This is a genomic window from Acidobacteriota bacterium (genome assembly GCA_009838525.1).
In the GTDB taxonomy this organism is placed as follows: Bacteria; Acidobacteriota; Vicinamibacteria; order Vicinamibacterales; family UBA8438; genus VXRJ01.
In genome coordinates, this window is sequence record VXRJ01000016.1 from 57,672 (window position 1) to 115,342 (window position 57,671).

47 protein-coding genes (2 of these 47 cut by a window edge) are annotated in these 57,671 nt (G+C 68.9%); 19 read left to right on the forward strand and 28 right to left on the reverse strand.

The genetic code is table 11. The annotated features are described in order from the left end of the window. The 6 genes from F4Y45_05110 to F4Y45_05135 form a co-directional block, all read left to right on the forward strand. Positions 1-101 carry the final stretch of a hypothetical protein gene (locus F4Y45_05110; GenBank protein ID MXY23884.1) on the forward strand. It extends 2,605 nt beyond the left edge of the window, so 101 of the gene's 2,706 nt are visible here — the last part of the coding sequence; its start codon lies off the left edge, out of view; its stop codon occupies positions 99-101. A 279-nt stretch (positions 102-380) separates the two neighbouring features. Continuing rightward, positions 381-1,517, forward strand: coding sequence for a helix-turn-helix transcriptional regulator (locus tag F4Y45_05115; GenBank protein ID MXY23885.1), 1,137 nt, complete (start codon positions 381-383; stop codon positions 1,515-1,517). A gap of 195 nt (positions 1,518-1,712) precedes the next feature. Next, positions 1,713-4,373, forward strand: coding sequence for a hypothetical protein (locus F4Y45_05120; GenBank protein MXY23886.1), 2,661 nt, complete (start codon positions 1,713-1,715; stop codon positions 4,371-4,373). A gap of 22 nt (positions 4,374-4,395) precedes the next feature. Then, positions 4,396-5,169, forward strand: coding sequence for an exodeoxyribonuclease III (gene xth / locus F4Y45_05125; GenBank protein ID MXY23887.1), 774 nt, complete (start codon positions 4,396-4,398; stop codon positions 5,167-5,169). A gap of 135 nt (positions 5,170-5,304) precedes the next feature. Continuing rightward, positions 5,305-5,592: a hypothetical protein gene (locus F4Y45_05130; GenBank protein ID MXY23888.1), complete on the forward strand. Its 288-nt coding sequence runs from the start codon at positions 5,305-5,307 to the stop codon at positions 5,590-5,592. A gap of 188 nt (positions 5,593-5,780) precedes the next feature. Further along, positions 5,781-8,402 (forward strand): TonB-dependent receptor, encoded by a 2,622-nt coding sequence (locus F4Y45_05135; GenBank protein MXY23889.1) that lies wholly within the window; start codon positions 5,781-5,783, stop codon positions 8,400-8,402. Between the two features lie 83 nt (positions 8,403-8,485). Here F4Y45_05135 and F4Y45_05140 read toward each other — a convergent pair whose 3' ends face one another. Then, a complete protein-coding gene (locus F4Y45_05140) occupies positions 8,486-9,403 on the reverse strand; it encodes an endonuclease/exonuclease/phosphatase family protein (GenBank protein MXY23890.1) in 918 nt (305 codons plus the stop codon). A gap of 58 nt (positions 9,404-9,461) precedes the next feature. On the opposite strand from F4Y45_05140, the gene F4Y45_05145 reads away from it, so the two are divergent. After that, positions 9,462-11,711, forward strand: a complete 2,250-nt coding sequence (locus F4Y45_05145; GenBank protein ID MXY23891.1) for a heavy metal translocating P-type ATPase — start codon at positions 9,462-9,464, stop codon at positions 11,709-11,711. 70 nt (positions 11,712-11,781) lie between these two features. On the opposite strand, the gene F4Y45_05150 is transcribed toward F4Y45_05145, so the two are convergent. From F4Y45_05150 to F4Y45_05210, 13 genes are all read right to left on the reverse strand, one after another. Next, entirely contained in the window at positions 11,782-11,973 is a 192-nt protein-coding gene (locus tag F4Y45_05150) for a type II toxin-antitoxin system HicA family toxin (protein ID MXY23892.1), read from the reverse strand. A gap of 53 nt (positions 11,974-12,026) precedes the next feature. Continuing rightward, positions 12,027-12,239, reverse strand: a complete 213-nt coding sequence (locus F4Y45_05155) for a type II toxin-antitoxin system HicB family antitoxin (protein ID MXY23893.1) — start codon at positions 12,237-12,239, stop codon at positions 12,027-12,029. A 105-nt stretch (positions 12,240-12,344) separates the two neighbouring features. After that, a complete protein-coding gene (locus F4Y45_05160; GenBank protein MXY23894.1) occupies positions 12,345-13,163 on the reverse strand; it encodes an ABC transporter permease in 819 nt (272 codons plus the stop codon). Between the two features lie 37 nt (positions 13,164-13,200). Further along, a complete protein-coding gene (locus F4Y45_05165; GenBank protein MXY23895.1) occupies positions 13,201-14,397 on the reverse strand; it encodes an ABC transporter permease in 1,197 nt (398 codons plus the stop codon). A 9-nt stretch (positions 14,398-14,406) separates the two neighbouring features. Then, positions 14,407-15,480 carry an ABC transporter substrate-binding protein gene (locus tag F4Y45_05170; protein ID MXY23896.1) on the reverse strand — a complete coding sequence of 358 codons (1,074 nt, stop codon included), beginning with the start codon at positions 15,478-15,480 and terminating at the stop codon, positions 14,407-14,409. A gap of 50 nt (positions 15,481-15,530) precedes the next feature. Then, a complete protein-coding gene (locus F4Y45_05175; GenBank protein MXY23897.1) occupies positions 15,531-16,649 on the reverse strand; it encodes an ABC transporter ATP-binding protein in 1,119 nt (372 codons plus the stop codon). Next, a complete protein-coding gene (locus F4Y45_05180) occupies positions 16,646-17,128 on the reverse strand; it encodes a type II toxin-antitoxin system VapC family toxin (protein ID MXY23898.1) in 483 nt (160 codons plus the stop codon). Before F4Y45_05180 ends, F4Y45_05175 begins: the two co-directional genes overlap by 4 nt. After that, the gene (locus F4Y45_05185; protein ID MXY23899.1) at positions 17,044-17,295 is read right to left on the reverse strand and encodes a hypothetical protein; all 252 of its coding nucleotides are present in this window, start codon (positions 17,293-17,295) and stop codon (positions 17,044-17,046) included. The genes F4Y45_05180 and F4Y45_05185 overlap by 85 nt, the downstream gene beginning before the upstream one ends. Positions 17,296-17,362: 67 nt before the next feature. Further along, positions 17,363-20,467, reverse strand: a complete 3,105-nt coding sequence (locus F4Y45_05190) for an efflux RND transporter permease subunit (GenBank protein MXY23900.1) — start codon at positions 20,465-20,467, stop codon at positions 17,363-17,365. 51 nt (positions 20,468-20,518) lie between these two features. Continuing rightward, positions 20,519-22,558, reverse strand: coding sequence for an efflux RND transporter periplasmic adaptor subunit (locus tag F4Y45_05195; protein ID MXY23901.1), 2,040 nt, complete (start codon positions 22,556-22,558; stop codon positions 20,519-20,521). After that, positions 22,066-23,325, reverse strand: coding sequence for a TolC family protein (locus F4Y45_05200; GenBank protein MXY23902.1), 1,260 nt, complete (start codon positions 23,323-23,325; stop codon positions 22,066-22,068). Before F4Y45_05200 ends, F4Y45_05195 begins: the two co-directional genes overlap by 493 nt. Continuing rightward, positions 23,322-23,804: a type II toxin-antitoxin system VapC family toxin gene (locus F4Y45_05205; GenBank protein ID MXY23903.1), complete on the reverse strand. Its 483-nt coding sequence runs from the start codon at positions 23,802-23,804 to the stop codon at positions 23,322-23,324. Before F4Y45_05205 ends, F4Y45_05200 begins: the two co-directional genes overlap by 4 nt. Further along, positions 23,743-24,204, reverse strand: coding sequence for a hypothetical protein (locus F4Y45_05210; GenBank protein MXY23904.1), 462 nt, complete (start codon positions 24,202-24,204; stop codon positions 23,743-23,745). Before F4Y45_05210 ends, F4Y45_05205 begins: the two co-directional genes overlap by 62 nt. On the opposite strand from F4Y45_05210, the gene F4Y45_05215 reads away from it, so the two are divergent. The 4 genes from F4Y45_05215 (at position 24,189) to F4Y45_05230 (ending at position 27,719) form a co-directional block, all read left to right on the forward strand. Beyond that, positions 24,189-24,614: an OsmC family protein gene (locus tag F4Y45_05215; protein MXY23905.1), complete on the forward strand. Its 426-nt coding sequence runs from the start codon at positions 24,189-24,191 to the stop codon at positions 24,612-24,614. The genes F4Y45_05210 and F4Y45_05215 overlap by 16 nt on opposite strands. A 2-nt stretch (positions 24,615-24,616) precedes the next feature. Continuing rightward, positions 24,617-25,030: a hypothetical protein gene (locus tag F4Y45_05220; protein ID MXY23906.1), complete on the forward strand. Its 414-nt coding sequence runs from the start codon at positions 24,617-24,619 to the stop codon at positions 25,028-25,030. An 80-nt stretch (positions 25,031-25,110) separates the two neighbouring features. Next, a complete protein-coding gene (locus F4Y45_05225; protein MXY23907.1) occupies positions 25,111-26,487 on the forward strand; it encodes a DUF839 domain-containing protein in 1,377 nt (458 codons plus the stop codon). A 137-nt stretch (positions 26,488-26,624) separates the two neighbouring features. Beyond that, positions 26,625-27,719 (forward strand): HupE/UreJ family protein, encoded by a 1,095-nt coding sequence (locus tag F4Y45_05230; protein ID MXY23908.1) that lies wholly within the window; start codon positions 26,625-26,627, stop codon positions 27,717-27,719. 5 nt (positions 27,720-27,724) lie between these two features. Here F4Y45_05230 and F4Y45_05235 read toward each other — a convergent pair whose 3' ends face one another. Then, on the reverse strand, positions 27,725-28,045 hold the full coding sequence (locus F4Y45_05235; protein MXY23909.1) for a hypothetical protein: 321 nt from the start codon (positions 28,043-28,045) through the stop codon (positions 27,725-27,727). Between the two features lie 183 nt (positions 28,046-28,228). Here F4Y45_05235 and F4Y45_05240 point away from each other — a divergent pair, with 183 nt between their 5' ends. Continuing rightward, positions 28,229-30,451 carry a PQQ-binding-like beta-propeller repeat protein gene (locus F4Y45_05240; GenBank protein MXY23910.1) on the forward strand — a complete coding sequence of 741 codons (2,223 nt, stop codon included), beginning with the start codon at positions 28,229-28,231 and terminating at the stop codon, positions 30,449-30,451. Then, positions 30,307-31,899 carry a PQQ-binding-like beta-propeller repeat protein gene (locus tag F4Y45_05245; GenBank protein MXY23911.1) on the forward strand — a complete coding sequence of 531 codons (1,593 nt, stop codon included), beginning with the start codon at positions 30,307-30,309 and terminating at the stop codon, positions 31,897-31,899. The genes F4Y45_05240 and F4Y45_05245 overlap by 145 nt, the downstream gene beginning before the upstream one ends. Here the strand turns inward: F4Y45_05245 and F4Y45_05250 are convergent, their stop codons facing one another. From F4Y45_05250 to F4Y45_05265, 4 genes are read right to left on the reverse strand one after another with little or no spacing between them, the layout of a single operon-like run. After that, on the reverse strand, positions 31,900-33,345 hold the full coding sequence (locus F4Y45_05250) for an amidohydrolase family protein (GenBank protein MXY23912.1): 1,446 nt from the start codon (positions 33,343-33,345) through the stop codon (positions 31,900-31,902). A gap of 35 nt (positions 33,346-33,380) precedes the next feature. Then, positions 33,381-35,597 (reverse strand): multicopper oxidase family protein, encoded by a 2,217-nt coding sequence (locus F4Y45_05255; protein MXY23913.1) that lies wholly within the window; start codon positions 35,595-35,597, stop codon positions 33,381-33,383. Positions 35,598-35,617: 20 nt separating this feature from the next. After that, positions 35,618-35,998 carry a type II toxin-antitoxin system VapC family toxin gene (locus F4Y45_05260; GenBank protein ID MXY23914.1) on the reverse strand — a complete coding sequence of 127 codons (381 nt, stop codon included), beginning with the start codon at positions 35,996-35,998 and terminating at the stop codon, positions 35,618-35,620. Further along, positions 35,985-36,344, reverse strand: a complete 360-nt coding sequence (locus F4Y45_05265) for an AbrB/MazE/SpoVT family DNA-binding domain-containing protein (protein ID MXY23915.1) — start codon at positions 36,342-36,344, stop codon at positions 35,985-35,987. The genes F4Y45_05260 and F4Y45_05265 overlap by 14 nt, the downstream gene beginning before the upstream one ends. 202 nt (positions 36,345-36,546) lie before the next feature. On the opposite strand from F4Y45_05265, the gene F4Y45_05270 reads away from it, so the two are divergent. Further along, complete coding sequence (locus F4Y45_05270; GenBank protein ID MXY23916.1) at positions 36,547-36,750, forward strand: cold shock domain-containing protein; 204 nt, start codon at positions 36,547-36,549, stop codon at positions 36,748-36,750. 49 nt (positions 36,751-36,799) lie between these two features. On the opposite strand, the gene F4Y45_05275 is transcribed toward F4Y45_05270, so the two are convergent. The 8 genes from F4Y45_05275 to F4Y45_05310 form a co-directional block, all read right to left on the reverse strand. Then, positions 36,800-37,195, reverse strand: a complete 396-nt coding sequence (locus F4Y45_05275; protein ID MXY23917.1) for a hypothetical protein — start codon at positions 37,193-37,195, stop codon at positions 36,800-36,802. Positions 37,196-37,222: 27 nt separating this feature from the next. Beyond that, positions 37,223-37,885: a siderophore-interacting protein gene (locus F4Y45_05280; protein MXY23918.1), complete on the reverse strand. Its 663-nt coding sequence runs from the start codon at positions 37,883-37,885 to the stop codon at positions 37,223-37,225. A 29-nt stretch (positions 37,886-37,914) separates the two neighbouring features. Continuing rightward, positions 37,915-38,841 carry a c-type cytochrome gene (locus F4Y45_05285; protein ID MXY23919.1) on the reverse strand — a complete coding sequence of 309 codons (927 nt, stop codon included), beginning with the start codon at positions 38,839-38,841 and terminating at the stop codon, positions 37,915-37,917. Positions 38,842-38,947: 106 nt separating this feature from the next. Then, positions 38,948-39,343: a type II toxin-antitoxin system VapC family toxin gene (locus F4Y45_05290; protein ID MXY23920.1), complete on the reverse strand. Its 396-nt coding sequence runs from the start codon at positions 39,341-39,343 to the stop codon at positions 38,948-38,950. Between the two features lie 11 nt (positions 39,344-39,354). Next, positions 39,355-39,627 carry a type II toxin-antitoxin system prevent-host-death family antitoxin gene (locus tag F4Y45_05295; protein ID MXY23921.1) on the reverse strand — a complete coding sequence of 91 codons (273 nt, stop codon included), beginning with the start codon at positions 39,625-39,627 and terminating at the stop codon, positions 39,355-39,357. Between the two features lie 129 nt (positions 39,628-39,756). Then, positions 39,757-41,985, reverse strand: a complete 2,229-nt coding sequence (locus F4Y45_05300) for a carboxypeptidase regulatory-like domain-containing protein (protein ID MXY23922.1) — start codon at positions 41,983-41,985, stop codon at positions 39,757-39,759. 471 nt (positions 41,986-42,456) lie between these two features. Next, positions 42,457-44,310 (reverse strand): M28 family peptidase, encoded by a 1,854-nt coding sequence (locus F4Y45_05305; protein MXY23923.1) that lies wholly within the window; start codon positions 44,308-44,310, stop codon positions 42,457-42,459. Further along, positions 44,307-48,680 (reverse strand): DEAD/DEAH box helicase, encoded by a 4,374-nt coding sequence (locus tag F4Y45_05310; protein MXY23924.1) that lies wholly within the window; start codon positions 48,678-48,680, stop codon positions 44,307-44,309. The genes F4Y45_05305 and F4Y45_05310 overlap by 4 nt, the downstream gene beginning before the upstream one ends. A gap of 103 nt (positions 48,681-48,783) precedes the next feature. On the opposite strand from F4Y45_05310, the gene F4Y45_05315 reads away from it, so the two are divergent. Next, a complete protein-coding gene (locus F4Y45_05315; protein ID MXY23925.1) occupies positions 48,784-50,817 on the forward strand; it encodes a PAS domain-containing protein in 2,034 nt (677 codons plus the stop codon). A gap of 6 nt (positions 50,818-50,823) precedes the next feature. After that, positions 50,824-51,717 (forward strand): response regulator, encoded by an 894-nt coding sequence (locus F4Y45_05320; protein ID MXY23926.1) that lies wholly within the window; start codon positions 50,824-50,826, stop codon positions 51,715-51,717. A gap of 23 nt (positions 51,718-51,740) precedes the next feature. Here the strand turns inward: F4Y45_05320 and F4Y45_05325 are convergent, their stop codons facing one another. Further along, positions 51,741-54,119 carry a DUF349 domain-containing protein gene (locus F4Y45_05325; GenBank protein MXY23927.1) on the reverse strand — a complete coding sequence of 793 codons (2,379 nt, stop codon included), beginning with the start codon at positions 54,117-54,119 and terminating at the stop codon, positions 51,741-51,743. Positions 54,120-54,353: 234 nt separating this feature from the next. Between F4Y45_05325 and F4Y45_05330 the strand changes: the two genes are divergently transcribed. The 3 genes in view from F4Y45_05330 to F4Y45_05340 are tightly spaced (at most 10 nt apart) and all read left to right on the forward strand, a layout consistent with a single transcriptional unit that may run on beyond the window. Further along, entirely contained in the window at positions 54,354-54,923 is a 570-nt protein-coding gene (locus tag F4Y45_05330) for a peptidyl-prolyl cis-trans isomerase (protein ID MXY23928.1), read from the forward strand. Between the two features lie 10 nt (positions 54,924-54,933). Continuing rightward, positions 54,934-55,548 (forward strand): peptidyl-prolyl cis-trans isomerase, encoded by a 615-nt coding sequence (locus F4Y45_05335; protein ID MXY23929.1) that lies wholly within the window; start codon positions 54,934-54,936, stop codon positions 55,546-55,548. Positions 55,549-55,553: 5 nt separating this feature from the next. Next, positions 55,554-57,671, forward strand: the 5' portion of a protein-coding gene (locus F4Y45_05340) for an AMP-binding protein (protein ID MXY23930.1). It continues 714 nt past the right edge of the window; the window shows 2,118 of its 2,832 coding nt (coding positions 1-2,118); its start codon is at positions 55,554-55,556; its stop codon lies beyond the right edge, outside the window.

Genomic DNA, 57,671 nt, shown 5'->3' on the forward strand with positions numbered 1-57,671 from the left:
AGGGCGTCCGCTACCACTTGAAGAACATCTACCGGAAGACAGGCATCAACAAACGGGCCGAAGCGGTCAGCCGCGCCCAGGCGATCGGCTCGCTCTCCTGAGGGAAACGCCGAGACGCCGCCGCGATGCCGCGTGCCACCGCTGCGAGACTCAGCGATCGGTTAGCAGCTCCACGCCCCCAGTGAGCGCCCGGCGCCACGACGGGTGGTCGGAGCGCATTGAATACTACCTCCAATAACTTCCAACCTACCGGTGCCCCTGTCACTAACCGTCGGTTAATAAAGGGGTAGTCTGTTTCCGGTTAAGGGGAGGCGCCTTGACTAACCGGCTCGGCGGCCAGTGCAGTTGTCGCGAGGATCCAGACAACCTCGGGACTTGACATGGCCGACCAGAACGCGTTCGAGCGCTTCGTGTTGTCGTTGCATGATTCCATGCTCGACGATACGAACTGGCCTGTCACATCGGCCCTGATTGACGAGGCCTGCGGCCTGACGGGCAATACGATGATGGTCGGCGAAGGCCCGAGGGACGACCGGCGTGTGCAGTTCGTCGGACTCTACCAGCGAGGAGAACGCCGCCACGACCTCGAGCGCGAATACCTCACTACCTACCATCCCATCGATGAACGCGTGCCGCGAATACGGCAACTGCCTGACAGCAGGCTGGTGCACGTCAACGACCAGTACACGCCCGAGGAGCTGAAAACTTCGCCTGTCTACAACGATGCCTTACTGCGGGCGGGGCACCAGAATAGCCTGGCGGTACGTATGGACGGGCCGGATGGGTCCGACATCGCGATGAACCTTGGCGATCCCGTTGCCGGAAGTGACTGGGGATCTCCGCAGCTCAAGATGATCGCGAGAATTCTGCCGCAGATTCGGCAATTCGTCCGCGTGCGGCAAGCGCTGGTCCGGACGGAAGCGCGGAACGCGACGGCGACCAGCCTCCTTGAGAACACTCGGGTAGGCATCGTCCACCTGGATCGGCACGGGAAGATCCTGGAGGTGAATGACCGTGCCCGCGGCATCCTGCGGAGGGCCGACGGTTTGTCGGACCGGGATGGAGCGCTGCGTGCCAGTACGCCGGCGGATCAGATCCGCCTCGAAAGGCTATTGGCCCAGGCGTTGCCGACCTCGGCAACCATCCCGCTCAGCGGGTCGATGCTGCTCCGCCGCTCGTCGGCGTCACACCCCTTCGCCGTGCACGCCAAGCCCGTGCGCGCCCCGCAACCGGACTATGGGGCGCGGCACGTTGTCGCGCTTGTACTGGTCGTCGAGCCGGGGCGCCGGCAACGTGTCGCACCCGACCTGGTAGCCACGACTCTTGGCCTGACGCCAAGGGAGAGTCAGGTGGCGGTGTGGCTGGCGGAGGGCAAGAGCGTGCGCGAGATCGCCGAGGTCGCAGGGCTCACGACCAACGCCGTTCATTGGCATCTGAAGCAGATCTACCAGAAGAAGTCCATCTCCGGGCAAGTGGATTTGGTACGGCTGGTGTTGTCGGTCGCCGAGGTCGCGTAACCGCGGCCCGGTCGTCGTTCGGGGTCAGTCCGGGTAGCGCGCTTCCGCCTCTCCCTACCAACTTGGGTAGGGACAGATCCCCCTCCAGTTGGATAGTACTGATCCCCCCAGTCTGGGTAGCACCCGGTGTTCAGGTCTGACCACAGCGGCTGATTCACCGCCCAGCCGGAGCGCTGGACTCCGGCGACTGCTGAGATGTCGAAGTCGAGTATCAATGCGTCCGGGCTGCTCAAGGCAAAGGTGCTGCCGCCGGAATTGCCGTCCGGCTACGTGAGCCGTCCCGCACTATTGCAGCGCCTCGAGGACATGCTGGAACGGCGGGTTACGGTGCTGCAGGCGCCCGCCGGATTCGGCAAGACGACCGTCATGGCGGACATCGCTCGTGCGCGGAAGCAGGAGGGAGCAGTCGTCGCCTGGATCTCATTGGACGACGAAGATACGCCGAGTCTCTTCGGCGGCTATCTGGCCCTTGCGTTGGAGCAGGCGGGACTGGATCTGTCCGTGTCGCACGATGCGTGGTCCGCGGCGCCAGCAGTAGAACAGATAGGCACGCTGGCCGGCGCCATTGAACGGCATGCCGCCCCGTGCCTGCTTGTGCTCGACGAAGTCGACCGCTTGCCGAAGTGCACGGTCCGGCTGGTTGACCTGCTGTTGCAGCGCGCGCCACCCAATCTGCACCTCGTCATGGCGTTTCGGTCCAATCCGGGATTCAACGTCGGAACGCACCTCCTGAGCGGTGGGGCGACCATACTCGGCCCGGAATCGTTCCGGGTCCAAAAGGCCGACATAGCCCGGTTCCTGGGCCGGACACTATCCAGAAAGGAACTGGCCCAGATCGAGGAACGCACGGCCGGTTGGCCGTTTGCGCTGATGGTCCATCGCAACATGGGCGGTGCCGTCGCAGGACAAACTGGCGGAGAAACGACGCAGCTCACGAAGAACTACATCGGTTTCCACATGCTGCGCGACTTATCTGACAAGGAACGGTCCTGCCTGTTCGATCTCGCGGTCTTCGACTGGATCGACGCGAGCCTCGTGGATGCCGTCCTGGGATCGGACGATGCCCGCGCGGTGGTTTCCGCACTGCCGGCGCTCGACGGCCTGCTGCTGCCGAGCAAGGGCGACCATGCAGAAAAGCGCCTGCATCCCCTGCTCAGGGAGTACTGCCTCGATGAGCTCTCCGGCGTAAACCCGGCACGCAAGCGTTCCCTCCACAGGAAGATCGCACTGGAACTCGTTCGCCGGGACCAATTGACGGAGTCGTCGCGTCACGCCCGAGCGGCGGGCGACAACGATCTGCTCGCCGAGATCGTCGAGCGGTTCGGACCATTCCAATTGTGGCTACGCGGGGGAACCGCGCGGTCGTTCTCCGCGGGTCGGTTCCTGACCCCGGAAGTTACGGCTCGGTATCCGCGGCTCGATCTCCTCCGCTGCATCGTTCTCCGTCTGTCGCAGAAGTCGGATGAGGCGGAGACGCTGTTCCAGACGGTCTCGCAACGGACCGACGGCTTTGCGCGGGACCGGGATGGCGGAAACGCCGATGCGCTGGCCATCGACGCGGGGTTCACTCAGGCCTTTCTGAGGGGTGGCATCGATGGGCTCTTGCCTCAGCGGCTCGAATCGCGGCTCCCGGCGGGAGAACCGGCGGCCGGTGATGAACAGGGCCGGATCCTTGCCGTCGCCAGACACACGATGCTCTGCATTGCCTGCTGCGAACGCGCGAGCTTCGAGGATGGCGCGCGGCACGGCCTGCACGCGCAAGCACGCGTCGGGAAGGATGAACGTTTCGCCGGGATCATCCTGGATGCCTGCCTGGGGACGGCGGCAATGGCGCAAGGGCGCGTGCAGGAGGCGGCCGAGAAATACCAGAACGTCCGGCGGGCCGCCAGAAAGTTTTTCCCTGCCGATGCCTGGCTCGCCGCCGGCACCAACGCGCTGACTCTCGAACTCGATCTCGAGCGCAACCATGTAAGGGGGATCCGACGCAAGACTCTGGAGCGTCTGACGCAGGCGCAGGGCGTCTGGGCCGATAGCTACTCGACGAACGTCGCGGTGAGCGCCGAGTTGATGTTCGAGCACTACGGCGGGACGGCGGTCATCCAGCTCCTGACGCGGTCGGTCGACAATGTGAGGCCGACGGGCAACAAGAGCCTGTTGAACACCGTCTCGGCGCTGCTGGCAGACTACCTGACGCAGGCGGGGCAGTCGGAGCAGGCCGGAGCGATCTGGCGCGACCACGAGTTGCCGTGCGAGGCCGCCGAACTGTGCGACCTGAAGCAGCAGTCGTGGCGAACGATGGAAGCCCTGTCGTGCGCACGGATCCGCCTTCTGGAGGCGCAGGGCGAGTTCGACGCCGCCGACGGCCTCGCGGCTAGTCTGTGCCGTGTTGCCGGGAACCGCGGTCTCATCCGGACGCTCCTGCGGGGTCTGGCGCTATCGATGTCTGTCGCCCACAGCGCGGGCCGGCGCGATCGCGCGCTCGAACACCTGGTCAGGTTCATCCATGCAGCCCACGGCGTCGACTACACGAGACCGCTCGTGCGCGCGCGTGAGGTCAGCGCCGTCGTCCTGCAAGGCCTACTCGACACGGACGGCAACGACCATCTCCGGCCGGCAGCCGAGTCGCTGCTGGTCCAGGTAGCCCGGCGGGATACGGACATCCCTTTGTTTTCGTCGCGTGAGCTGGAGGTGCTGGCGCTCGCGGCTCGCGGTCTGCGCAACAAGGAGATAGCGGGTCGGCTCGAAATCACCCACGAGGGCGTCCGCTACCATCTGAAGAGCATCTATCGCAAATCAGGCACCAGCAGACGGGCCAATGCGGTACGGCACGCCCAGTCGATCGGCGCGCTCTCCTGAGGGACGAGTAACATCCTCCGCCGTGCGCGTCGTTAGCTGGAACGTCAACGGCCTCCGCGCCTGCGCCAGGAAGGGTTTCCTCCGATTCCTCGCCACCGCCGATGCCGACATCGTCGGCCTCCAGGAGGTCCGCGCTTTCGAGCATCAACTGGATCCGGAAGTGCGCGCACCGATCGGTTGGCACGCGGTGTTCTCGCCGGCGGAGCGCCCAGGCTACAGCGGCGTCGCCATCTACTCGCGCGAGCCGGCGGACCGCGTCGAGACCGTCTTGGGCGAGCCACGCTTCGATGCAGAGGGGCGCCTGGTCATAGCCCGCTTCGGGCGCCTCGCGGTGGCATCCGTCTACTTTCCCAAGGGAAGCGGGCGGGACCGGGACAACAGCCGCGTGCCCTACAAGCTCGACTTCTACACGGAGCTCTTCGCCCGGCTGCAGACCCTGCGCCGGCGCGGACCGGTGCTCGTGATCGGCGACTACAACACGGCCCGGGAGCCGGTCGACCTCGCCCGGCCCAAGGCCAACACGAAGACCAGCGGCTTCCTGCCGGAGGAGCGTGCGGAGCTTACGCGCTGGATCGACGCGGGCTGGGAGGACACGTTCCGCGCGCGGCATCCCGGCGAGACGGGCCACTACACGTGGTGGCGGCAGTGGGGCGGCGCCCGTGACCGAAACATCGGGTGGCGCATCGACTACGTGCTTGCCTCCCCTGCCGCGGCCCGGCGGGTGACCGGAGCGTTCATCTGGCCGCACGTGACCGGATCGGATCACTGCCCCGTCGGCGTCGACCTCTCCGGCTGAGGCCGGGAGGCAGCGCCCTCGCAAGTCTCCACGAACACAGTTACCTGCACGGCATCTGCCTTCGCAGCCCCGTTGCTTGTCCGCACCTGCGGGCTTCTGCTACCGTCAAGGGCTTTGATGGCCGCAGGGGGATTCATGCACAGAGGGCTTGCACGCCGCGGCCCTGACTGGCGCGTTCTGGTCGCCGCCCTGGCGATCGCGCTGCTCGGTGCCACTTCCGGCGCGCCCATCTGGCACGAGGAGCACGCCGGCGATCCGGATTGCGCGGTCTGCCAGCTCCGGCACCAGCCGGCCGCCGACCTGGCCGTATCAATCCAGATCGTCCCGGTGGACACTCCGGAACTGCTCGTCCACGCTCCACCCACCGGATGGGTCGCCTCCGGCCACATCTCTCGCCTTCCCGCCCGCGCGCCGCCCGCGTAGGCGCCTTGCACACCTCGGCTGGCCTGGATCGGCGACCTCGCCACTAACCGATTTCGATACGGCGAGTGCGCCCGTTCCTATTCAGTGGCGATGCCGGATCGCTGACTTCGGGCGTCCGGCAGCACACCGCCAGCCATCGCAGACAGGGAAGGAATGCGAGCCGTCGCTCGCGTGTAGGGAGCTAGAGCATGGAGTGCATGAAGACCAGATCGAAAACGGTTGTGGCGGTTGCGGCCGCCGTTCTGATGACGGCCGGTATGGCCGCACCCGCCGGCGCACAGGAGAACGGCACGGTAAGCGGCACGGTGACGTTGTCGGGTACGGGCGATCCGGTCCACGGTGCCGTGATCCTGGTGGTGGGGTCCGGCGCGTTCGCACTGACCGACGAAGACGGGGGGTTTACGGTCGAAAACGTGACCCCGGGCGACTACGAGGTGCTCGCGCAGCGCGAACACCTGACGGCAGGGCGCCAGATGGTGAGCGTTCCGGCCGGGGGCGAGGCGACGGTTAACTTCGCGCTGGAGTTGTCACCCGTCCACGAGGACGTAACCGTCACCGCATCGGTTGCGGGCGCCGAGACGACGTTCGAGGCCTTCAACGCGGTCACGACACTCGACTCGTTCGACATCGTCGGCCTCGGGGAGGGCAGCCTGGGCGACGCCCTGCGCAAGGAGCCGGGCATCGCCAGCCGAAGCTTCGGCCCCGGATCCAGCCGTCCCATCATCCGCGGCTTCGACGGTGACCGGGTGTTGATCCTGGAGGACGGCGTGCGGACCGGTGACCTCTCCAGCCAGTCCGGCGACCACGGCGTCACCATCGACCCGAACATCGCCGAGCGGATCGAGATCGTCCGCGGCCCCGCCACGCTGCTCTACGGGTCGAACGCGGTGGGCGGCCTGGTTAACGTGGTGACACCCCACGAGAGCTACCGCGAGTCGCTCTTCTCCGGCACGCGCGCCCAGTTCAACGCCGACGCCGGCAGCGCGAACAGCCAGTTCGGCACAAGCGCCAGCGCCCAACACACGCAGGGAAACGTCCTGTTCTGGGCCGGCGGCAGCACGCGCCGGACCGACGATTACCAGACGCCCGAGGGACCCGTCGAGAATTCCGCCACCGAACTGACGAACGGCCGGGCGGGCGTCGGCTACTTCGGTGGGAACTTCTTCGCGAGCGCCGGCATCACCATGGAGAATGGTCGGTTCGGCGTCCCGTTCGCGGGTGAATTCCACGGCCACCATGACGAGGACGAGCACGGCCACGAGGACGAGCACGGCCACGAGGACGAGGACGACCACGACCACGACGACGACCACGACGACGACCATGACGACGATCATGACGACGACCATGACGACGATCATGACGACGACCATGACGACGATCATGACGACGACCACGACGAAGAAGACCATGAGGTAGCGATCGATCTCGACTCGCGGCGCCGCGTCGGCCGGTTCGACATCGGAGCCCGCAACCTGGACAACAACCTCATCGACGGCTTCAAGCTCAGCGTGAGCATGATCGACTGGGAACACGACGAGTTGGAGATCGAGGAGGGGACCGAGAACATCGGCACGGCTTTCTCCAACCGGACCACACTCATTCGCGCCGAAGTGGATCAGCGCCAGACCGAACGGTTCGCAGGGAGGTTCGGCGCCTGGGCGCAGCTTCGCGACTTCGAAGCCGTCGGCGCCGAGGCCCTCGCGCCGCAGACCGATCAGACGTCCTTCGCGGCTTTCGCCTACGAGGAGCTGAACTTCGGGCGCGTACGGCTGCAGTTCGGCGCACGCGTCGAACAGAACGACTACCGGACCATGGAGCGGACCGGCGGGCATGCCCATGACGAGGAAGACGACCACGACCACGACGAGGACCATGACGAGGACCACGACGAGGACGAGGACCACGCCGACGACGACGACGACCACGACCACGATCACGACGACGATCACGACGATGACCACGACGATCACGACGATGACCACGACGACGATCACGACGATCACGACGAGGAAGAGCACCATCTCGAGGCGCCCGATCCGCGGGATCGCGACTTCCTCGGTGCGTCAGCCTCGATCGGCCTCCACGCCGACCTGGGCGCGGACACGGCGTTCGTCGCCAATGTGACCCAGTCGCACCGCGCGCCGGCGCTCGAGGAGCTGTACAACTTCGGCCCGCACGTCGGGAACCTCGCCTTCGAGGTGGGCAACCCGGATCTGGACGCGGAGACGACGCTCGGCCTCGACCTGAGCCTGCGCCACCAGTCGGATCGCGTCCGTAGCGAGCTGAACTTCTACACGTACGACATCAGCAACTTCATCTTCGGCGAACGGACCGACGAGGTGGAGGACAACCTGATGGTGCTCGACTTCACGCAGGGCGACAGCCGGTTCGTGGGATTCGACGCGCGGAGCAGCGTCCGGCTGGCGGAGAGCGCCTGGGTGACGCTCGGCCTCGGCTACGTCAACGCGCGGCTCACCGCGACCAACGAGCCGCTACCGCGGATCCCGCCGCTGCGGGGCACCCTCAGCCTGGACGTGCCGGTCGGCGGGTTCACGTTCAGTCCGGAGCTGGAGTTCGCCGGGACACAGGACCAGCTCTACCACGGCGAGACGGAAACCGACGGTTACTCGGTGGTCAACCTGCGCGCGTCGTACGTCTGGCCACGCCAGCACACCGCGCACATCCTGAGCGTCACCGGCTACAACCTGACCAACGCGACGTACCGCAACCATACGTCGTTCATCAAGGACCTCGCGCCCGAGATCGGCCGCGGCGTGCGCGTCGGCTACTCGGTGCGGTTCTTCTAGGAGCTTGCGCGCCCGCAAGGACGACGCGGCCGGGCGTTGCCCGAGTTGCCGCGCGTGTCTGGCGCCCTGGCCCGGGGCGCACGTCAGTGCAGGAGGACGCGCGCGACGACCGGGTAGTGGTCCGAGGGGTACCGCGCGTTGTCGTGATCGATGACGGTCTCGACCGAGCGGACCCCTATCGGGCCGCCCACGAGGATCCAGTCGATCCGGCCTTCGTTCGCCTGCTCCGGCGGACGGAAGTCGCTCGACGTCCGGGCCGGGCCGATCCGGCGATCCGCGAGGAGCCAGGCGTCGCGCAGACCGGTGGCCGTCGCCGCGCGCCAGGTGTCGCTATGCTCCGCCGTCGAGTTGAAGTCACCGATGGCGAGGACGGGTGCGCCTGCGGGCAGTCCGGCGATCCGCTCGGCGATCATCGTGGCGGAGTTCACCTGCCGCTCTCCCCGCCGGAGCGTCAGATGCGTGTTGTAGACGTAGAAACGGCGGTCCGCGCCAACGTGATGAAAGTGCGCCCAGGTGACGATGCGTGAGACGCGGCGCCGGAAGCCGGTGCCGGTCGGCCCGGCAGGCGTCGGCGAGAGCCAGAACGTGCCCGACTCGACAGGGAGCAGCTCGCGGTACCGGTAGAAAATCGGAACATGCTCGCTCAGGCCCTCGCCGCCGTTGAGGCCACGGTCGACGCCGAGCCAGCGGTAGTCGGGCAGCTTCGCGGAAAGGTACTCGAGCTGATCGGCGAGCGCTTCTTGCAGGCCGGCCACCTCCGGCGCGACCCGCGCAATCGTGTCGGCCACCAGCGCGCGGCGGTGCGGCCAGCCGTTCTCGCCATCTTCCGCGCTGTTGAGCGAGGTTCGGATGTTGAACGTCATGACGGTCAGCGGGAGCGGTTCGGGCTCCTGCGCTCCGGGCGCGGCGCCGCCCGCAACGGCCAGCGCCGCCGCGAGCGGTGCGGCGACGAGGGCAAGCGCGACGGAACCGGTGGTTCGATGCGCCGGACGAGGCTGCATCGGCACAGTCTACAGGCCGGGGTTTCCTGGAGCCGCATCGGTTAAGGTGAAGTAGGCGATGACGACATTGGCCAGGCCGGTGGACGGCGCCACGACCGAGCAACTCGACTTCCAGGTCGAGGGACTCGACTGCACCAAGGAGGCGACGCTGATCCGGCGCGAGCTGGCGGGCTGCGCCGGAATCTGTGACATCTCGTTCCACGTCATCGAGGGGCGGATGACGGTGGATGTCGACCGATCGCAGTGCGGACCGGACGACGTGACCGCGGCAGTGGCGCGACTCGGCATGAAGGCGCAGCCCTGGACGCCGGCCGCGGATGAGTCCGCCGCGCCGCCGACCGCCTCGTTCTGGGAACAGCACGAGCGGCACCTCCTCGTCGGCACGAGTGGTGCGGCCCTCGCCGGCGCCCTCGCGTGGCACGGCATCGAGATGGGGCAACTGACGGCGCCGTTCACCGCCCACGATCTTGGCGGCGCCGGTCTTGAACCAATCGTCCTCGTGCTCTTCGTCACCGCAATCGCGGGAGGGTTGTTCCACTCCGCACCTGCCGCGCTCCGTTCGCTCGCGCGCCTCCGGCCCGACATGAACGCCCTGGTCCTCGTGTCGGTCGTGGGCGCGGTCACGCTGGGGGAATGGGCGGAGGCCGGAACCCTCGCCTTCCTCTACGGATTGTCCGGCCTGATCGAGAACTGGAACGCCTTGCGGGCGCGGAAGGCCATCGGCTCGCTCATCCGGATCTCGCCGGCGATGGCATCCGTGATCCACGGGGATCATGAACACCGCGTAACCGTCGACCGCGTGGCAGTCGGCGCACACGTGCGGGTGCGGCCGGGTGAACGCGTTCCCTGTGACGGTGTGGTGATCGCCGGCAGTTCCTACGTCGACCAGGCGCTGGTAACCGGCGAGTCTGCGCCTGCCTGGAAAACGGCTGACGATACGGTATTCGCCGGCACCGTCAATGGACATGGCGTGCTTGAGTTGCGGACGACGCGGGCCGCCTCCGACACGACCCTCGCCCGGATCATCCGGATGGTGGGCGAGAGCCACCATCACCGCGCGCAGTCGGAGCGCTTCATCGACACCTTCGCGCGCCACTACACGCCGCTGATGTTCGTCGTGGCGGCAGCGGTCGGCGCCGTTCCCCCGCTTCTGTTCGGCGGGGCGTGGGATTTCTGGTTCTACCAGGCGATGCTCATCCTGCTGATCTCCTGCCCGTGCGGACTGGCGATCTCAACCCCGGTGACCATTGCCGCCGGCCTCGCCGCGGCGGCACGGCGCGGCGTACTGATCAAGGGAGGCGTTCATCTTGAATCGCTCGCGCGCGTACGCGCCTTCGCATTCGACAAGACCGGCGTGATCACCGAGGGCGAACCGGAAGTGCGGGAACTCCGGCCGGTCGGCGGGCGATCGGAAAGCGACGTGCTGTCGCGCCTGCTGGCGATCGAGCTGCGGAGTGAACATCCGCTCTCCCGCGCCATCGTGCGTTACGCGCGCGACCACGCCGTAGAAGCGCCCGATCTGACGAACTTCACGGCGGTCGAGGGGCGCGGCGCCGAGGCGACGGTGGACGGGGAGGACTTCTGGGTCGGCAGCGCCCGTTTTGCCCGCGAGAAGCTGGGGCGCAACGAGTTGCCGCGCGAGTTGGCCGAGTTGCCCGACGCCGACCGAACCGTCGTCATCTGCGGCGTCGGCGCGGAACCCTGGGCCGTCGTGACGCTATCGGACCCCGTTCGCCCCGAAGCGTCACAGGCGGTGTCGCGTCTGGATGCACAGGGCATCCGCCCCGTGTTGCTGACCGGCGACAACCAGGTTACGGCGAACAGCGTCGCCGCGCGCGTCGGGCTGTCGGACGTGCGGGCCGAGCTGCTCCCGGAAGACAAGGCCGCCGCAATTGCCGATCTGCGCGCCCGCCACGGCGTCACCGCGATGGCGGGCGACGGCATCAACGACAGCCCCGCCCTCGTCGCTTCATCCGTCGGCATTGCCCTGGGCAACAACGCGACCGACCTCGCGGTGGAATCGGCCGACATCGTGCTGATGCGTCCCGACCTCCGGCTCCTGCCGTTCCTGGTCGATCACGCCCGGCGCGCTCGAACGCGCATCATCGAGAACATCGCGCTGGCCCTCGGAGCCAAGGCGCTGTTCCTCATCGTCATGGCCTTCGGCGCCGCCACGTTGTGGATGGCCATCGCCGCCGACATGGGTGCTTCGCTTCTCGTCACGTTCAACGGGCTGCGCATGCTGCGTCAGCCTCGTGATCCCACAGATGGCAGCGCCCCCGCCAACCTCGCCACCCAGGACGCATAGGGCCTTCGCACAGGTGCGCCGGCCCTGGTGGGCCGGCCTCCAGGCCGGCAACAGTCCGGACCGCGCGGCCTCAGTCCGTAAAGAACGCTGCCTTGACTACGGCCTCCGGAACGAACCGCGCGACGCGCCGGTAGATGGCACGCACGGTGCCGAGCGCAAGCTCTCGGTGCATCGGCGCCGTCACGACCTGCCGGGCGCCGGTCGGCGCGACTCGAACGAGCCTGGCATGACTCCCCCGTGTGCGGTCGACGGTGAAGCCCATCCCCTGCAGCAGGCGCACCACCTGCTTCGCCGAGAGACGCCGAAGACGTGGCGTCACTGGCCGAACGGCGAGAAATCGTAGGTCACCGACAACCGGGGCGTCGGCGACAGTCCGGACTCGGCCGGGTCTTCACTCTCCAGGTGCAGGCCGATGGCCTCGCGCAGGTTGGCGACCAGTTCGTCCAGCGTACGACCCTGCGTGACGACCGCCGCCTCCATGCACTCGGCGACGTACCACCCTTCGCTCTCCGTCACGACCACGTGAATCGTCGCCTTCGCCGCAGGAAATACATCGGGCTTCCGGGCCAACACGGACCACCTGTTGATGCCGGCCTGGAGGCCGGCGCACCGGACGGTGCGCCAAGGTTGCAATCAGGACGCGGCCGCGTTCCGCCGCCGCAGATATTCCACCGTTGCCAGAAGGAGGACCGCGAAGAGGATGAGGAAGGTGGCGACGGCGAGAATGGCTGGACTGATCTGTTCGCGGATGCCGGACCACATCTGGCGGGGAATGGTGCGCTGGCTGCCGCCCGCCATGAACAGCACGACTACCACTTCGTCGAACGACGCGGCGAACGCAAAGAGCGCGCCGGAGAGCACCCCCGGCGCGATAAGGGGCAACTGCACGCGGCGGAACGCAAAGAGCGGACTCGCTCCCAGGCTGGCGGCGGCGCGCAGCAGGGTCGGGTCGAACGCGGATAGCGTCGCGGTAACCGTGATGACCACGAACGGCGTCCCGAGCGCCGCGTGCGCGAGGATGATGCCGAGGTGGGTCTGGGTGAGGCGCAGGTCGGAATAGAAGAAGAACATGCCGGTGGCGGAGATGATGACCGGCGTCACCATCGGCGAGATCAGGAGCGCCGTCACGAAGCGGCGCATCGGCATCGCGGGGTTGGTGAGGCCGAGCGCGGCAAGTGTCCCGAGGGTGGTCGCCAGCGCGGTGGCGGCCACGCCGATCAGCAGGCTGTTGGCGAGCGGGCCGGTCCAGGCGCCGCCGGCCGCGATCTCCCGGTACCAGCGCAACGACCAGGCGTCCGGGTCCAGCCGAAGCATGCCTTCGGTGAACGTGAAGTACGGCTCGGCGTTGAAGCTGAGCGGAACGATGACGAGGATCGGCGCCAGCAGGAAGACGAATATCAGCGTGCACGCGCCCAGGTAGACCGCGCGCAGCACGCGCTCCTGCGGCGCCATGGGGGGACGGGCGACCGCCGCCTCGCCTGCCGCCATCTCAGCCGAACCTCATCCGGTCGATGCCGATCAGCCGGTCATAGACGACGTAGAGCGCGATGATGCAGGCCAGCAGCACTCCGCCGAGCGCACCGGCCAGCCCCCAGTTGAGCGAGGTCTGCATGTGGTACGCGATCAGGTTGGAGATCAACTGGCCGCTCTGCCCACCCACCAGGGCCGGCGTGATGTAGTAGCCGATGGCCAGGATGAAGACGAGAAGCGATCCGGCGCCGACTCCCGGCAGCGTCTGCGGCCAGTAGACGCGCCGGAACGCCTGCCAGGGACCGGCGCCCAGCGAGACCGCGGCCGACATCTGCTGCGGCGGGATCGCACGCATGATCGAGTAGAGCGGCAGCACCATGAACGGCAGCAGGACGTGCGTCATCGCGACGGCGGTCCCGGTCATGTTGTAGATCATCGCGAGCCGTTCGCTGTCCGGCACGACTCCGACCGCCACGAGCAGGTCGTTGATCACCCCCTGCTGCTGCAACAGGACGATCCAGGCGGTCGTTCGGACCAGGAGCGACGTCCAGAACGGAACGAGGACCAGGGCGAGCAGCAGGTTGGCCCGGCGCGGCGGCGCGTGCGCCATCAGGTGCGCTATCGGGTAACCGAGCAGCAGGCAGAGCAGGGTGATCCCGAGGCTCACGAGAAGCGTCCGCCACAGGAGCGGCAAATAGATGCGGCGCTCCGGGGGTTGACGGACGATGGCGCCGTCCGACCCGCGATCGAGATCGAGGGCGTTCAGATAGTGGCGCATGGTGAAGCGGTCTCCCGCCGTGGCGACCGCGCGCCAGGTGGCCGGGTCGGCCCACGCCGGATCGACCGCCGCGAACGCGGCCCGCCAGCCGCCGACGGGCGGCCCTTCTCCGTCGGGCAAGGCGCGAGCGGTCCGGACGAGGACGCTCCGGAGGCCGCTGGCGACGCGATTGACCCGCCCGGCGACCCTTCCGATCGTGCGAGCCTCGCGCACCTGCCGCAACTCGCGCGCCGCCGCCGCGAAAGTCGCCTCGTCCGGCACGCCGGCGCGATCCCACGCTTCCAGCCGTTCGAGTGTCTCGGGCAGTGCATCCGCCACCACCGGGTCGTAGACGCTGCGCGACAGCATCACGGCGAGAGGCGCGAGAAAGGTGACCCCTATGAACGCGACGAGCGGGAGCGTCAGGCCAACGGCGCGCCACTGCGGTCGGGTCGGCATCTCGGACGGTCACTGCGCGAGCCAGGCGGCGAAGCGTTCGTTCAGATCGTCCTGGTTGTCGCTCCACCACCGCCAGTCGTTCTGAAGGGCCCGCTCCAGGTGCTCCGGCGTCGCCGGCATGTGCGGATCCATCTCGACGCCGGTGTCGAAGTGGGTCGTGATGAGAGGCGCCGCCGAGCGCCGCGTCGGACTGTAGGAGATGTAGCGGCCGAGCCGCGACATCGATCGGGCGGTCGTGGCGAAGCGGACGAACGCCAGCGCCTCCTCGTAGTTCCGCGTACCGGCGACGATGCCCATCTGACCGACGTCGAGCACCTGCCCGTCCCAGACGATGACGAACGGCTGCTTCTCAGTCACCTGGGCATTGAAGATCCGGCCGTTGAAAGCGCCGCTCATCACCACTTCGCCGTCCGCCAGCATCTGCGGCGGCTGCGCTCCCGCCTCCCACCAGACCACTTCGTCCTTGATCGTGTCGAGCCTGGCGAACGCCCGGTCGATCCCCTCCGGAGTGTCGAGCGTCGCGTAGACCTCGTCGATCGGCACGCCGTCGGCGATGAGCGCCCACTCCAGGTTGACGAACGGCGTACGGCGCAGCCCGCGGCGGCCCGGGAACTTCTCGAGGTCGAAGAAGTCCTCCATCGTCTCGGGACGCTCGTCCGGGAAGAGCTCCGCGTTGTACGCGTAGATGGCCGAGGAAAAAATGGTGCCGACGGCACACTCGGTCTGCGTGCCGGGCAGGAAGTCGTCGACCGCCGGCGTCCCGTCCGGAGCCGCATCCAGCAACTCGGTCGGAATCGGTTCCAGCAACCCCTCGTCGCATGCGCGGACCGCATCGGCGATCTCCATGTCGAGGACATCCCAGTAGACGTTGCCGGTGTCGACCTGGGCGCGGACCTGGGCGAGGCCGCCGTTGTAATCCTCCAGTTGGACCCGGATGCCGGTTTCGGCCATGAACGGCTCGTGGTAACCGAGCACGCAGGCGCGGGTGTAGGCGCCGCCCCAGGAGGTGACGGTTACCGACGGGCCGCCGCCGCCGAGGCAGGCGGCCGCCGTGGACGACAGCACGAGTCCAACTACCGCCAGGAGCCCCTGGCGAAACCCCGTACAGCACCGAAAGCGGGCTCCGAGCGCCTTCACGCCGTCACTTCCTCATCACGCTCGCAGTTCAGCGCGCGGCAGTCGGTCGGCGTCCAGCCGACGCGAATCCGGTCTCCCTCCAGCACCGCGCCATGACCGACGATGTTCTTGATCTTCACGATGAAGCCGGAGTGGCCGCAGACGGTGACGCGCAGTCGCAGGTAGTCGCCGAGAAAGGCGATATCGTCCACCGTCGCCTCGAACTCGTTCGTATAGAGCCCCGGCTCGGGATCGACCTCTACCCGCTCCGGACGGATCGAGAGCGTCGTCTCGTCGCCCGCGCCGCAGGGGGCGATGCGGAGCGCCTGCACGTTCGAACCGCCTACCTCGACGTCGCACAGATCCTCGTCGCGAAACCCCCTCACGCGACCGTGGAGACGGTTGTTCTCGCCGATGAAGCTGGCCACGAAGGCGCGTTCCGGTTCTTCGTAGAGGGCCTCGGGCGGCGCAATCTGCTCGATCTGCCCGGCGCGGAAGACGGCCACCCGGTCCGACATTACCATCGCCTCCTGTTGATCGTGCGTGACGTACAGGATGGTGACGCCGAGAGTCCGGTGAATCCGCCGGATCTCGTACTGCAACTCCTCGCGCAGGCGCCGGTCGAGCGCGCCGAGCGGTTCGTCCATCAGGACGAGTTCGGGCTCGAAGACCAGTGCGCGGGCAATCGCCACCCGCTGCTGCTGCCCGCCCGAAAGCTGGCCCGGACGGCGATCCTCGAAGCCCTCGAGCCGTACCAGCTCGAGTGCGCGCCGCACCCGAGCCGTTTGCTCATCCCGTGGGAGGCGTCGCACCTCCAGGGGAAAGGCGAGATTCTGCCCCACCGTCATGTGCGGAAAGAGCGCGTAGTGCTGAAACACCATGCCGATTCCGCGCTGCCGGGGCGGAACGCGCTCCACGGGTCGCCCGGCGATTCGGATCGCACCCGATGTCGGCGTCTCGAAGCCGGCCAGCATCATCAGGCAGGTGGTCTTTCCGGAGCCGGACGGCCCGAGCAGTGTGAGGAACTCGCCCTTCTGGATGCTGAGGTCGACGTCGCGCACGACGAGCGTCCGCCCGTCGAAGCTCTTGCTGACCCGATCGAACTCGACGTACGCGGCGTCCTGATCCGCTGTCATCCGTCGAGAATCGTCGCGTCCAGGTCCGCGACATACTGGAAGTGGCGGTCAAAGGTGAGAAGATGACCCCCACACTCGCGGGTCGCCGCCGCGATCCAGACATCGTTGATCGGAATCGGCGTGCCCGCACGACGCAACGCCGCCACAATCCGCGCGTAGTAACGGACCGTCTCGCGTGTCAGGTCCATCACCGTCACAAAGGGCTCTTCGAGGAAATCTGAGAGGACCTGCTGATTCTCGCGCGTGCGCCGTCCCTGCTCGAAGCCTGCCTCGAGCTCACCCAGGACAGGTACGGGCATCACAAGCACTTCAGCGTCCGCGACCAGTTCCAGGACGGAATCGTGGCCGGCACGAAAGTGAGAGTACGCGCTGGTGTCGAGGACGAGACGACCGCTCAGAGCGCCCCCCAGTCCCGCTCGTCGATCACGCGCTGCTCGTTCAGCGAGGCGTTGAACTCCCTCAGGTCCTCCGCTGTCCAGGTCGTGTAGCGGCGAAGCCGCTCCCGGCGTGCGTCCACCCCGACTGCCTGCCGCAGGAGCGCGAGAACGGTGCTGTTCAGGCTTTCTCCCCGCTCCGAACTGATAGCCCGCAGACGCCTGGCGAGTTCCTCATCGACGTTTCGCACCGTGAGTTGCGCAGATGGCATGACAGCATGAATCTACCATAGCGCTGTCATGCTGTCTATCCGCCTTCAGCTTTGTGGGGCGTGCCCGTCAGCGACGGTCCATCGCCAGGCACACGGCGGGAACGACGAACATGTTGAGCGCGGTGGAGGTGACCAGGCCGGTGACGATTACCAGCGCGAGAGGAGCCTGGATCTCGCTGCCCGGCTCGCCGGCGCCGAGGGCGACCGGCGTGAGGGCGAGGCCGGTCGAGACGGCCGTCATCAGGATCGGGATCAGCCGGTCGACCGAGCCCCGGATCACGGCTGGGCGAGCTTCCATGCCAGCCTGTTGCAGGCGCCGGATGTGCGTCACCAGCATGATTCCGTTGCGCGAGGCGATCCCGAACAGCGCAATGAAACCGATGAGGGAGGCCACCGACAGAATACCGTCGCCCAGGAAGACGCCGGCGACGCCCCCGATCAGGGCGAGAGGCAGGTTGATCATCACTATGGCCGCATCGCGCGCCGATCCGAACGCGGTAGCAAGCACCAGGAAGATCCCGGCGACCGCGGCCAACCCGAGGGCGATCAGCAGACGGGACGCCGCCTGTTCGGCCTCGAACTGCCCGCCGTACTCCACGCGGTAGCCGGGCGGCAAGGCGACGCCGGCTTCGACCCGCGCCTGGACGTCGGCGACGACGCTGCCCAGATCGCGCCCCGCGGTATTCGCGGTGACGACTATCCGCCGCTCGCCGTTCTCGCGTCCGATGAAGTTCGGCGAGCGGTCCTCGACAACCTCCGCCAGACTTCCGAGCGGAACGCGGGCGCCGGCCGGCACGTCGAACCAGGTCCGCCCCACCTGATCGAGGTCGGCCAGATCGGCGCGCGCATGGCGCAGGACGAGGGGGACGAGAACCGGGCCCTGGACGATCTGCCCCACCTGACGGCCCAGAAGCGCTGTCTCCAGCGTCACCGCCGCCTCTCCCGCCGGCAGGCCGTGGCGGGCCAGCGCGCCGCGGTCGAAGCCGACGCGCACGGTCGGAATGTCCGCCTGCGGCTCGAGGGCGACGTCGACCAGCCCGTCGATTCCCGTCATCGCCGCCGCCGCATCCGTCCCCAGGGCGCGCAGCACGGCGAGGTCGCGACCGAATATCTGCACCGCGATGTTGGCGCGCGAGCCGGACAGCATGTGGTCGATCCGGTGCGAAATCGGCTGACCGATCGTGATGTTCGTGCCGGGCACGAGCGACAGCCGCTCACGGATCTCCTCCAGCACGGTCTCCCGCGGCCGGCCGCCGGGTGCCAGACGCACGTCGATTTCGGCGGATTCCACGCCCTGGACATGCTCGTCCAGCTCCGCGCGGCCGGTGCGGCGCGATGTCGCTTCCACCTCCGGGACCTCCAGCAACAGTCGTTCGATGGCGCCGCCGAGCGCGTCCGACTCCGCCAGACTGGTACCGGGAAGGGTCACCGCACTCACCACCAGCGCGCCCTCGTTGAACGCCGGCAAGAAACCACGCCCCATCCGCGCCGTGCTGGCGGACGCGATGACGAACAGGAAGACGGCGCCCGCGACGACCCATTCCGGCCGACGCAGGAGCGGCAGCAGGAGGGTTCTGTACCACCGCTTCAGCGTCGCCGCCAGCCGCGGCTCCCGGCCGACACGAATTCCCGGGGCTCCGGGCAGCAGGTACGCCGCGAGCGCCGGCGTGACGGTCAGCGCGACGATGAGCGAGGCCCCAAGGGCAATAAGGTAGGCGAAGCCGAGCGGTTGCAGCAGTCGGCCCTCCACTCCCGCGAGGAAGAACAGAGGCAGGAACACCAGCATGACGATGACGGTCGCGAAAACGATCGATCCCCGGATTTCCCGGCTTGCGTCGATCACGACATCCAGCGCCGACCGCCTCTCGCTCTCGGGCCGTTGGGCGTTCTCGCGGAGTCGGCGGGCCACATTCTCGACGTCAACAATCGCATCGTCGACCAGGGCGCCGACCGCAATCGCCATCCCGCCGATGGTCATGCTGTTGATGGTCATTCCCGCGGCGCTCAGGCCGGCGACGGCGGTAAGGAGGGACAGCGGGATCGCCAGCAGCGTAATGGCGCCGGCGCGCAGGCTGGCGAGAAAGAGCAGGGTGACGGCAACCACCAGCAGCATTCCGTCCCGCAGCGCGACATTCAGGTTGTTGATCGCCAGTTCGATGAAGTCGGCCTGGCGGAAGAGACGCGTCGAAATCTGCATCCCGGCCGGCAGTTCCGCCGCGAGCTCGTCGAGAACGGCGTCCACGTCGTCCGTCAGAGCCAGGGTGTTGACGTCCGGCTGGCGATGGATGCCGAGAATCACGGCGGGACGGCCGTTGTGCGAACCTTCGCCCCGCTTGAGCGCCTCGCCGACCCGCACTTGCGCGATATCGCGGACCCGGATGGGCCGCATGTCGCGGGTCGCGACCACCGTCTCGCCGATGCTATCGATACCCGTGGCGCGCCCCGATCCCTGGATCAGGTACTCCTGGCCGCCCGCAAGGCGGAAACCGGCGGACGTGTTCCGGCTGGCGCCACGAAGCGCCATCTCAACCGCGCTGAGGGGGACGTCGTAGTCGGCCAGGCGGACCGGATCAACCAGCACCTCGTACTGCCGGCGCTCGCCGCCAATGACGGTCACCTGGGAGACGCCGGGGACTGCCAGCAGCCGGCGGCGGACGATCACCTCCGCCGTCGTCCGGAGTTCGAGCGGCGTCGGCAGGGCTCGGACCGCGTTGCCGGCCGTTCCGGCCGACGGCTCGAGCGCCACGAACAGGATCTCGCCCATGATCGAGGACCACGGGGCCAATACCGGCGGCTCGACCTCTTCCGGCAACCCGGCGGCGACCGTGCCCAGCTTCTCCGTCACCGTCTGGCGGGCTCGGTACGGATCCGCGCCCCAATCGAAGTCGACCCAGACCACGGCCACGCCGACTGCCGTCGCGGAGCGGATCCGGCGGACCCCCGGGGAGCCATTCAACGCCGACTCGATGGGGATGGTGACCAGGGCCTCCATGTCGGCCGGCGCCATTCCATAGCCTTCGACCAGCACCGTGACGGTGGGCGCGGTCAGGTCGGGCAGGACGTCGACGGGCATGCGCACGGCGACGACAGAACCCCAGACGAGGCCGACCGCGGCAAGGGCGGCCACGACGAGGCGGTTGCGGACCGACCAGGCAATCAGCGCGTCAAGCATGGTCCGGAGCCGGAATCCCGGCGCACCGGGCAAGGCCGGTAATGCGCTGGTTCAGTGCGTGTGGCCATGCGCGGGAACCTGCGGCGAGAGAGCCGCGAGCCGGATCAGCGGCGCGCCGCGGACGACGATCCGTTCACCCGGCGCCACGTCTCCCGCCACCTGCACCGCGCCCCCCTCACGGTTGCCCAGTGTGACCGGCCGGCGTGCGAAGGATTCGCCTCCCGCCTGAACGAAGATGACGGGCTGGCCGGCGTCGTCGACGACGGCGCTCTCGGGTACCGTCACCGTTTCGGTCGCCGCCGACAGGAAGAGGCGCAGTTCGACCGCCTGGCCGATGGCGATCCGCGGATCCGGGTCGCGCAACTCGTACGTGATCGGGACGGTGCGGGCCACCGGATCGAGAACGCGACCGACCGCTACGAGCCGGTCGAGAGGAACCGGCGCGCCGAGACCCGGCACGTCGACTTCGGCGCCCGCGAGGTCGGCGATCCGGGGAAGGGCGGCTTCCGGAACCGAGCCCACCACATGCACCCGATCGACCGCCACCAACTGGAACAAACGCGTAGCCGCCTCGACGCTCGCGCCCGGGGTGGCATCCGAGAACGCCACGACTCCGGCAATCGGCGCGCGCAGCACGAAGCGGACGTCGCTTGCCCCGTTGCCCTGACCGGTCCGCGTTGCGTCGAGCTGGGCGAGATGGGCTTCCGCCGCATGGAGCCGCGCCTCCGCCGTCTCCTCGGCGACCCGGGCCTCAAACTGCCGGCGCTCCGGCACGGCCCCCGCTTCCACCAGGCGATCCACGCGCGCGCGCGTGGCGCGGCTCAACTCGAGCACGCTTCGCGCCTCCGCCACGTCCAGCTCCAGCGCCGGCCGATCTTCGCCGTGCCCGCTGTGCGGGATCACCTCCGCCAGCGTGTCGCCCCGCGCTACGAGGGATCCGATCGGCAGTAGCGGCAACTCCTCTGCCAGCCGGCCCGCTACCGGCATCGTCACGTCCGCGCGTCCGCCCGTACGTGGCGCGATCTCGGCCGCAATCGCCAGACTGTCGGCCACCGGGCGCACCTCGGCGGACGCAGTCGCGAAATCAAGCGTCCATTGCTGTTCCTTCAGGAACGGGATCGTGCCGGCGTCGTCGCCGGCGGCAGCGGAGGCGCCAGCGGCGGCATCCAGCGAGCCGTGCACCGTCACGCTCCCCAGGCGATGCCGATCGGCGAGGCCCGGCGCGTCGAGCCGGATCTCCAGGTCGTAGGTCCCCGCCACCGGCGGCGTGACGTCGACGCCAAAGATCCCGGGCCGGCCGGGCGCGTCGGCGGTGAACATCTCGTCACCAGCGCCGCTCAACACGACGGCGGCGCGGCCCGTCCGGACCGGTTCGAACGTGACGAGGTCGGTCAGGTGTATCGCGAAGCGGCTCGTCTCGCCAGCCACGAGCACCGGGTACTCGACGAACAGCTCGGTACGGTCGGTCCAGCGCGTCTCGACGACGGCTGGCCGCTCCTCCGAATCGGCGTCCGGCAGGTCGGCCGGCGCGGCGCCGGGCGCGCTGCATGCGCCGGCAAGAGCAAGCGCCACGATTCCGGCGGCAATCCGGGTCATCTTCATGGGCTCGGTGTCTCCCCCGCCGCCCGGTCCAGCTCGATCATCGCCCGCCGCGCGGCGGCGAGCAACTCCAGCTCGCGCAGAACCGCGCCCAGCGTGACGCGATGCGCATCGAGCAACTCCAGCACACCATACTCCCCTTCTTCGTACGCTGCCTGCGCGATCGACGCCAGCTCCGCCGCCGGCTCGACCGATGTGGCCCGGTACTCGTCCGCAAGCGCGGAATAGCGGCTCGCCGCGGTCCGGGCCACGCGCACTTCCCGTTCGATCCGGCCGCGCAGTACGTGGCGCTCCGCCTCGAGCCGCGCGCGCGCCGCTTCGGCCCGCGCCGCCTGCAACTGCCCGCGGTTGAAGACGGGAACGCCCACCGTTGCGGTTAGCGCATAGCCGGCGTCGGCGCCGATCAGAGCATTGCCGCTCCGCTTCAGGCCGGCCGTCACCGCCGCCCCGGGAAGGCGCAGCCGCTCGGCCGCGCGCCGTTCGATCACCCATCGCGCCTCGCGCGACACCAACGCCCGGTAGTCGGCCCGCTGTTCCAGCGCTCGAGGCAGCAGCGTTTCCAGGCTCTCCGCCGCCGCTCCGGCCTCGAGGTCCGCAAGCCGGCCGGCCGCGACGAGTCCTTCCGGATCGGATCCGGGTGCGAAAAACGCGGTGAGGCGCGCCTGTGCGGCCAGTCGTCCGATGCCCGCGATTGCCAGATCCGCTTCTACATCGGCCACCTCGCGTTCCGCCCGTTGCCGGTCGAAGCGCGACCCTTCGCCCTCCTGCTCGCGGACCCGCAGCAGCTCGACCAGACGCCGCAGCTCCGAGAGGCCGGCATTGGTCGCCACCGTCCGCTCCTGCGCCAGCAACAGCTCCGTGAAGGCCAGACGAAGCGACGCCTCGAAATCGAGCAGGTCGGCGTCGGCCTGGGCGCCCGCCGCCTCGGCCGCGCGGCCCGCCGCCGCCCCGAACAACCCGGTCCGCCCGCGCAGCGGGAGCTCCTGCGAAACCAGCAGGAAGTCGTCCCGGTTGCCGGCGGCATCCTCGCGCGTGTAACTGACCGTCGGGTTGGCGGGCAGACTTCGTTCGCGGGCGTCCGCCTCCACCTCGCGGACGCCCAACCGGAGCGCGCGCACTGCCGGATGCTCCTGGCGCATGCGCGCGATCGCGTCCGCCTCGGTCAGCGTCTGCGCCGCAACCGGATGCGGCGTGACGGCGGCCAGCGCCGCCGCACCGGCAACCCCTGCTATCGCCCTCCACTGTCGCCAATGGTTCATTGCTGTGCTCCCAGATGCTCGACCGCGACTCCCGTGAAGCGGTGGAAGTCGCGATCCTCCGTGATCAGTGTCTGCACTCCCGCTTCCCGGCAGAGCGCGACGATTTGGGCATCGAACGCCAGATTGCCGATTGCGTTGCCCTCCTGGACCGCGGCCAGGAACAACTCCTGGAAGCGAGGCCCGGGTGTCAACACGTCCAGACTGGGAGATGCGAGGATCCGCCGCAGCGACTCGCACGCTTCCGGTGCGGTCAGCGGATCGACTATCCGGGGATGCGTGACGACCCGGAGAAACTCCGCCAGACAGACGACCGGTATACCCCAACGGACGTAGCCCTCAGCCAGACCGGTCAAGCGTTGGCGCGCTGCCGCATGCCGACGTTCGCGGCGCCGGTGCGCGTACACCAGGATGTTCGTGTCAACTGCGACCAACCCGATCCTCCCCCCTCTCCATCCACTCGTACAAGGCATCCCGGTCATCGAGATTCACGCCGGGAGTCGGGCTCCCTTCGGAAATGATCAGTTCGAGACGGTACGGCTCGCGCGGTTCGGGTTGGTTCCGCAGGTACTGCCGCACCGCCCGTTCGACCAGTCGCGTGAGCGTCTCGCCGTCTCGCGCGGCGCGCGCCTTGGCTTCACGGAACAGGTGATCATCGAGCGCCAGCGTGGTACGCATACATATATCTGTAGCTGTTGTGCATAAGTCTGTCAACGATGACGGCGCGGCGTTTAGGGTTGCGCCCGTCAGGCCCGGCGATCTAGAGTCCTCACCGGCGCGACCGCCGTCCCGGGGCGGACGCGCGCTGGTGATACCGACCACCGGACCCCGGGCACCGCCGGTCCGGAACCACTTCAGGAGAGAACATGGACAGCAAGGCATCGGCCGTCTGGAAGGGCGGACTCAAGGACGGCAACGGATCGATCACGAGCGGCAGCGGCACGCTCTCCGATACCGCGTATACGTTCGCGACGCGATTCGAGGGCGCGGCGGGCACGAACCCGGAGGAACTGATCGCGGCAGCTCACGCGGGTTGTTTCTCGATGGCGCTCTCCGCGGTCCTGGGAAACTCGGGCCTGACCCCGGACCACGTCACGACCAGCGCCACGGTGACCCTCGATCCGGTCGAAGGCGGCTTCGCCGTGACGAAGATCCACCTCGACTGCACGGCAAGGGTGCCGGGGGCGAGCCAGGAAGCGTTTGACGAGGCGGCGAACGGCGCGAAGACCGGCTGTCCGATCTCGAAGCTGATGAACGCCGAGATCACGCTGGACGCGACACTCGAGTCGTAGCCATGACGCGCGCCGCGCTGGCCACGGCCGGCGTCGTCCTGGCGCTGGCCGTCACCCCGGCAGCACAGACGGATCGCCCTCCCTTCTATACGTGCGTGGAGGGGACGACGCCGGTGGAGGCGCCGCTTGTCGGCGTGGAGTTGTGCGACGCCGCGCCGACCGATGCGCTGCTGGCCCGCGCGGTGGAAGACAACCTGCAGGTGGTGAGCGGCGCCCTGGTGGTTGCGGCCGACCCGGACGGCGTTGGAGCAACCGAGGGCTTGCAGGCGGGCGACGTGATTTACCAGGTGGCAGCCGTCGGTGTCACCACCGCGGAGGCGGCGGCCGAACGGCTGGAGGCTATCGTCGCGGAACGCGATACGGTGGCGAACTTCCTGCGCGGCGGCCGGCCGTACCGGGTAAAGCTGCGGCGATAGGTTCTACACACGCGTTCAGCCGGGATGCATCGCCCCTCGACTGTAGCGGGGGTTTCACCACGGGCTGCTAAACTGCCGGCATGGGAAGAGTCCGGCCGAGCCGCAGGAGGTTTCTGGCGTCCGCGGGAGCGTTCCTGGGAGCGGCGCCGTTTCATGCATTGGCGTGCCGCGTCGCCGAGACGGGCGGCACGCCACCCGCGGCCGAAGCGGGCGCTTCGGTTGTCGGCTACGGGCCGCTCGGCCCGGTGGCCGACGGAACGACCGGTCTGCCCTTGCTTCTCTTGCCCGCCGGCTTCCGCTACGTGACGTTCGGCTGGACCGGCGACCCGCTGGACGACGGTCTCATAACCCCGCGCGCGCATGACGGGATGGCCGCCTTCCCCACCGCCGGCGGACTGGTGCGCCTGGTGCGCAACCACGAGTTGCGCGACGGAATCGCGTTCGCGCCACGTCCGCTGTACGACCCGAACGGCGGCGGCGGGACGACGACGCTGGACTTCGACCCGGCAGCCGGCGAGCTCGTGAGCGCGCACGCCAGCCTGACCGGCACCGCCGTGAACTGCGCGGGCGGACCGACGCCATGGGGATCGTGGCTCACGTGCGAGGAGACAGTGCTCGGCCCGGGCGGTGATCCCGACTACGAGTCTCCCCACGGCTACATCTTCGAGGTGCCGGCCGACGGAACGGCGGAGGCATCCGCCGAGCCATATCGCGCGATGGGACGCTTCGTCCACGAGGCAGTTGCCGTGGACCCGGCGACCGGCATCGTCTACGAGACCGAGGACCGGGGGGCCGCCGGGCTCTACCGCTTCCTGCCGAATCAGTCCGGCAACCTGGCGGCCGGCGGTCGTCTCGAGATGCTGGCGATTGACGGGGCCCCGGACTACGACACGCGGACCGGCCAGGCGGTCGGGACGTGGCATCCGGTGACCTGGGCGCCGATTGCCGACCCCGATCCCGCTGACATCGACGACGACAGTGTCTACCGCCAGGGCGTCGCGGGCGGCGGCGCCACGTTCGCGCGGCTTGAGGGCATCTGGCACGGCGGGGGGCGGATCTACATCGTCTCCACGACCGGCGGCGACGCGGACGCGGGCCAGGTGTGGGAGTACGACCCGGCCGGCGAGCGGATCCGCCTGCTTTTCGAATCGCCCGGGACGGACGTGCTCGACATGCCGGACAACCTCACGGTGAGCCCGCGCGGCGGCCTCGTGCTGTGCGAGGACGGCGACGCCGACAACTACGTCCGCGGCCTGACCCTCGCCGGCGCGATCTTCCCGTTCGCAAAGAACAACGTCGTGCTGGACGGCGAACGGAACGGGTTCGCGGGTGATTACCGCCACCGGGAGTTCGCCGGCGCCGTCTACGACCCGGCCGGCGACTGGCTCTTCGTCAACGCGCAGACCCCGGGAATCACGTTCGCGATCACCGGACCCTGGGGCGCCGGCCCTCTCTGATCTGGTGCGCCGGCGTCCACGCCGGCATCGACCGTCGTTCCTCTTGCCGGCCTGGAGGCCGGCGAACCGGGCGGGCGGCACGATGGATAATCGGTGGCGTGAAACGTCTCGGCGCCGCTCTCCCGCTTGTTTGGCTCCTGCCCGTAGGCTGGCTCCTGCCCGCCGCGACGGCCGCGGCGCATCCGCTCAGCTTCACTCAGGTAACGCTGACGCTGCAGCCGGAAGGCACCTTCTCGGCGGATCTGATCTACGACCTGGACGCCCTGGCGCTGGGCGTGCCGATCGACACCGACGACGCGGAGCTGGCCGCCGCGCTGTCCGGCCTCCCGCCGGATGAGTTCGAACGGCGCGTCGAGCGGTTACGTAACCTCTTCGAACGGCGGGTCCGCGTCCGGTTCGACGGCGAGCCGGCCCCGTTCGACGTCACGTTCCCCGACTACGGCACGCCGCGCGCCACGGACGCGGAGATTCCGACCGTGCTCGGTCTGACCGCGCGTCTGACCGGAGAGATTCCGGACGGCGCGTCCAATGTCGGCTTCTTCGCCTCTCGCGCATTCGGCGAAGTACACCTGACAGTGGTCGACGGCGCCCGCGGCGCCGAAGTCCGGTCCGTCCTCGAGGCGGGCGCCCGGAGCGACCCGTTCGACCTGACCGCGCCCATCGAGCCGCCCGGCCGCGCCGAGGTGGCGGGTCTCTACGCCCGGCTCGGCTTCATTCACATCGTGCCGGAGGGAACGGATCACATCCTCTTCGTGCTCGGCCTGTTCCTGCTGAGCGCGCGGCTGCGCCCGCTCGTCTGGCAGGTCACGGCGTTCACCGTCGCCCACGCGGTAACCCTGACGCTCGCCGCGTTCGACGTCGTGACCCTGCCGCCCCGCGTCGTCGAACCGCTTATCGCGCTGTCCGTGGCCTACGTCGCCATCGAGAACGTGCTTACCGACCGCATGACGCGCTGGCGGCCGGCCGTGGTCTTCGGCTTCGGCCTGCTGCACGGCCTCGGCTTCGCCGGCGTGCTGGGCGAGCTGGGACTCCCCGAGGACGAACGCCTGCTCGCCCTCCTGTCGTTCAACGCCGGGATCGAAGTGGGACAGCTCGCGGTCATCGCCACCGCGGCGCTCGCGCTCTGGTGGTGGCGGTCGAAGCCCTGGTACCGCCGGCGCGTGACGGTGCCCGCGTCGCTGGCGATCGCTGCGGTCGGACTGGTCTGGGCGGTCGAGCGCGCCCTGGGATGAGGGCGTCAGGCGGAAGGTTCGCTCTCGGCGCGGCGCGCGATCAGGCGGCCGATCGCCTTCAGCTTGCTCCAGAAGAAATCGAACTGGCCGAGCAGCGCGCCGTAGCCCAACAGCAGGAGCTGGTAGATCGGCAGCATGATCACCAGGTAGATCAACCAGCCGAGCCAACCCGGAGTCCCGGCCGGTAGCAGCCACGCCGTCACTGGTCCCTTCAGGCCGGCGGTTGTGATGCCGGCGAGAGAGAACGCGGTCAGGATGGCAACGACACCGACGGGGCCAACCCCCCACCGGGATTTCATCCGCTCGACGAGTCCGGGCCGCGTCATCAATCGATTGTCGGGCTGCCGGGTTGAGATGGGCCGCGTCGCGCTGCGGTAAACGTCGCCCAGGCGTGCCGGGTCGGATCGTATCAGACCGGTCGCGGGCGGTCCTGCGCGGCGGAAGCGCGCGGGGGGCCGCGTGCTAGAATCCGGGTTTCGCGCGGACTCCAATTGAACGAGGGATTGGCAATGATCAGGGTGACTTTTTCCCCGCCGCGGCGCCCCGTCGTCCTTGCGTTGTGCCTCGCCGCGGCGGGACTCCTCCTGCCGGCGGCCGGCGCGGAGGCGCAGGACTGGCCGAGCTGGCGAGGGCGGGCGCAAACCGGCGTCTCCGAGTTGACCGGACTCCCGTCGAGCTGGTCGGTGGACGGTGAGAACCTCGTCTGGTTCCAGCCCTACATCGCGCGGTCGACGCCGGCCGTCTTCGACGGGCGCGTCTGCGCCAACGGACGGACGGGCGAGGATGTCGAAAAGAAGGAGATCGTCACGTGCTGGAACGCCGACGACGGCACTGAGCTGTGGGAACACACCTTCAGCGTTCTGAACACCACCGTTCCGTACAACCGGGTCGGCTGGGGCAGCGTCACCGGCGATCCGGAAACCGGCTATCTCTACGCGCTGAACGTCGACGGCCATCTGCATGCATTCGACCGTGAGGGAGAGATCGTCTGGAGCTGGCGCCTGCACGAGGATTTGGGCCGCGCGTCGGGCTACGGGGGCCGGACCTCGACCCCCGTCATCGACGAGGACCGGCTGATTCTCAGCGTCATCGGCTCGGCCTGGGGTGATCTCGGCGGTCCCCCGCGGCACCGCTACGTGGCGTTCAACAAGGCGAACGGCAACGTCGAGTGGGTCTCGACGCCGGGCGGCCAACCGGCTGATATGAACACGCAGTCGGTGCCGATCATCGCCGTCGTGAACGGGCAGCGGCTGATCATCGACGGGAACGCCGACGGCCACATCTACGCGCTGCAGGCCCGGACCGGCAAGAAGATCTGGGAGTTCCACCTCAGCCAGCGCGGCATCAACGTGTCGCCGGTGATCGACGGCAACACCGTCTATGTCGCCCACAGCGAGGAGAACATCGACGTCGGAACGATGGGGCGTGTCGTGGCGCTCGACGCCACGCGCGAGGGCGATATCACGGAGACGGGCGAAGTCTGGCGAATCAACGAGCTGGCCGTCGGCTTTTCGTCGCCGCTGATTCACGAGGGCCGCCTTTACCTGATCGACAACTCGGCCAACCTCTACGCGATCGACGCGTCCGACGGGACCGTGCTCTGGGAAGAAAGCGTCGGCAACGTGGGCAAGTCGTCGCCGGTGTGGGCGGACGGCAAGCTCTACGTCACCGAGGTCAACGGCAACGTCCACATCCTCCAGCCCGGCGATGACGGCGTCGAGTTTCTCGACAGCGACGAGCTGGAAGTCGAGGACGGACGCTACGCGGAGATCTACGGTTCGTTCGCCCCGGCCTACGGTCGGCTCTACGTCACGGCGGAGTCCGGCATCTACTGCATAGGCGACCCCGACGCGGCGTTCGCCGCGACGCCGGGCGAGACGCCGCCGCTCGGCGCCGAGGCCGACGCCGCCGGAACCGTCGCGAGCATCCAGGTCCACCCGGCCGAGGTGATCGCCAGCGCCGGCGAGACCCTCCGCTTCCGCGTCGAGGCATTCGATGCGAACGGGCGCTCCCTCGGCCCGCGCGACGCCACGTGGTCGCTGGATGGACTGACCGGGGCGCGCCTCCGCGTCAACGGGGAGTTTCAGTCGCCTCCCCAGTCGGCCAACGACGCGGGCCGGGTGATCGCGACGGTCGGCAACGTCTCCGGCGCGGCCCGCGTCCGGATCTTCTCGCCCCTCCCCTGGGCGGAGAACTTCGAGGGCGGCCGGCCCGGACACTGGATTGGCGGCGGCGGCAGCCTCGCCGCGGTCGACGAAGGCGGCGAGCAGCTCTTCCGCAAGGGTCCGTCGCGCACCGGCATCCACCGGCACGCCATCTACATCGGCCCGTCCCGCATGTCGAACTACACCGTGCAGGCCGACGCGATGTCGACCGAGAAGGGTCGCCGGCGACCCGACATCGGCCTCATCAACAGCGGCTACACGATGGACCTGCAGGGCAACCACCAGCGGATCGAGGTCCGCTCCTGGGCAGCCGAGCTGCGGATGGCGAAACGGTTCGATTTCGCGTGGGATCCGAACGTCTGGTACACGCTGAAACTGCGGGTCGACACGGACGCCGACCGCGCGCTGATCCGGGGCAAGGTATGGCCCCGGGGCGAAGCGGAGCCGGAAGCATGGACGGTGACCGTGGAGGATCCCCAGCCGGTGCGCAACGGCAGTCCCGGCCTCATCGGCTACTCGCCCATCGACATCTACTACGACAACGTGCGTGTAATGGAGAACCAATGACTCGACTCCCGCTGATCACCGGAACCTGCATCGCGCTCCTCGCCGCCCTGGCCGCGCCGGCCGCCGCGCAGGAGGTGGCGATGTTCGGGAACACCCCCGACCGCAACATGGTGTCGGACGAGACCGGCGTCGTCTCGGAATGGGACGTCGACACCGGGCGGAACGTCCTCTGGTCGCAGCCCGTCGGATCGCAGGCGTACGGCGGACCGGTGGTGGCCAACGGCCGGGTCTACGTCGGCACGAACAACGAGGGACGGCGCGATGCGGCGATCGAGGGGGACAAGGGCGTCGTCATGGCGTTCGACTCCGCGAGCGGCGACTTCCTCTGGCAGATGGTCCACCCGAAGCTGTCGTCGGGGCGCGTGAACGACTGGCCGCTGCAGGGCGTCTGCTCCACCGCGTTCATGGATGGCGACCGTATCTGGTACGTCTCCAACGAGGCGCACGTCGTCTGCCTCGACGCCAAGGGCCTCGCCGACGGCAACGAGGGACCGTTCATGGACGAGGAGAACATGGGCGACCAGAACGGCGACATCATCTGGTCCTACGACATGATCGGCGAGCTGGACGTCTTCCCGCACAATCTGGCCACCGGGTCGCCCCTCATCGTCGGTGACGTGCTCTTCACGGTGACCAGCAACGGTGTCGACGAGGGGCACGTCAACATCCCGTCGCCCTTCTCGCCCGACTTCATCGCCCTCGACAAGAACACGGGCGAGTTGCTCTGGGAATCGAACCCGGTGAGCGAGGGCATCCTGCACGGCGCCTGGACGAACCCCGCCTACGCGGTCGTCGAGGGACGCGCCCAGGTGATCTTCGCGGGCGGCAACGGCGTCATCTACAGCCTCGACCCGGAGACGGGCGACCTGCTCTGGGAGTTCGACTGCAATCCGAAGGACTCCGAGTGGATCCTGGGTGGCCGGGGCACGCGCAACAACATTCTGTCGACTCCGGTGGTTTACAACGACAGGGTCTACATCGGCGTCGGCCAGGACCCGGAGCACGGCGAGGCGCCAGGCCACTTCTATGTGATCGACGCCACCGGCAGCGGTGACGTGACCGACACCCACGTCGTCTGGCACCGCGGCGGCGAGGACTTCTACCGGACGATGTCGACCGCCGCGATCGCCGACGGCGTCCTCTACATCTCCAGCCTCTCCGGCTTCCTGCACGCCCTCGACCCGGAGACGGGCGAGGAGTTCTGGACCTACGACACGTTCGCGGCGGTCTGGGGCTCGCCGTTCGTCGTCGACGGCAAGGTGTTCCTCGGCGACGAGGACGGCGACGTCGTCGTCCTGCAGGCCGGCCGCGAGATGGAGGTCCTGGGCGAATTCAACCTGGGCGCCGCCGTCTACTGCACGCCGGTCGTCCGCGACGGCATCCTCTACATCCTCACCCGGAACCGTCTGTGGGCGTTCCAGGAAGGCGCGCAGGGCGAGCCGTTCTGATCACCGCAGGCCGACGAGGCCTGTAACGGACTCCGCGAGGGCCGGCGCGTCGTAGCCGACGCCTTCCTTGAAGACCAGGGTGACGTTGCGGATCTCGGCCTCGCGGCGCACCGGGTCGCCGTCGATGACGATGAGGTCGGCCAGCTTGCCCGGCTCGATGGAACCGAACTCGGCATCCTCGCCGAGCACGCGGGCGCCGTTGAGCGTCATGATCCGGATGACCTGCTCCGGGCTGAACCCGGACTCGAGCAGCAGCTCGTAGTGGCGCTGGTTGCCGTAGCCCGGAAGCGCCCCGCCCAGGCCGGTGGGATCGACACCGGCGGCCAGTAGCCCGCCCGCCTCGACGAACATCCGTTCGAACTCCTGCGCCTTGGGGAACAGCGTCGCCATCGGCGCGTCGTCGCGCGCCGCGATATCGTCGCGCGACTGCAGGTACTCCTCGCGGGCGCCGGGAGCGAGCGCGTCGAGGACGCGTTGCTCCAGGGGCGGGCGGTTGGGGACGTGCAGCTCGTAGACCGGGAGGGTCGACGTCATGGCGACGCCCTGCTCGACCAGGGCGCGGATGGTGGCCGCCACCTCCTCGCCTTCCAGATCCACGTCGAGCAGGCTGCGCTGCACGCCGGGCGGGCAGACGCCCGGCTGCTTGTTCGGGACGTAGTCGCTGTTCGTGAAGAAACCGTGCTCGATGTTGTCTATCCCGAGATCCACCGCCTCCTGGAACGAAATCGAGCAGAGGTGGCCGGTGACCTTGACGCCCCGCTGGTGCGCCTCGTCGATGGCCGCGGCCAACTCCTCGTCGCCGATGCGCGTGTAGGCCTTGAACCAGTCGACGCCTTCCTCCGCCCAGTAGGCGACGACGCGGCGGGCATCCTCCGGGGTCCCCACCTGGAACATCTGCGACATCGCGCCGGCCCCGGACAGGTACGGCCCGGTGATGTACATGCGCGGGCCGATCTCCTGACCCTCCTGGATCGCCCGCTTGAGGTTCAGCTCGCTGTAGGGCGAGAAGGCGCCGGTCGTCCGGATAGTGGTCACCCCGCTCGCCAGGTACAGCCGCGGCGCGCTGAAGTTGAGCTGCACGCGCCGGCCGCGGGTCATGTAGAAGGTGTGGTCGTGCAGGCCGACGAAGCCGGGGAGAACCGTGTCGCCGTCGAGGGCGAGAACGCGGGCGCCGTCCGGCAGGTCGACTTCGGCGTCCGGTCCCACCGCGGCGATGCGGCCATCGCGAATCAGGATGGTCTGCCCGCTGGCGGCGGGGGCGCCGGTCCCGTCCACCACCTGCACGCCGGTCAGCGCCACCGTCGGGTCGCTAATCTCGACGAACTCCCGCACCGCGGCGGACAGCGACCCCGCCGACTGCGCCGCGGCGGGCGATGCGGCGGCGAGCACGACGAAGGTGGCCGCGAGGGTAACGAAAAAGACACGTCCGACGATCGGCATGGGCATGGCGACTCCTGTACGCGGCGGCGCTTCGTGGCCGGTCAGGGCCGGCCCGAGGGCGGCCCGCCGGCGACATCGAAGACCAGCTTCATCCCCGATTCGAGGTGCTCGGAGATGTGGCAATGTAGCATCCACCGCCCGGGGTTGGACAATTCCAGGAGCAGGTCGGCGGTCGAGCCGGCCGGCAGCAGCGTGGTGTCCTTCCAGACCAGGTTGTCGTTCGGCACGCCGTCTCGGCTCAGCACCAGGAACCGCTGGCCGTGGATGTGGACCGGGTGCTGCATGGCGTGCACGGCGTTGCGGTCGTTGCGCAGGCGGATCCTGACCACGTCGCCGCGGGTGAAGCGCCAGTCGATGGCGTCGTTCTCGAGGCCGGTGTCGAGATCCCGCAGGATCCACCGCACCTGATCGGCCGTCGTGACCCAGTTCATGCGCGGCATCGTGCCGCTCCACTCCACCGGGTTGAAGAACGACCGGTCCACGTTCAGCAGCGGCTCGATCGGGTCCGGCAACTCGCCGATCTCCAGCGTCAGCAGCAACCGGTGGTCGACCGGCCGGTCGAATTCGTCCCGGTAGCGGTCGATGTCGGCCGTAACGTCCGGATGATCGCGCAGCTCCCGAAAGCTGGCCGCATGGTCCGGCGCCGCCCGCGTGCCGGTCACGGTGACCGTGCCGAGCGTCGTGTCGTCCGGGAAGAAGTTCCCGTAGACGTGGTCGATCGCCTGCACGCGATTGACGAGCGGCGCCTCGCCTGGCGTGTCGAAGCGCACCTCGACGATGTAGCGCTCGGCCGGCGCGATGACCACGCTGTCGACCCAGTCCTGCCGCTCGAACTTGCCGATGTCGGACGCCACCACCTTGATCGCGGCGCCGCCGAACGACAGGTTGAACGTGCGCGTGTTCGAGACGTTGGTCAGGAAGAAGCGGACCACCTCTCCCCGCGCGACCGTGAGCCGATAGTCGGGCTCGCCGTTGACGAGCAGCAGGTTGCCGAAGCGCCCCATCATCGCGTGAGTGGCGCGCTGGCGGCCGAACGGCGCGAGGCCGGCCTCGTCGACGAGGAGGTCGTCGAGCATCAGCACCTCCTCGCGGTTAGCCGGCCCGAAGTACTCCGGGTCGGCCGCGTCCACCCGCAGGTTGCCGTGGAGCCCCAAGTCCTGCTGGACGTCCTCCCGGTGATGCGGGTGATACCAGTAGAGGCCGGCGTCCGGGAAGTGGATCCGGTACTGGAACGTCTCGCCCGGCTCGATGGGATCCTGCGTCAGGCCGGGAACGCCGTCGTAGCGGTTCTCGAGCCGGATCCCGTGCCAGTGGACGGCGGTCGGCAGTTCCAGACGGTTGGTGACGTTCACCGTGATCGTGGCGTCCTGCGGCACCTGGATGAGGGGACCCGGGTACTGCCCGTTGAAGCCGTACATCGTGAACGTGCGCCCGTCGATCGTGCGCTCGACGAGACCGGCCTCCAGATCGAGCGTGCCGCCGTCGCCGAGCCGGACGATCTCGCGCGGGCGGGCAGCCCGCGGGCGGGCCGCCGGGAGCGGGTCCGCCGCCGCGGGCAGGAACGGATCCACGGGCGGGGTCAGGCGGCCGACGCCCGGCATCATCGCCACGGACGGATGCATCGGCGGCCGCGTCCAGCCGCGCGCGGGGGGCGGCAGCTCCGCGCCGGCCACCATTCCGGTCACGGCCAGCAGATCCTCCGGCTCCATGCGCCTGCCGGCCGACGTTCCGCGCAGAACGATGCGTCCGTCCCACGCCGGCGCATTCGGATCGGCCTCGGCGGTGACGAGCAAGACGAACTTGTTGAGGTCGACGGGACCTACCGTCGTCCGGCCGTTCCCCACCGGTCCCAGGTTCACGACCGGCCGGAGCCGCGGCGTGGTCGCCCAGGCCACGTAGCCGGTGTAGTCGCCGAGCGACGCCGGATCGGGCAGGCCGTCGATGTGGAACGTCAGATCGAAGCGATGCCGGCCGTCCACCGTCACCGAAACCCCGAACGGAGAGGACGGCGGCGTGAGCTCCACATGGCCCACCGCGCCGGGGAAATCGGGGGCGTGGATCAGCTCGATGCAGTACAGGTCCGGGTCGGCGGCGGGGCCGAGCGCATCGAGGGCCGGGCACCCGAGGGCATCACCGACTTCCTGCCCCTGCGCCGCGGACGGAGCGAACGCCGCGACGGGTACAGCCAGCAGCCACGCCGCGAGGCAGGCCAGGAGAATCGCCGCCCGGGAGGCGTCGTGGTTCCGGTGCAAGCCCATGGAGGTCAATCCACCTCGACTCACAGCCGGTGCGTTCCGTCCAGACGCGCCATTTTCCGGTCGAACGTTCCGACCGGGACGTGCCCCGCCTTGCGCGCGGCCTCTACCACCAGGCAATCGGAGAACCCGATCGACCGTTCTCGCTCGAACATCGAGTGCGCCCTTCTGACAACGTCTTCATCCTGCAACGTCAGGCGGTCGTGCTCGATCAGCATGTCAACAACCGTTCCGATGCGCTTACGATTCAAACCGTAGACGGAGTCCAGAACCCAGACAGCTTCCGCGAGTACCAGGAGCGGCACCCACGCACCACGCGCGACGAACGCTTCGGCGCGGGAAACCTGCTCCGGATCGTCCCGCGCGAGCAGGCGAACGAGAACGTTCGTGTCAACGGCGCGCATGTGAGCGTCGCATGTGCGAGCGAATGCCCTCGTCCAGGCTCGCGAGGCTCTTGCGCGGCGGCGGGCGGCTGAACACAGCCCTGTGAATGTCCAGGGATGAGTAGGTTGACGCCCTCCGAACGATCACTTCCTCACCACGCTCGCACCACTCGATCCTCGATCCTTTCGTCAGTCCGAGTCTGCGCCGGATGCGCGCTGGAATCGAAACCTGCCCCTGGGACGTGATCCTCGATTCGATCGTCCCCCCGTTCTCGTGTCCGTCGTGCACTATAGGATTGTCGCATGCATTACCCCGGTAATCAATATTGGGGGCAGGATTCAGCCCTTGCCAGGGTGGCGAGAACATGACAAACTCCTGCAGCTACTTTTCTGAGACCTGCCGCTGATTCTCGACGTTCTGCCGAAGCTGAAGCTCCAATCCTCACCAAAGCGGCTACCTACGTACGCGCGGCTTCATGAAGGAAGCTGAGAGGCACGGCCGTCAACTTGACAGTCTCCTCGGCGCGTTCGCGGCCAATGACGGCCGAATTCACTCAGGGGACTCACACATGTCAACCACGACCGGCACCATCAAGCGCATGACGGACAGGGGCTTCGGCTTCATCGCCGCACCCGACGGCGTCGAGTACTTCTTCCACCGCTCCGCGTGCACGAGCACGCCATTCGACGCGCTGCGCGAGGGCGATAGCGTGACGTTTACGCTTGGCCAAGGCCCGAAGGGTCCTCGCGCCGAGAACGTCACCCCCGCCTGACCGGATCATTCGGATCCGCTCTCGGCGGCCGACTACCCTCGGCGCGAGGCTAGAAATCGGCGGGGGCCGGCGCGTTCCCGCCGTCCCAGTCCTTGACGGATCCATCCGCCGCCCGCAGGAATCCGAGCAGGCATCCGGGCGAGCCGTCCCGGACCGGGTGGCAGCGCGCCTTGACGGCGTCGCCCGGCCGGATGTAGTCGCGCGTGACGCCGATCTCCTCCAGCCCGTTGCGGTCGGTCGCCTCCAGGGCCCATATCTGCGACTCGCCGTCGGGTCCCTCCACCTCCACGTAGAGCCAGGAATGCGGGACCAGCAGGTGCAGTTCCGTGACCACGCCCTCGATGTCCGTGAACGTGTCCGAGTAGTTGCCGTGAGAATGGTGCGCCCCGGCCGGCAACGCCAGGGCAACCGCAAAGACCGCCGCAAGAGTCAGTTTGAATCGCATGCTCGTCCTCCTCACGCGCTTCTCCGTTCAGAACACGGCCGGGACGCGGGGCGGCGCCGGGAACCCGTTGGAGTACGTGGACTCGTAGCGAAGTCCGTCCCCGTTCTCGTCAAGCCATCCCAGGGACTGCTGGAAGAGCGCCGGCTCGGGATAGCCCCGAGGGACGGTGCCTTCCAGGACGTAGAGCTTGTTCTCGTGCATGTAGATCGACACGAACGTGCGGGACTCGTCGGGATTCGTCAGGTGTAACTGGTGCCCTTCGACGCGATCGACGGTGTTGTAACCCAGGTGCGTCGCCTCGCCGTCCCGCTGCAGGAACTTCCAGGTCGCGAACAGCATCGCGCCCAGCACATCGTGCCTCCAGTACCCCTCGCCAGTGAGCCCACCTCCGCTGCACCGCTCCGCGCCCGGCGGGCAATCCTGGGTCCTCTCGGTGAGGATTCGCTCCGCGTGGCTGTAGTCGGCGACCGTGACGGTGTAGCGGCTCGGACCGGACTCGGCGGCGTACACGCGCGCCGGCAACTCGGCCCCGAACTCGGAGACCCAGGTCGTTTCCGTCACCTGCGGCTGGCCCGGGAAGTTGCAGGTGAAGCGATCTTCCTGGCTCGCGAACTCGATCCACTCCTGCGCCGGCGCGGCCGCGGGAATCGACAGGATTGACGCCATCGCGACGACTGTAATCAGGCGCATTGTCATTCCTCCCAGGGGTGGCTCCTCACTCAGGGGTCCTGCCGGCAACGGTCCGCTCCCACGCCGCGCCCTTCGGCGCCCGCGTCACGGTAGACGGCGTGGCAGTTGTCGCAAGCGTCGTTGAGCTGGTCGGTGACCTCGAACACGGCATCGACGCTCCTGGACTGCGACGCCCGATAGGCGGCCCGCCCCGCTTCCACGAGGGCTTCGGTGAACTCCCGCCAATCGGCCCGATCCACGGGAACCGGCCTCCCGTTCTCACACCGGCGTCCCGGCGCCAGGAACAGGGGGGCCGACTCGGCCAGCGCCAGCGCGGCCAGGTCGATGGCCTCCCATCCGGGGTAGACCGTGGCGCCCCACTCGACGTAGTCGAACGGCCTCGCGCCCGTCGGCGGCGGCATGCTGGCCCCCGGGTCCTTGATCTGCACGTTGAAGACGGTATTGGAAGCGGGAAAGGCGATGGCGCGCATCAGTTGGGCGAGGTTGGCGAGCGGCGCAACGGGAACGTCGCCGCCCGCGGGGGCCGCGGAAGCGGCGGACGACACGGGGAGCGCCAAGCCCGGCAACGCGGCGTCGGTCAGTTCCGCCGGCCCGGCCGGGAAGCCGCCAGCCTGAAGGATGTAGGCCCCAAGATCGATCGATTCGTCACGCGAGAGGGGCGCCGGCGCCTGTAGGGGCATGGTGTTCTGGATCTTGTCGACCAGCTCCACCACCGGACGCGCGCTCCAGATCGACAGGAAGCCGTCGCCGGCGAGCGGGGGACCGACGGTGCCCTCCAGCGCGTCGCCGTGACAGGTCGCGCATTGATCCTGGTAGACCTGCCGGCCGCGCGTCGCCTGTTCGACGGTGTACACACCCTCGGTCACCGTCTGCGCTTGTGCAGCGTCCCCGGCAAGGACGCATGTCAGGGCGAGCAACCCGATCGCCACACGCTCGAATCGAAGCGGCGCGACCATCACGAACCTACCTTATCGCCGGTCGCTCACCCCCGCAAGACTGGGAAAAGCGTCAGTTTGCCAGCGGATGCGGGCGGACCTGGAATGTCACGAGAATAGGAGCCCGCTACGGCGCGATCGTCAGTGGATGCGCAACCAGTTGACGATCCGTTGTAAGTAGTCTCAAGCCTTCTTTCTGGGCCTGCAACAGGAGCATCTCATCGAACGGGTCATGGTGAGCGATGGAAACGTCGAGTTTCCGCGCAGCGTGATTGACGGTCATCGGGAGGAACGTCACGTCCTGTTGTTCCAGCGCGGCAATCACATCTTCCGGGTCGAAGCGACTCTTTCGGGCGCCAGCCCGGTCGCGAGCCTGGAACTTGAGCCGCATCTCCCAGATCGACACGGCGCTGACGAAAATACGTGCGGCGTGGTCGTCCAGGAACCGGCGTTCGGCATCGGAGAGTCCGTCTCCGGTCGCCATGAACCGATAGAGGTAGAACGTGTCAAGAAGGACGTCCATCGGTCGCGTACCTACTCATTCTCAAGGCCCAGCACCCGACGGCTCAACGCCGGATCCTCGAATGCCTCCTTCCATTCCGCCACCTCGTCGGCCGGCGCGTTCTCGATGCCGAGCCTCCGTCGAGCCTCCTCCAGCTTGTCGAAGTCGATCCCTCCCCGCGGGCGGCAGCGCACCAACTCCACGGTCGGTACGCCGTGCCTGGTGATAACGACTCGCTCGCCCTTCTGGGCGGCTGAAATGAGCTCCGACAGTCGCGCCTTGGCTTCTCGCACCGCAAGTTCCACGGTTCACTCTCCTTGACCGGTTGGCTGTCAACTCAATATAGGCGGGCCGGGTTGACAAAACAAGACTACAACGTGACTACATAGCGCAATCCTCGTTGGCAGCCCGTTCCGTCGGCGCACTTCCTTGGTCTATTCCGCCAGCGGATGCGGCCGGAACTGGAACTTCACGAGAATCGGCTTGGAGATGGACCGGTACTCGCCGTTCTCGATGGCGAAACCATCCTCGGCGTGCCACACGGTGTCGGAGCCGGTTGACGAGTAGACGCCGCGGCCCTTCCACCCTGCGTCGGGATCGTCGATCCGGCCGTCGAGACCGCGCGGGTGAAAGCCGGCCAGAGGATAAGGCACCCGCATCACGACGGTCTCGCCGGTCTCGGGCAGGAGGGCGACGAGGGAATCGGAGCCCGTGCCGGTCGCAATCGGCACGTTCTCCCCGAGGCCCAAGGTGTCGAACTGATCGACCCAGTTGTAGTAGTTGTAGTCGGCCCGGATGTCGGTTCCCTTGAACGTGGGTCCCGGCAACGGGTAGAGGATCCACCCCTCGGCGCAGTGCCGCCCCTCGTGCGCCGTCGGCCCGGTCAGCGTTCCGCACCGGCTCCGATCGAAGCTGGCAAGGTGGTTGGTTCCCGACAGCGCCGTCCAGATGACGCCGTTACGGTCGACGTCGAGACCGCGCGGCATGAAGCCGACCTCACCGGTCGCCTCGACGTCCCAGCGTTCCGACGGCACCTCGAAGACCTCCGCGAGGCAACTCTCCGGCGGGTTGTCGCCTACCACCACGCGCACGATCCGGCCGGGATAGGAATCTTGCGCGCCCCAGACCGAGCCGTCGACCGGGTTGACGATGATGCCGTACGCTCCCACCTCCACGCGCGTATCCAGCGCCGGGTCGAAGTCGTACGTGCTCGCGGTGGCGTCCTCCTCGAACCGGGCGCCGCGCACGAGCGTCGGCTCGTTCCAGGGCTTCGTGATCCGGCCATCGCCGTTGGTGTCGATCACGGTCGGGCACCAGCCCTGCGCCAGTTGCCCGTCGCCCGTCTCGTCGAAGAGCTTCGTGTCGAGCCAGCCGAAGACGGGGCTGTTCGGCCGACTGAGGAACAACGTCTCGTTGTCGTCGTGCGCGAACTGGAGGTGATGGCTGCCGAAGCAGGTGTCCACCATCGTGAACTGCTGCGTCTCCGGGTCGTAGTAGCTCACGTTGCGGCCGGAGCGCTCCAGCGGGAAGTAGTCGCCGAACCGATTGCCGCCCCCCTCCCGGCACCATTCAGGCTGATTCTCCGGCGGGCGCAGCGTCGCCGTGTACCAGACCCGGCCCCGACTGTCGAGCATCGGGTTGTGAATGCTGGCCGGGTTGAAACGCGCGAGGTCCGCCAGGCGCGAGGGCGGATAGCCCGACTGGGCGTAGGACGCACGCATCGTCGAGCGATCCGCCAGGGTCGGGATGCGGACCATGGTCGCGGTGTGGGTATTCGGATCGAGCATGGCCAGGTTGTCGTTGGCGATGTCGACGCCGTAGATCGGGCCGTGGGCGTTCACGGTCGGATTGCGCTTGTCGGTGGACGCCTCGTCGTGGATCTTGCCCATCTCGTCGGTCCATTCCCACTGGGTCAGGACCAGGTTCCGCTCCACGCCCCGCGGGCGCGGCGGCGCCGGCGGCACCTCGCCGGTGGCGATGCGGTCGCTCCAGTCCGCGAACATGCGCAGCCCGCTCTCGCGCCCGAACCGCGACATCCACATGCTCATTTCGCCGCCGCGCTGCCCCATCCGGACACGTTGATCCCAGGCGTCGGCGGTCGAGTCGTACTGTTGACCGTCCGGGTGCTCGCGCGTGAACTTCCCTCCGACCTGGTGGCAACGCAGGCAGGCCTTCACGTTGTAGAAGTACTCGTGCCGCGTCCGAAGCTGCTCGCTGATGCCGTTACCCTCCGGGCCGGTGCCCGGGAACTCTCTCGCCTCCGGCGGCTCCAACAGCGACAGCCAGTGGCTGGCAGGATAGATCTCCGCGGCCTCCCGGGGCGTCGGCGCAGCCACGGCCGTCAAACGCAGGTCGTCGCCCGGAGCCGCCGCCACCGGCGCCGAATCGACCAAGCCATAGCCCCGCACCCAAACCGTATAGCCCGCCCGCGGAAGCTCCGGCAGGAGGAACCGGCCCTCGTCATCCGTCACGACAATCTTGCGGAACTTCGTCGGCAGAGCGCCGGTCTCGGCGATGACCCAGACGCCTGCCTCGGGTCCGGCGGTGCTGGTCACGACGCCGGTAATGGTGTCCGGATTGGTTTCCTGTGCACCCAGCGCGAGCCCCGTCGAACCGAGTGCCAGAAGCACCCCCAACGTCAACTGTTCAAGTCTTCGTGGCATCGTGCGCTCCCGCTGTCCCCTGCCTCCGACCCTTGCGTCTCCTGCCGACCATGACCGGTCGGCGGTCCGGCGTCAAGGCCACCTGTCGACCGGGTCCGAGTCGAGAGCTTGGAGCTGCGCCGCGGGAGATTCGTGGGACCCGGCGGTTTGGGCGTGGGGTGAAGCCTGGCGGATAAGCGGCCGATACGATGCCTGATGCCTCAGAAGGTCTCAGGGTTCAGGGTCCGCCTCAACCACGGCATCATCCACGTCCACGCCCAACTTGCCGTCGCCACCGACTGCACCTGGCACTTCCTCTCGCCAGCCGGCAAGACGATCATCGAGATTCCGACCAGCGAAGTCCTTGGCATCAACACTGGCGCGAGCGCGTAGCGCCGTTGAGCGGAACGCACCGAGGCCCAGGCCCGGCTGGTGGGCTCAGAACGAGCGGGTGTAGCCCGCCGCGACGCGCCCCCTCGATAACGGTGGCGGCTACTCCCGCGCGCGGGGAATGAGTTGCAGCGTGACCCGTTCGCCGTCCCGGACGACGATGACTTCGGACGGCTGGCCGACGCGGAGCAGATCGAGGGCGAACATGTAGTCGTAGATGTCGCCCACCTCGCGTCCGGCGAGGCTTACGATGACGTCGCCCCCTTCGAGGCCCGCCTCCGCGGCGGGGCCGCCGGCCACGACGCCGGACAGGGCGAGGCCGTCCGTTTCCTGCGTGTAGTCGGGAATCGTGCCGGTGTAGATCCGCATCATCGCCGTGCCGCCCTGCTGTTCCTCGCGCTCCACTTCGACGAAGTCGGGCGGTTCCGGGCGGAGGGCGAGGCTGGCGGTGACCGCGGAGGCGAGGTCCACGATCTTCGCGATGCCGTCGTAGTTGAGCGTGTCCGCGTCGTCCGACGGCCGGTGGTACTCCTCGTGGGAACCGGTGAAGAAGTTCAGGCTGGGAACCCCGGCGTCATTCAGGCTGCGGACATCGGTCGGCAGGTAGGGATCGGCGACGAACGACAGGGTCAGGCCGACCGGCTCGTTCAGCTCCTCCACCAGGTCGGTCCAGATGGAGCTGCTGCCGACCGCCTGCACGTTGACGGTGTTCTCACGCAGGCGGCCCACCATGTCGAAGTTGAGGTAGGCGGCGATGTCCTCCGTCGGCACGGGAGGCCGCTCGACGAAGTCGTCGGAGCCCAGCAGGCCCAGTTCCTCCCCCGACCAGAACGCCAGAATAACGCCCCGATCCCGCTCGACATCCGCCAGCCGCTCGCCGATCGCCAGGACGGCGGCGGTGCCCGACGCGTTGTCGTCCGCGCCGTTGTGAATCTCCCCCACCTCGTCGTCGCGCGCCAGCGAATCGCCGCCCCGGCCGCGGCCCAGGTGGTCGTAGTGGGCGCCGAGCAGGAGATACGGCTTGTCGACTTCCGCATCGCGGGTCGGCGGCAGCCAGCCGATGACGTTGTGGCCGGTGCCGGGCTGGCGTTCGAGGCGGACGTCGAGTGACGCGGTGAGCGGCAGATCGAAGCCGGCGATATGCGGGTTCGCGGTGTCCAACTCGGCCTGCACCTCGGCGAGGGGACGGCCGGCGCTCTCGATGATCGCGGCGCCGAGCGCGCCGTCGACCGTCGCCGCCACCAGGCCGGCCTCGCCCATCGCGTTGTCGAAGGTGAGCGGCGCGAGTTCGCCGGCGTTGGGCGACGTCGGACCGGTGACCACGATCAGGCCGACCGCGCCGCGCTCGCGCGCCACGAACGCCTTGTTGCGGAGCCCGGCGACGCGCGACAGCTCGCCGCGCACGTCGCCCTCCGACTCCTCGGGGAAGTAGCGAAGGACCACGGCGATCTTTCCTTCGACGTCGAGGGTCGCGTAGCTGTCGTAGCTGAAGCCGTCGGCGGCCTCCGGAACCGACAGGCCGTAGCCGGCAAAGACGAGCGGCGCCTCGACGGCGGCGGTCTCGGAAAAGGCGAGCCCCCGGACGGACCGCATCCCCTCGGCGGCCGGGGCGGGCAACTCGACGGACGCGCCCTCGGCGTCGGCCAGCCCGATCGTCGTGCCGGTGTCCTCAATGCCCGCGTTGAACGGGAACTCGTGGCGATACGCGTTGTGACCCGGCAACGGCTCGGCCCCGACCGACTGCAACTGGCCGATCAGGTAGTGCGCGGCCATCTGCTCGCCCGTCGAGCCGGTGAGCCGGCCCTCGTAGTCGTCGCTCGCCAGCGTCTCGACGACCGTCCGGGTGTCGTGCGGCGGTGGCGGGCCGCAGGCGACCACCAAAACAACCAATCCAACCAGCGATCCGGTCCACGTGCGCGCTCTCATCGTTCTATCCCCCCGAGGCCCAAGGATCATTCTTGCACGGCCGCCGCGCCGGCGGCGACCGGCGCCGGCGGCAGCAGCTCGACCACCTCGCCCGAAAGGGCGCTGACCCGCGCGCCGGGCGTCACGATGCCCGCCAGGTTCATCGGGTCGGCGGCGGCGACTCGCACGCCGCGGCCCCGGTCGATCCGGCCGCCGTCGCGACGGACGATGCGAAGCAGCTCCACCGCGTCCGGGCGGGCGAACTGCTCGCCCACGAAGCCGGCGACGAAGCGGCCGCCGCGCACCTCTCCCCGCGCTTCCATCCGGCGGAGCGACGCGAGGAGATCGCGCCAGGGCGGCATCAGGGTCTCGCGGCGGACCAGGTCGCGGAAGACGACGCCCCAGCGAAGCAGCAACTGGCGCGCGAAGGCGTCCGCGCGTTCGCGTTCGGCCGGTTCCCCCGCGCCGGCCTGGAGATCCCGGCTCCCCGGCGCGAGCAACGCCCAGCGCCCGGCCGCGTGCCGGGGACGGGCGGCGCGGAAGCGACCCTCGCCACGGCGGCGTTTCGGGTTGGTCAGCGCGCGCAGGTTGTCGAATCCGTCGGCGGTCACCAGGCCGGCCGCAACCAGTTCCCAGAGCCCGTCCTCGACCTCGCTCGTCAGCCGGCCGGTCTCCTGCACGAGTTCGCGGAGGAACGACGCACCGCGTCGCTGGAGCGCATCGAGCACCGCCCGGGCGGGGTGCGAAAGGGCCGGCACATCCGGGCCGGCCGGATGGCCGCCGGGCGGAAGCAGCCATTCGAGGTCTTCCCGCAGGAAGAGCGCGACGGGCGCGACGCGGGTCGGGCGGACGCGGCGCGCCCGGCGGTTGGCCGGCTCGCGCTGCTCGTCGCCGTTCCGCGCGTCGAACGCGGGATGGGGCGACAGACGACCCCACATCACCTCGCCCGAGAGGCACAACTGATCGAGCATCTCCGGGTCGTACTTCGCCATGCGCGCGGCGAGGACGTCGCGTTCCCAGGCGGCGGCCGACACCTCGCAGCCCTGCAGTTGCTGGATCACCTGCAGCAGGCCGGACGCGCCATGCAGCCTGGTTCCGTCCGCCATGCGCTGCCAGCGCGCGAGGAAGCGGACGAGATCGGCCGACGTCACCGGCTCGATCTCGCGCCGCAGGCGGCCAAGGGTAAGGCGGTGAATCCTCGCCAGGACGCGGCGGTTGCACCACTCCGTCTCCGCCCCGTCGGCGCGGGCCGCCGCCGTGAATCGGCCGCGAAGCACCTGGCCTTCACCCTCGAGCCGGGTCAGGGCGGCGGCAATCCGATCCTCGGGAAGGGCGAGGGTGGCGGCGAGGGCGGCAGCGGTCATCGGGCCGACCGAGTCGAGCCAGCCGCGGAGGACTTCGGTCACGGCGGCGTCGACGCCGTCCGGAACCGGCTGCTCGATATCCGGAGGATCGGGGTCGGCGACGGCGCCCGGGTGGACGAGGCGCGCGGTGCGGAGGCGTTCGGTGGCGACCCAGAAGGCGGGAGGTGTGGCGCGTGCCGGCGTGGACGCCGGCGGACCCTCTGCCGGTGGACCCTCTGCCGGCCTGGAGGCCGGCGCACCATGGGCCGGCGCACCAGCGGGCGCACCGGCCGGCGCGCCGGGGGTCAGCGTCGTGGCGCGGCCGGTCTCGGCGAGCCGGGCGAACCAATCCCGCCAGCCGTCGCGCGGCGGGACCAGGACCAGCGTCAGCAGCGCGTCATGGAGCTCCTCGGGATCGCGCACGACCGGCCACGCTTCGTCCGCCACCTCCCGGATTGCCGCTTCGTCGAGCGCGCCGATCTCGCCGCCGTCGTCGCCCAGCGTCCGGCGCAACTGCACGGCGCGGGCGCGGCGCTCCTCCAGCGGCGCGTCGTCGAGGAACGCGTACGGGTTCGCGTTCAGGATCTCGTGGCCGAGCGGCGACGGCTCGGCGGTGTCGATGGCGTGGGTCGCGATGGTTCCCGCCTCGATGCCCGCCACCAGCTCGCGCAAGCCATCGATGTCCATCGCCTCGTGCAGGCAGTCGCGGATGGTCTCGTCCACCAGCGGATGCTGCGGGATCCGGATCTCGCCGCTCAGGTTCTCCGCGCACGCCACCTGGTCGGGGAAGACGGCGGCGAGCAGATCGTCGGATCGCATCCGCAGGATCGGCGGCGGCACCTTCTTGCCCCCCGCGAAGCGGAGGATGGCGAGCGCGCGCGACGCGTTCCAGCGCCAGCGCGCCCCGAACATCGGCGACGGGAGCATCGCCTGGGTCAGCACGTCCTCCACCGTCGCCGGCTGGAGGAACCGGAAGACCACCTCGAGCGGAAAACTGTGCTGCTCGGCGAGCGAGATGACGAGGCCGTTGTCGGTGGCCGCGGCCTGGAGCTCGACGTTGAAGCTGCGGCAGAAGCGTTTCCGGAGCGCCAGGCCCCAGGCGCGGTTGATGCGGGCGCCGAGCGGCGCGTGCAGCACCAGTTGCATGCCGCCGCTCTCATCGAAGAAGCGCTCGGCGACAAGAGTCCGGTTCGACGGCGTCGCGCCCAGCACACGGACACCGGCCCGGAGGTAGGCGACCGCCTGTTCGGCGCCGGGACGATCGAGACCGCACTCCCGCACCAGGAACGCGATCGCGTCATCGTCGGCGTTCGCCGCGGCGAGGCGCTCTCGGACGCGGGACACCTCGTCGGACAGCTCGCGCGTTCTCCCCGGCGCCTCCCCGAGCCAGAACGGCACGGACGGTGCGGCGCCATGCGCATCCTCCACCCGGACCCGCCCCGCCTCGACCCGGCGGATTCGCCACGACGTAGTCCCGAGCAGGAAGACGTCGCCGGCGAGACTCTCGACCGCGAAGTCCTCGTCCACGGTCCCGACCGTCGTCCCCTCCGGCTCCGCCACGACCTGGTAGTTGGCGTTGTCGGGAATCGCGCCGCCCGAGGTGATGGCCGCCAGCCGCGCGCCCCGCCGCCCGCGGACGACGCCGTTGACCCGATCGCGGTGCAGCCACGCCCCGTTCCGGCCGCGCGACGACGCGATGCCGTCCGACAGCATCGCCACCACCTCGTCGAAGATGTCGCGCGGCAGGTCCCGGTAGGGGTAGGCGCTCCGCACCAGGTCGAACAGCTCGTCCTCGTCCCAGTCGCCGGTCGCCGCCGCGGCGACGATCTGCTGCGCCAGCACGTCGCGCGGCCAGGGCATCACCGTCCGCTCGTCCAGCAGGCCGCTCCGGATGGCCCGGACCAGCGCCGCGCACTCGACCAGCTCGTCGCGTGTCGCCGGGAAGAAGCGCCCCTTCGGAATGAACGTCCGGTCCACCTTGTGGCCGGAACGCCCGATCCGCTGCAGCGCGACCGCGATCGAGCGGGGCGTGCCGATCTGGCAGACCAGGTCGACCGATCCGACATCGATGCCGAGCTCGAGCGACGCCGTGGCGACGATGGCGCGAAGCCGACCCTCCTTGAGCGCGGCTTCGGCCGCCTGGCGCAAACGGCGCGACAGGCTGCCGTGATGCGACAGCACCGCGTCGTCGCCCAGGCGCTCCGCCAGTTGATGCGCGACGCGCTCGGCCAGGCGCCGCGTGTTGACGAAGACGATCGTCGTGCGGTGCGAGAGGATCAGCTCCGCGATCCGGTCGTAGATCTCGCCCCACATCCCGGTCGTGGCAACCGCCCCCAGCTCTTCCTCCGGCACCTCGACGGCAAGATCGAGCTCGCGGCGGTGGCCGGAATCGACGATTGCCGTCTCGCCTCCGTCAACCTCCCCGGTCAGGAAGGACGCCACCTCGATGATCGGCTTGACGGTCGCCGACAGGCCGATCCGCTGCGGCCGCGAGCCCCCGGCCTCCCGCACCAGGCAGTCGAGCCGCGCCAGGCTGACCGCGAGATGCGCACCCCGCTTGTCGTCCAGCACGGCGTGGATCTCGTCGACGATGACCGTCGCCGCCGTCGAGAGCATCTTCCGGCTGCGTTCCGCCGTCAGCAGGATGAAGAGCGACTCGGGGGTCGTCACCAGAATGTGCGGCGGCCGGCGCACCATCTGTTCGCGCTCCCAGGCCGGCGTATCGCCGGTCCGGATGGCGGTGCGGATCTCCGCCAGCTCGGCCCCGGAGGCCTCCGCCAGCTCACCCAGCTCCTTGAGCGGCTCCTGGAGGTTCCGATGGATGTCGTTGCTCAGCGCCTTGAGCGGCGAGACGTAGACGACCGAGGTCCGATCGTCCAGATGTCCATCGAGCCCGTCCGACACCAGCCGATCGATGCAGCTCAGGAACGCGGCCAGCGTCTTGCCCGAGCCGGTCGGGGCCGAGATCAGCAGGTCGCCCCCCTCCCGGATCAGCGGCCACGCCTCCGCCTGGGCCGGCGTGGCCTGCCCGAACTTCCCCCTGAACCAGTCGGCCGTCAGCGAACAGAAGCCGTCCATCGCGCTCCCAACAGTCTACGCCCGGCCGCCCGCCCCGGTCCCGTCGGGCCGGAACGGGAGCCGCCACGCCGGAACGGGAGTAGGATGAAAGCGCGCCGGAACGATGGCCATGCCGGGCACCGACCACTATCTCAAGACCGAGCTGTACGAGCTGGTCCGGAAGGACCCGGCGATCTTCGAGTTCCTGCAGGCGGGCTCGCTCGACGGGATCTGGTACTGGGACGTCGAGCGGCAGGAGCAGGAGTGGATGAGCCCGCGGTTCAAGGAGGTCTTCGGCTACCGGGACGACGAGATCCCGAACACGCCGGACTGGTGGCAGGCGAACATCCACCCCGACGATCTCGCGGTCGCGCTCGACAACTTCGGGAAGCACCTGAAGGACCCGAGCCATCCCTACGATCAGATCGTCCGGTACCGCCACCGCGACGGCGGCACCGTCTGGGTCCGGTGCCGCGGCCTCGCCATCCGGGACGACGACGGGAAGCCGATCCGCCTCCTCGGCTGTCACACCGACGTCACCGCGCTGAAGCGGGCCGAAGAGGACCTGCGGCGGCAGGCGAACGAGCTGCGGGAGGCGCGCGACAGCGCGGAGCACGCGAACCGGGCCAAGAGCACGTTCCTCGCGAACGTCAGCCACGAGATCCGGACCCCCCTCAACGCCGTGATCGGAAGCGCGGAATTGCTCGGCGAGACCGACCTGACAGCCGATCAGCAGCGCCACGTAGAGGCGATCCACGTCTCCGCCGAGGCCTTGCTCGACATCATCAACGACATCCTCGATTTCTCGAAGCTGGAGGCGGGCCGGATAGAGGCGGATCCCTCTCCCTTCCGGCTCCGGGAGCGGATCGAAGCGTGGGTCCGCTCCCTCGCGCCCCGGCTGCACGAAAAGCCGGTCAGGCTCGTCACCGAGGTCGCCCCTGACGTGCCCGACGCCCTCGTCGGCGACGAGCGCCTGCTGCGGCAGGTGCTGGCGAACCTGCTCTCGAACGCGATGAAGTTCACCGCGGCCGGGCGAATCGCCCTGCGGGTCCGGATCGAGGCGCGCGACGGCGACGACGTTGCGCTCCGGTTCGAGGTGGAGGACACCGGGATCGGCATCCCGCCGGAGAAGCAGCAGGTGATCTTCGAGGAGTTCGTGCAGGGAGACGCCTCGATCACCCGTCACTACGGGGGCACCGGACTCGGTCTGGCCATCGCGGCGCGCCTCGTCGACGTGCTGGACGGCAGGATCGGGCTCGTGAGCCAACCGGACGAGGGCAGCACCTTCCACTTCACGGCGCGCTTCGTGCAGCCGGCGTTCGAGGCCGCCGGCGTCGACGCCGGCGCCGAGCCCGTCAGCGAGGCGGCGGTCCTCGGACCGTTGCGCATCCTCGTCGTGGAGGACAGCGTCGCCAATCAGCAGGTGGCAATCGGGATGCTGGAGAAACGCGGCCATACCGTCGACGTGGCCGCCAGCGGCGCGGCCGCGGTGGAAGCGACGTCGGACGCGTCCTACGACGTCGTCCTGATGGACCTGCAGATGCCCGGGATGGACGGCTACGAGGCGACGCGCCGCATCCGGGGGCGCGAGGCGGCGGACGGCGCGGCTCCGATGGCGATCGTCGCGCTGACCGCCCGGGCGTCGCGCGGCAGCGAGGCCTACTGCCTGAACTCCGGTTTCGACGGCTATCTGCTCAAGCCCTACCGGTCACGCGAGTTGCTGGACGTGATAGCCGCGGCGGTGGGGATCGAGCGCGTGGCGGCACCCGCCGATGGCGGCGCCGAGGCCGACACGCGACCCGCTGCCGCCCCCGAGCCCGGCGCACGACTCGACTGGAAGGCTGCCCTCGACGCGGTCGACGGCGACAGCGAGTTGCTACGAAGGGTGATCGGCGGCTACCTTGGGCAGCAGACGGCCCTGGTCGACGAGCTGCGCGCCGCCCTCACCGGGAACGACCCGGCGGTCGCGCGGCGGGCAGCGCACACGATCGCCGGATCGCTCCGCCTGTTCGAGGAAGCGCGCGTCGTTGCGCTCGCCCACGAACTGGAGGATCGGGCGCGCGACGGCGACCTGGAAGGCGCGGTCCGCGTCTGGACCAGCCTTGAACCGGAACTGAACGCGGTGGAGACGGAACTGAGGGCCTGGATCGGAGACTGAAAAACGGTGGCGACCATCCTGGTAGTGGACGACTCGGCGGCCGACAGGACACTGGTCCAGCATCTGCTCGAGAAGCAGTCGTGGGACGTGCTGCAGGCGGAGCACGGAAAGTCGGCCCTCGCGCGGATGGCCGAGGCCGAGGTCGACCTGGTGCTCACCGACCTGGTCATGCCGGAGATGGACGGCCTCGCCTTCGTGGAGCGGGCGTCGGCAGACCATCCGCTCGTGCCGGTCGTGCTGATGACCGCTCGGGGCAGCGAGGAAATCGCCGTCAAGGCGCTCGAAGCGGGCGCGTCGAGCTACGTGCCGAAGAAACTGCTCGCGCGGGATCTGCTCGAGGTAGTGGAACGGATCCTCGAGACCTCGCGCGAGCGGCGCAGCTACAAGCGGCTGCTGGGCCATCTGCAGAACGCATCTTTCGTCCTGGAGAACGACCTCGGCCTGATCACCTCGCTCGTCAGCTATCTGACCGGCATCCTGCGCGACTCCGGGATGTTCAACGAAACGGATTGCCACGGCGTTTCGACCGCACTCGACGAGGCGCTTACGAACGCCTACTTCCACGGCAACCTGGACGTGTCGTCCCAGATCCGGGAACACGACCCGCGCGCCTACCGCGCGCTCGCGGAGGAACGCCGGCGCCTCGCGCCGTACCGCGACCGGCGCATCACCGTTCGTGTCACGCTGAACGAGGACGACGTGCGCTTCGTCATCGCGGACGAGGGGCAGGGCTTCGATGTCGACGCGGTGCCGGATCCGACGCTGCCGGAGAACCTCATTCAGCCGAGCGGCCGGGGCATCTTTCTGATGCGGACCTTCCTCGACGAGGTCGACTACAACGACGCCGGGAACGAAGTGACGCTGCTGAAACGCCGGCCGGCGCCGCAACCGCAGGACTGACGCCGCCCGTCACTAGCTGCCGGCTACGCCTGGAACACCTGGTTGCACGCCCGCTGGAACCGGCGGTCCAGCGCCGAGGCATCCTTGCCGCGAATGGACCCGAGCTGGCGCCGCGCCGCCACGAGGCGCTTGACTTCGTCGCGCGCCGCGCGCTGGCGAGCCGCGCTGTCGTCTCTCCGTCCCATCGTGTTGGATGCCATCCGCTCGCGCCACTGCCGCGCCAGCATCTCGGCGGGCGACTCGCGGGAGGCATCCGCCGGCGGCAACTGGTCCTCCGGCAGCAGCTTCTCGGCCCGCTCGCACAGCTCCGACAGCCGAGCCAGTTGCTGCTCGCGATCGGCGGCGGGCGGCGTCGAGCGCTCGCCGTCCGCCGGACGCGCTCGGTCCTTCCCGCTCTCCCGCTGGCGCTCCTTGTGGCGGTCGAACAGCGCGTCGCACGCGGCCCGGAAACGCTTCCAGATCGCGTCCGAACGCGATCGCTTCACGGGGCCGACCGACTTCCATTCGGCCTGGGCCTGCTTGGCGTCGTTGATGGCGGCGGCCAGATCGTCGGCGTCCGCGAGCGCTTCTATTCGCTCGCACAGGGCCACCTTGCTGGCGTAGTTGTCCGCCCAGACCTGCTTGCGCTCGGTCAGGTTCGCCTTGCGCCGCTCGAAGAAGGTCCCGTTGGCCTCGCGGAACCGGTCCCAGAGCTTCCGCTGCGCCTTGTACGGCGCCGAACCAAGCGCCTTCCATTCCTTCTGCAGCACGGCCATCCGCTCGACCGTCTTCAGCCAGTCGGTCGACTCCGCCAGCCGCTCCGCCTCCTCCACGAGCTCGCGGCGGCGTTTCAGGTTCTTCGCCTGCTCCTCCTTCCGGGCCGCGAAGTACGACTCGCAGCGCGGGTAGACCTTGTCGTGCGCCGCCTTGAAACGCTCCCACAGCTCCTGGCCGCGGGCCTTCGGCACGTCCGCCGCCTGCCGCCAGCGTTTCATGATGTCCGAGAAGGTGCCCGCCAGCGCGGCGTCGTCCTTCGCCGACCCGTCGTCCGACGCCAGCGCTTCCATCTCCCGGCAGAGCGTCTCCTGGACGCCGAGGTTGGCCCACTGCTGCCAGTCGGCGAACTCCCGGAGCTCGCGGACCGTCACCGTCAGCTTGGTGACGCGCGCCTTGAGCTTTCGCGTGATCGATTCCCGGTCATGCCGCGACGGCAACGGCGGCATCTCCTTGAGCGCCTGCCGCGCCTCCCGGAGCAGCCGCTCCGCCTCGCCGAGCGATACGCCCTTGTCGCCCGCCATGACCGTCGCGACCCGATCGAGCAACGTCTCGAGCTGCGTCAGGTTGTCGCGCGCCGCCTTCTTGCGCGCCGCCTTCGCCTCCGCCGCTTCCAGCCTGGCCTGCTCCGCTTCCCGCTCGCGCTTCTCCGCTTCCGCCGCTGCCGCCTGCCGCCGCGCTTCTATGGCCTCCGCTTCCGCCTCCGCCTCGGCCGCCGCGGCGGCCGCCTGCTGCTCCGCCGCGCGCTGCGCCTCGACGGCAGTCTGGTCGAGGGCAAGCAGTCGATCCTCGGCTGCGGTACGGGCCTCGGCGAAGCGCGCGCCGACCTCCGGGGCGACCGGCCCGTCCAGGCTCGACCACGTCTCCAGAATCGCGTCGAGGTCGCTACGCCCCTGTTCCAGATCCGTCGTGGAATCGGCGAGTGCTTCCAGTCGCTCGCACTCGGAGACCCCCACGTCCGGATCCGGTTCCGGCTCGGCCGGCGTCTCCGGCTCTTCGGGTTCGGCCCGGGCCGCGAGTTGCGCGCGAGCCCACCGGGCCGACGCCTTGCTGTGAGCGGTCCGGACGATCACGTCGAGGGTGGCCTCGTCGATCGTCTCCGCCGACAGCCGCTCGCACGCCGCGAGCGCGGGCCCTTTGAACTCCGCCTTGACGGCGACCGCCAGCAGTTCGTCCCGGCTGGCGATCCGGGCGACGGCGTCGACGGCCAGGTCGGTCCGCTCCACTCCGCGCGCTATCGCCCCGAGCGTCGCCTCGTCATTCACCCGTTCAAGCGCCGCCCGCGCCACTACCTCCGACTTCGCCGCCCGCGCTATCCGGGCACGATCCTGCTCGTCGGTCAACACGTCAAACGCGTCGGTCATGTCGATGTCGTCGGCCGCCTCCACCAATGTCTCCCGCACGCCTTCCACCGCCTCGGCCCGCGCCGCCGCATCGTCACCCGGATCCTGAAGGAACCTGACGAGGGTCCGGAGATTGGGCATCTGCTCCACGGCGGCCAGACGTACCTCGGGAGCGGGATCCTCGCGGGCGATCTCGATCAGCAGATCGACCGCGTCGTCGTCCAGACCGCGTACCGCCTCGATCCGTCCGGAGGGGTCCGCACTCTGCCACGCCGGCTGCGACCGAAGTCGTTCAAGCAGCTTCATCGAACGGGCTGGGTGGACAGGTCCCGGTGGATTATGCATACTCGGGGCCAGTTTCAGAGTGGCCGCGGATCGGGACGAGAATGCCGCAAACAGCCCATTTTACTTGGATCGAGGCAGAGATCACCCTCCGGACTCCGGATGCCATCCCGGTCATTTGGATCTTGAATTCAGGATCTTGAACACTCCGGACACCGTAGGGACGCGGTCACGAACGGCCGCAAAGGAGCAGGACCGATGTCGTTTCGCAACGCACTCATGGGCGGGATGTTGAGCATGATGATGATGGTACCCGGGCAGGCGGCGGCGCAGAATCCGGTCGTGGTGATGGAGACCAGCATGGGCAACATCACGATCGAGCTTCTTCAGGAGCAGGCGCCGATCACGGTGGAGAACTTTCTTCAGTACGTCGACGACGGTTTCTATTCCGGAACCGTGTTCCATCGGGTGATCGAGGGCTTCATGATTCAGGGAGGCGGGTTGACCGCGAACCTCAGCGAGAAGCAGACCCGCGCGCCCATCAGGAACGAAGCGGACAACGGCGTCAGCAACGACCGCGGAACCATTTCCATGGCGCGTACCAACGTGGTCGACAGCGCGACCGCGCAGTTCTTCATCAACACCGTCAACAACGCCCGCAGCCTCGACCATCAGGGCCAGCAGAACTTCGGTTACGCCGTCTTCGGCCGCGTGACGGAGGGCATGGACGTGGTGGACGCGATCGCCGGCGTCAACACGGGACGGCAGGGACCGCACCAGAATGTCCCCGTCGAGACGATCACCATCACGGCCGTCTCGCGACAGTAGGCGGATCCGAATGAAGCGTACCGGGCGGCCCCGTTCGATCGTCGCTGTCGTCTGCCTTCTTGCCGTGCTTGCCGTCGCCGGCCCCGCGCCGGCGGCGGCGCAGGACGCGCCTCCCAACCCGCACGTCGTCGTCGAGACCACGATGGGCGACTTCACCATCGAGCTGCTGCGGCCCGACGCGCCGGCGTCCGTCACCAACTTCCTCACCTACGTGCAGGATGGCTTCTATGACGGCCTGGTCTTCCACCGCGTCATCCGCGACGTGATCATTCAGGGCGGGGGGTTCCTGGAGGATCTGACGCCGAGGGTCGAGGGTCTTCGGGGCCCCATCCTCAACGAGGCCACCAACCGCATGCAGAACCGGCGTGGAACGGTTGCCATGGCGCGCCTCGGCGAGCCGAATTCCGCCCGCGCGCAATTCTTCGTCAACGTCAACCACAACGGTTCGTTCGATCACCGCGACCTGACGGCCCGAGGCTATGGCTACGCCGTCTTCGGACGGATCGTTGACGGAATGGACGTGGTGGACGATATCTCGCGCGTCCGGACGACACGGGTCGATCGCATGGACGACGTCCCGCGCGATCCGGTCATCATCAAGACCATTCGCCGCGTCGAGCCCTGACGAACGTGGACGCCGGCGCAAGCGTAGAGGAACGCGTCCTCGACGTCATTGCGGAGCTGGCGGGTGAGTTGCGCGGCGGCGCGGACGGCGGCGCCATCGATGTCAAGCGCGGCGACTCCCTCGAGACCGACCTCGGGATCAGCAGCCTCGAACGGGTCGAGCTGCTGATCCGCCTGGAACGGAGTTTCGGCGTCCGCCTGGGCGACGACGCCATGATGGAGGCGGAGACGCCGGCCGACCTGGCGGCGGCGATCGCCGCGGCGGCAGCCACGCCCGCCGCCGCGAGGACGACGCCCTCCGAGGTGAGCGCCTCGAGGACGGAAGCGGCTGGCGCGGCGGCCGTCGAGGCGACCGTCGCCACACCCTCGACGGACGGCCCGCCGGTACATGCGCGCTCGATCGTCGAGGCGCTCGCCTGGCATGTCGAGCGGACCCCCGACCGCGTCCACATCCACCTGCGCGAGGACGACGGCAGCGAAACCCCGCTGACCTACGCCTGGCTGTGGGACGAGGCGCGCGCGGTGGCGGGCGGCCTGGCGGCGCGCGGCCTGGGACGCGGCGACCGCGTCGCCCTCATGCTCCGGACCGAGCGCGCCTTCTTTCCCATCTTCATCGGCACGCTGATGGCGGGCTGCGTCCCCGCTCCGCTCTATCCGCCGTTCCGCGCCGACCGGATCGAGGAATACGCCTCGCGGCAGGTGGCGATCCTGCGCAACGCGGGCGCGCGCCTGCTCGTGGCGTTCCCGGAGGTGCAGCGAGTGGCGGGCCTCCTGAAACAGCGGGCGCCTTCCCTCGAGGCCATCGTCGGCACGGACGCGCTCGGCGGTGAGGCGCGGCGGCCGGCGACGGCGACGGGGGACGACGCGGCGCTCATTCAGTACACGTCCGGCAGCACCGGGGAACCGAAGGGCGTGCTGCTCACGAACGCCAACCTGCTGGCCAATATCCGCGCCATCATCGAGCGCCTCGACTTCCGCGCGCACGACGTCGGCGTGAGCTGGCTGCCCCTCTACCACGACATGGGGCTGATCGGCGCCTGGCTCGGCACGCTCTACACCGGCGCGCCGCTCGCGCTGATGTCGCCGCTCGCTTTCCTTTCCCGGCCGGTGCGATGGCTGCAGGCGCTCTCCACCCACCGCGGCACCGTCTCGCCGGCGCCCAACTTCGCGTACGACCTCTGCGTGTCACGGATTTCGGACGACGAGCTAGAGGGGCTGGATCTGCGCTCGGTCCGCACGCTGCTCAACGGATCCGAGGCGGTGTCGCCCGATACGTTGCGGCGCTTCAACGAACGGTTCGCGCCGTACGGACTCGATCCGACCGCCATGCAGCCCGTCTACGGCCTTGCCGAATGCTCCGTCGGCCTGGCGACGCCGACCATGGGGACGCCGTTCCGGATCGACCGGATCGACCGGGAACGCTACGAGTCGTCGGCCGAGGCGGCGCCAGCGGCGGCCGACGACGCCCACGCCCTGGAGTTCGTCTCCTGCGGCCGGGCCCTGGATGGTCACGACATGGCAGTGGTGGACGATGCGAACGTCCCGGTGCCGGAGCGCCGACGCGGCCGGATCCGCTTTCGCGGTCCGTCGGCGACCAGCGGCTACTTCCGCAATCCCGAGGCGACGGGCGCGCTGATCGGCAGCGACGGCTGGCTCGAGACCGGCGACCTGGGCTACCTCGCGGACGGCGATCTCTTCATCACCGGCCGTTCGAAGGACCTCATCATCAAGGCGGGACGCAACCTCGCCCCGCCCGAAGCGGAAGAGCTGGCCAGCGCGGTCGACGGCATCCGGGCCGGCTGCGTCGCCGCTTTCGGCGTGCGCGACGAGACGCGCGGCACCGAACAGTTCGTCATCATCGCGGAGACGCGCGTCACCGAGGCCAAGGCGCGCACCGGACTCCGCCAGGCGGTGAACCGCGCCATCACCGGCGCGATGGGCGTCGCCCCGGATCGCATCGTGCTTGCCCCGCCCGGATCGGTCCTCAAGACGTCGAGCGGCAAGATCCGCCGCGGCGCGACGCGCGACGCCTGGGTCAGCGGAGCGATCGACCGCGGCCAAGCCAACATGGCGGCTCAGTGGATCCGCCTCGGGGCCGCCGCGGCGGGCGCGATGGCGGCCCGG

Coding starts and splice junctions, on each gene's coding strand:
- F4Y45_05235 (MXY23909.1), bottom strand. CDS start 28,045: ATGACGCGGCCCGGACTCGTCGAGCGGATGAAATCCCGGTGGGGGGTT.
- F4Y45_05300 (MXY23922.1), bottom strand. CDS start 41,985: ATGCCACGAAGACTTGAACAGTTGACGTTGGGGGTGCTTCTGGCACTC.
- F4Y45_05255 (MXY23913.1), bottom strand. CDS start 35,597: ATGGGCTTGCACCGGAACCACGACGCCTCCCGGGCGGCGATTCTCCTG.
- F4Y45_05145 (MXY23891.1), top strand. CDS start 9,462: ATGACGACATTGGCCAGGCCGGTGGACGGCGCCACGACCGAGCAACTC.
- F4Y45_05185 (MXY23899.1), bottom strand. CDS start 17,295: ATGCCATCTGCGCAACTCACGGTGCGAAACGTCGATGAGGAACTCGCC.
- F4Y45_05215 (MXY23905.1), top strand. CDS start 24,189: ATGGACAGCAAGGCATCGGCCGTCTGGAAGGGCGGACTCAAGGACGGC.
- F4Y45_05205 (MXY23903.1), bottom strand. CDS start 23,804: ATGACCGGGATGCCTTGTACGAGTGGATGGAGAGGGGGGAGGATCGGG.
- F4Y45_05240 (MXY23910.1), top strand. CDS start 28,229: ATGATCAGGGTGACTTTTTCCCCGCCGCGGCGCCCCGTCGTCCTTGCG.
- F4Y45_05135 (MXY23889.1), top strand. CDS start 5,781: ATGGAGTGCATGAAGACCAGATCGAAAACGGTTGTGGCGGTTGCGGCC.
- F4Y45_05330 (MXY23928.1), top strand. CDS start 54,354: ATGTCGTTTCGCAACGCACTCATGGGCGGGATGTTGAGCATGATGATG.
- F4Y45_05325 (MXY23927.1), bottom strand. CDS start 54,119: ATGAAGCTGCTTGAACGACTTCGGTCGCAGCCGGCGTGGCAGAGTGCG.
- F4Y45_05195 (MXY23901.1), bottom strand. CDS start 22,558: ATGGGTGATCGAACGGCGCGCGGCCGAGCGGCTGCGCCTTCCCGGGGC.
- F4Y45_05225 (MXY23907.1), top strand. CDS start 25,111: ATGGGAAGAGTCCGGCCGAGCCGCAGGAGGTTTCTGGCGTCCGCGGGA.
- F4Y45_05200 (MXY23902.1), bottom strand. CDS start 23,325: ATGAACCATTGGCGACAGTGGAGGGCGATAGCAGGGGTTGCCGGTGCG.
- F4Y45_05305 (MXY23923.1), bottom strand. CDS start 44,310: ATGATCCTTGGGCCTCGGGGGGATAGAACGATGAGAGCGCGCACGTGG.
- F4Y45_05175 (MXY23897.1), bottom strand. CDS start 16,649: ATGACAGCGGATCAGGACGCCGCGTACGTCGAGTTCGATCGGGTCAGC.
- F4Y45_05160 (MXY23894.1), bottom strand. CDS start 13,163: ATGGCGCCGCAGGAGCGCGTGCTGCGCGCGGTCTACCTGGGCGCGTGC.
- F4Y45_05265 (MXY23915.1), bottom strand. CDS start 36,344: ATGTTCTCGCCACCCTGGCAAGGGCTGAATCCTGCCCCCAATATTGAT.
- F4Y45_05280 (MXY23918.1), bottom strand. CDS start 37,885: ATGCGCCTGATTACAGTCGTCGCGATGGCGTCAATCCTGTCGATTCCC.
- F4Y45_05285 (MXY23919.1), bottom strand. CDS start 38,841: ATGGTCGCGCCGCTTCGATTCGAGCGTGTGGCGATCGGGTTGCTCGCC.
- F4Y45_05290 (MXY23920.1), bottom strand. CDS start 39,343: ATGGACGTCCTTCTTGACACGTTCTACCTCTATCGGTTCATGGCGACC.
- F4Y45_05260 (MXY23914.1), bottom strand. CDS start 35,998: ATGCGCGCCGTTGACACGAACGTTCTCGTTCGCCTGCTCGCGCGGGAC.
- F4Y45_05315 (MXY23925.1), top strand. CDS start 48,784: ATGGCCATGCCGGGCACCGACCACTATCTCAAGACCGAGCTGTACGAG.
- F4Y45_05190 (MXY23900.1), bottom strand. CDS start 20,467: ATGCTTGACGCGCTGATTGCCTGGTCGGTCCGCAACCGCCTCGTCGTG.
- F4Y45_05220 (MXY23906.1), top strand. CDS start 24,617: ATGACGCGCGCCGCGCTGGCCACGGCCGGCGTCGTCCTGGCGCTGGCC.
- F4Y45_05250 (MXY23912.1), bottom strand. CDS start 33,345: ATGCCCATGCCGATCGTCGGACGTGTCTTTTTCGTTACCCTCGCGGCC.
- F4Y45_05115 (MXY23885.1), top strand. CDS start 381: ATGGCCGACCAGAACGCGTTCGAGCGCTTCGTGTTGTCGTTGCATGAT.
- F4Y45_05335 (MXY23929.1), top strand. CDS start 54,934: ATGAAGCGTACCGGGCGGCCCCGTTCGATCGTCGCTGTCGTCTGCCTT.
- F4Y45_05245 (MXY23911.1), top strand. CDS start 30,307: ATGGCCCCGGGGCGAAGCGGAGCCGGAAGCATGGACGGTGACCGTGGA.
- F4Y45_05150 (MXY23892.1), bottom strand. CDS start 11,973: ATGGGCTTCACCGTCGACCGCACACGGGGGAGTCATGCCAGGCTCGTT.
- F4Y45_05210 (MXY23904.1), bottom strand. CDS start 24,204: ATGCCTTGCTGTCCATGTTCTCTCCTGAAGTGGTTCCGGACCGGCGGT.
- F4Y45_05310 (MXY23924.1), bottom strand. CDS start 48,680: ATGGACGGCTTCTGTTCGCTGACGGCCGACTGGTTCAGGGGGAAGTTC.
- F4Y45_05140 (MXY23890.1), bottom strand. CDS start 9,403: ATGCAGCCTCGTCCGGCGCATCGAACCACCGGTTCCGTCGCGCTTGCC.
- F4Y45_05120 (MXY23886.1), top strand. CDS start 1,713: ATGTCGAAGTCGAGTATCAATGCGTCCGGGCTGCTCAAGGCAAAGGTG.
- F4Y45_05270 (MXY23916.1), top strand. CDS start 36,547: ATGTCAACCACGACCGGCACCATCAAGCGCATGACGGACAGGGGCTTC.
- F4Y45_05275 (MXY23917.1), bottom strand. CDS start 37,195: ATGCGATTCAAACTGACTCTTGCGGCGGTCTTTGCGGTTGCCCTGGCG.
- F4Y45_05165 (MXY23895.1), bottom strand. CDS start 14,397: ATGCCGACCCGACCGCAGTGGCGCGCCGTTGGCCTGACGCTCCCGCTC.
- F4Y45_05130 (MXY23888.1), top strand. CDS start 5,305: ATGCACAGAGGGCTTGCACGCCGCGGCCCTGACTGGCGCGTTCTGGTC.